52 protein-coding genes and 2 tRNA genes (1 of these 54 running past the window's edge) are annotated in these 57,671 nt (G+C 56.6%); 27 read left to right on the forward strand and 27 right to left on the reverse strand.

Features of this window, described 5'->3' with window-relative positions; all coding sequences use genetic code 11:
- Positions 1-361: 361 nt before the first annotated feature.
- From msrQ to mrcB, 9 genes are all read right to left on the reverse strand, one after another.
- A complete protein-coding gene (gene msrQ / locus DK870_RS07375; RefSeq protein ID WP_161548355.1) occupies positions 362-982 on the reverse strand; it encodes a protein-methionine-sulfoxide reductase heme-binding subunit MsrQ in 621 nt (206 codons plus the stop codon).
- Entirely contained in the window at positions 982-1,995 is a 1,014-nt protein-coding gene (gene msrP / locus DK870_RS07380; protein ID WP_104995982.1) for a protein-methionine-sulfoxide reductase catalytic subunit MsrP, read from the reverse strand. Before msrP ends, msrQ begins: the two co-directional genes overlap by 1 nt.
- A gap of 63 nt (positions 1,996-2,058) precedes the next feature.
- Entirely contained in the window at positions 2,059-2,916 is an 858-nt protein-coding gene (pssA, locus tag DK870_RS07385) for a CDP-diacylglycerol--serine O-phosphatidyltransferase (protein WP_060752232.1), read from the reverse strand.
- A 146-nt stretch (positions 2,917-3,062) separates the two neighbouring features.
- Positions 3,063-4,079 (reverse strand): ketol-acid reductoisomerase, encoded by a 1,017-nt coding sequence (ilvC, locus tag DK870_RS07390; protein ID WP_060752233.1) that lies wholly within the window; start codon positions 4,077-4,079, stop codon positions 3,063-3,065.
- A 47-nt stretch (positions 4,080-4,126) separates the two neighbouring features.
- Positions 4,127-4,618 carry an acetolactate synthase small subunit gene (gene ilvN / locus DK870_RS07395; RefSeq protein ID WP_003176102.1) on the reverse strand — a complete coding sequence of 164 codons (492 nt, stop codon included), beginning with the start codon at positions 4,616-4,618 and terminating at the stop codon, positions 4,127-4,129.
- A gap of 2 nt (positions 4,619-4,620) precedes the next feature.
- Entirely contained in the window at positions 4,621-6,345 is a 1,725-nt protein-coding gene (locus DK870_RS07400; RefSeq protein WP_090365838.1) for an acetolactate synthase 3 large subunit, read from the reverse strand.
- Positions 6,346-6,776: 431 nt separating this feature from the next.
- A complete protein-coding gene (locus tag DK870_RS07405) occupies positions 6,777-7,106 on the reverse strand; it encodes a YqcC family protein (protein WP_104995983.1) in 330 nt (109 codons plus the stop codon).
- Positions 7,106-7,837 carry a hypothetical protein gene (locus DK870_RS07410; protein WP_060752235.1) on the reverse strand — a complete coding sequence of 244 codons (732 nt, stop codon included), beginning with the start codon at positions 7,835-7,837 and terminating at the stop codon, positions 7,106-7,108. The genes DK870_RS07405 and DK870_RS07410 overlap by 1 nt, the downstream gene beginning before the upstream one ends.
- A 16-nt stretch (positions 7,838-7,853) precedes the next feature.
- A complete protein-coding gene (gene mrcB / locus DK870_RS07415; protein ID WP_104995984.1) occupies positions 7,854-10,178 on the reverse strand; it encodes a penicillin-binding protein 1B in 2,325 nt (774 codons plus the stop codon).
- 118 nt (positions 10,179-10,296) lie between these two features.
- On the opposite strand from mrcB, the gene DK870_RS07420 reads away from it, so the two are divergent.
- From DK870_RS07420 to DK870_RS07430, 3 genes are all read left to right on the forward strand, one after another.
- Positions 10,297-11,853 carry a bifunctional aminoglycoside phosphotransferase/ATP-binding protein gene (locus DK870_RS07420; RefSeq protein ID WP_161548356.1) on the forward strand — a complete coding sequence of 519 codons (1,557 nt, stop codon included), beginning with the start codon at positions 10,297-10,299 and terminating at the stop codon, positions 11,851-11,853.
- Positions 11,854-11,946: 93 nt separating this feature from the next.
- The gene (locus DK870_RS07425; protein WP_161548357.1) at positions 11,947-12,291 is read left to right on the forward strand and encodes a pentapeptide repeat-containing protein; all 345 of its coding nucleotides are present in this window, start codon (positions 11,947-11,949) and stop codon (positions 12,289-12,291) included.
- 211 nt (positions 12,292-12,502) lie between these two features.
- On the forward strand, positions 12,503-12,775 hold the full coding sequence (locus DK870_RS07430) for a TfoX/Sxy family protein (RefSeq protein WP_010562703.1): 273 nt from the start codon (positions 12,503-12,505) through the stop codon (positions 12,773-12,775).
- Positions 12,776-13,031: 256 nt separating this feature from the next.
- On the opposite strand, the gene DK870_RS07435 is transcribed toward DK870_RS07430, so the two are convergent.
- Genes DK870_RS07435 through DK870_RS07445 form a run of 3 tightly spaced genes read right to left on the reverse strand, consistent with a single transcriptional unit; the run spans position 13,032 to position 15,711 of the window.
- Complete coding sequence (locus DK870_RS07435; RefSeq protein ID WP_161548358.1) at positions 13,032-13,799, reverse strand: heme ABC transporter ATP-binding protein; 768 nt, start codon at positions 13,797-13,799, stop codon at positions 13,032-13,034.
- Complete coding sequence (locus DK870_RS07440; RefSeq protein WP_161548359.1) at positions 13,799-14,836, reverse strand: iron ABC transporter permease; 1,038 nt, start codon at positions 14,834-14,836, stop codon at positions 13,799-13,801. The genes DK870_RS07435 and DK870_RS07440 overlap by 1 nt, the downstream gene beginning before the upstream one ends.
- Positions 14,833-15,711, reverse strand: coding sequence for a hemin ABC transporter substrate-binding protein (locus DK870_RS07445; protein ID WP_090365822.1), 879 nt, complete (start codon positions 15,709-15,711; stop codon positions 14,833-14,835). Before DK870_RS07445 ends, DK870_RS07440 begins: the two co-directional genes overlap by 4 nt.
- 195 nt (positions 15,712-15,906) lie before the next feature.
- Here DK870_RS07445 and DK870_RS07450 point away from each other — a divergent pair, with 195 nt between their 5' ends.
- Complete coding sequence (locus DK870_RS07450) at positions 15,907-16,224, forward strand: Rieske 2Fe-2S domain-containing protein (protein ID WP_090365820.1); 318 nt, start codon at positions 15,907-15,909, stop codon at positions 16,222-16,224.
- A 45-nt stretch (positions 16,225-16,269) separates the two neighbouring features.
- Here the strand turns inward: DK870_RS07450 and DK870_RS07455 are convergent, their stop codons facing one another.
- A complete protein-coding gene (locus DK870_RS07455) occupies positions 16,270-16,575 on the reverse strand; it encodes a c-type cytochrome (RefSeq protein ID WP_143038179.1) in 306 nt (101 codons plus the stop codon).
- Positions 16,576-17,067: 492 nt separating this feature from the next.
- On the opposite strand from DK870_RS07455, the gene DK870_RS07460 reads away from it, so the two are divergent.
- The 9 genes from DK870_RS07460 to galE all read left to right on the forward strand — a co-directional run bounded on the left by DK870_RS07460 (position 17,068) and on the right by galE (position 25,160).
- Positions 17,068-17,505, forward strand: coding sequence for a hypothetical protein (locus tag DK870_RS07460; RefSeq protein ID WP_161548360.1), 438 nt, complete (start codon positions 17,068-17,070; stop codon positions 17,503-17,505).
- 142 nt (positions 17,506-17,647) lie between these two features.
- Positions 17,648-18,946, forward strand: coding sequence for an FAD-dependent oxidoreductase (locus DK870_RS07465; protein WP_090365815.1), 1,299 nt, complete (start codon positions 17,648-17,650; stop codon positions 18,944-18,946).
- Between the two features lie 55 nt (positions 18,947-19,001).
- Positions 19,002-19,784: a hypothetical protein gene (locus tag DK870_RS07470; protein WP_161548361.1), complete on the forward strand. Its 783-nt coding sequence runs from the start codon at positions 19,002-19,004 to the stop codon at positions 19,782-19,784.
- Positions 19,785-20,306: a hypothetical protein gene (locus DK870_RS07475; protein ID WP_143038177.1), complete on the forward strand. Its 522-nt coding sequence runs from the start codon at positions 19,785-19,787 to the stop codon at positions 20,304-20,306. It abuts the gene before it with no gap.
- 94 nt (positions 20,307-20,400) lie between these two features.
- On the forward strand, positions 20,401-21,552 hold the full coding sequence (locus tag DK870_RS07480) for an MFS transporter (RefSeq protein ID WP_372241664.1): 1,152 nt from the start codon (positions 20,401-20,403) through the stop codon (positions 21,550-21,552).
- A 48-nt stretch (positions 21,553-21,600) separates the two neighbouring features.
- The gene (locus DK870_RS07485) at positions 21,601-22,251 is read left to right on the forward strand and encodes a hypothetical protein (RefSeq protein ID WP_161548363.1); all 651 of its coding nucleotides are present in this window, start codon (positions 21,601-21,603) and stop codon (positions 22,249-22,251) included.
- On the forward strand, positions 22,244-23,065 hold the full coding sequence (locus DK870_RS07490) for an NAD(P)-binding domain-containing protein (RefSeq protein WP_161548364.1): 822 nt from the start codon (positions 22,244-22,246) through the stop codon (positions 23,063-23,065). Before DK870_RS07485 ends, DK870_RS07490 begins: the two co-directional genes overlap by 8 nt.
- Positions 23,062-24,174, forward strand: a complete 1,113-nt coding sequence (locus DK870_RS07495) for a MalY/PatB family protein (RefSeq protein WP_090365809.1) — start codon at positions 23,062-23,064, stop codon at positions 24,172-24,174. Before DK870_RS07490 ends, DK870_RS07495 begins: the two co-directional genes overlap by 4 nt.
- A complete protein-coding gene (galE, locus tag DK870_RS07500; protein ID WP_161548365.1) occupies positions 24,171-25,160 on the forward strand; it encodes a UDP-glucose 4-epimerase GalE in 990 nt (329 codons plus the stop codon). The genes DK870_RS07495 and galE overlap by 4 nt, the downstream gene beginning before the upstream one ends.
- Positions 25,161-25,243: 83 nt before the next feature.
- Here the strand turns inward: galE and sfsA are convergent, their stop codons facing one another.
- Together sfsA and DK870_RS07510 are read right to left on the reverse strand one after the other, a co-directional pair.
- Positions 25,244-25,957 carry a DNA/RNA nuclease SfsA gene (sfsA, locus tag DK870_RS07505; protein WP_090365807.1) on the reverse strand — a complete coding sequence of 238 codons (714 nt, stop codon included), beginning with the start codon at positions 25,955-25,957 and terminating at the stop codon, positions 25,244-25,246.
- A complete protein-coding gene (locus DK870_RS07510) occupies positions 25,957-27,129 on the reverse strand; it encodes a pyridoxal phosphate-dependent aminotransferase (RefSeq protein WP_161548366.1) in 1,173 nt (390 codons plus the stop codon). The genes sfsA and DK870_RS07510 overlap by 1 nt, the downstream gene beginning before the upstream one ends.
- Positions 27,130-27,447: 318 nt before the next feature.
- Here DK870_RS07510 and dksA point away from each other — a divergent pair, with 318 nt between their 5' ends.
- The 14 genes from dksA to DK870_RS07580 all read left to right on the forward strand — a co-directional run bounded on the left by dksA (position 27,448) and on the right by DK870_RS07580 (position 46,984).
- Entirely contained in the window at positions 27,448-27,891 is a 444-nt protein-coding gene (gene dksA / locus DK870_RS07515; protein WP_060752245.1) for an RNA polymerase-binding protein DksA, read from the forward strand.
- 83 nt (positions 27,892-27,974) lie between these two features.
- Positions 27,975-28,862, forward strand: a complete 888-nt coding sequence (gene gluQRS, locus DK870_RS07520; protein ID WP_161548367.1) for a tRNA glutamyl-Q(34) synthetase GluQRS — start codon at positions 27,975-27,977, stop codon at positions 28,860-28,862.
- 62 nt (positions 28,863-28,924) lie between these two features.
- On the forward strand, positions 28,925-29,101 hold the full coding sequence (locus DK870_RS07525; protein ID WP_003176118.1) for a hypothetical protein: 177 nt from the start codon (positions 28,925-28,927) through the stop codon (positions 29,099-29,101).
- A complete protein-coding gene (locus tag DK870_RS07530; RefSeq protein ID WP_161548368.1) occupies positions 29,085-32,039 on the forward strand; it encodes a sensor histidine kinase in 2,955 nt (984 codons plus the stop codon). Before DK870_RS07525 ends, DK870_RS07530 begins: the two co-directional genes overlap by 17 nt.
- Positions 32,040-32,061: 22 nt before the next feature.
- A complete protein-coding gene (locus tag DK870_RS07535) occupies positions 32,062-33,501 on the forward strand; it encodes a sigma-54 dependent transcriptional regulator (RefSeq protein WP_161548369.1) in 1,440 nt (479 codons plus the stop codon).
- 711 nt (positions 33,502-34,212) lie between these two features.
- The gene (locus DK870_RS07540) at positions 34,213-35,601 is read left to right on the forward strand and encodes a polynucleotide adenylyltransferase PcnB (protein WP_060752249.1); all 1,389 of its coding nucleotides are present in this window, start codon (positions 34,213-34,215) and stop codon (positions 35,599-35,601) included.
- Positions 35,602-35,603: 2 nt separating this feature from the next.
- On the forward strand, positions 35,604-36,086 hold the full coding sequence (gene folK, locus DK870_RS07545) for a 2-amino-4-hydroxy-6-hydroxymethyldihydropteridine diphosphokinase (RefSeq protein ID WP_161548370.1): 483 nt from the start codon (positions 35,604-35,606) through the stop codon (positions 36,084-36,086).
- Between the two features lie 333 nt (positions 36,087-36,419).
- Positions 36,420-37,220, forward strand: coding sequence for a 3-methyl-2-oxobutanoate hydroxymethyltransferase (gene panB, locus DK870_RS07550; protein ID WP_161548371.1), 801 nt, complete (start codon positions 36,420-36,422; stop codon positions 37,218-37,220).
- Positions 37,217-38,068 (forward strand): pantoate--beta-alanine ligase, encoded by an 852-nt coding sequence (panC, locus tag DK870_RS07555; protein ID WP_060752252.1) that lies wholly within the window; start codon positions 37,217-37,219, stop codon positions 38,066-38,068. Before panB ends, panC begins: the two co-directional genes overlap by 4 nt.
- A 214-nt stretch (positions 38,069-38,282) precedes the next feature.
- Entirely contained in the window at positions 38,283-39,947 is a 1,665-nt protein-coding gene (gene pgi / locus DK870_RS07560) for a glucose-6-phosphate isomerase (protein ID WP_060752253.1), read from the forward strand.
- A 104-nt stretch (positions 39,948-40,051) separates the two neighbouring features.
- The gene (acs, locus tag DK870_RS07565) at positions 40,052-41,989 is read left to right on the forward strand and encodes an acetate--CoA ligase (protein ID WP_161548372.1); all 1,938 of its coding nucleotides are present in this window, start codon (positions 40,052-40,054) and stop codon (positions 41,987-41,989) included.
- Positions 41,990-42,005: 16 nt separating this feature from the next.
- Positions 42,006-42,875 carry an oxygenase MpaB family protein gene (locus tag DK870_RS07570; protein WP_090365794.1) on the forward strand — a complete coding sequence of 290 codons (870 nt, stop codon included), beginning with the start codon at positions 42,006-42,008 and terminating at the stop codon, positions 42,873-42,875.
- A gap of 71 nt (positions 42,876-42,946) precedes the next feature.
- Complete coding sequence (locus tag DK870_RS07575; RefSeq protein ID WP_161548373.1) at positions 42,947-43,963, forward strand: class I SAM-dependent rRNA methyltransferase; 1,017 nt, start codon at positions 42,947-42,949, stop codon at positions 43,961-43,963.
- 87 nt (positions 43,964-44,050) lie between these two features.
- Positions 44,051-46,984, forward strand: a complete 2,934-nt coding sequence (locus DK870_RS07580) for a DUF748 domain-containing protein (RefSeq protein ID WP_161548374.1) — start codon at positions 44,051-44,053, stop codon at positions 46,982-46,984.
- Positions 46,985-47,131: 147 nt separating this feature from the next.
- Here the strand turns inward: DK870_RS07580 and DK870_RS07585 are convergent, their stop codons facing one another.
- From DK870_RS07585 to tpiA, 12 genes are all read right to left on the reverse strand, one after another.
- Positions 47,132-47,731, reverse strand: coding sequence for a BON domain-containing protein (locus tag DK870_RS07585; protein ID WP_060752258.1), 600 nt, complete (start codon positions 47,729-47,731; stop codon positions 47,132-47,134).
- A 297-nt stretch (positions 47,732-48,028) separates the two neighbouring features.
- A complete protein-coding gene (pnp, locus tag DK870_RS07590) occupies positions 48,029-50,134 on the reverse strand; it encodes a polyribonucleotide nucleotidyltransferase (RefSeq protein ID WP_060752259.1) in 2,106 nt (701 codons plus the stop codon).
- 195 nt (positions 50,135-50,329) lie between these two features.
- A complete protein-coding gene (gene rpsO / locus DK870_RS07595; protein WP_003177875.1) occupies positions 50,330-50,599 on the reverse strand; it encodes a 30S ribosomal protein S15 in 270 nt (89 codons plus the stop codon).
- A gap of 115 nt (positions 50,600-50,714) precedes the next feature.
- The gene (truB, locus tag DK870_RS07600) at positions 50,715-51,632 is read right to left on the reverse strand and encodes a tRNA pseudouridine(55) synthase TruB (protein WP_060752260.1); all 918 of its coding nucleotides are present in this window, start codon (positions 51,630-51,632) and stop codon (positions 50,715-50,717) included.
- Between the two features lie 4 nt (positions 51,633-51,636).
- Positions 51,637-52,032, reverse strand: a complete 396-nt coding sequence (gene rbfA / locus DK870_RS07605) for a 30S ribosome-binding factor RbfA (RefSeq protein WP_060752261.1) — start codon at positions 52,030-52,032, stop codon at positions 51,637-51,639.
- 157 nt (positions 52,033-52,189) lie between these two features.
- Positions 52,190-54,709, reverse strand: coding sequence for a translation initiation factor IF-2 (gene infB / locus DK870_RS07610; RefSeq protein ID WP_161548375.1), 2,520 nt, complete (start codon positions 54,707-54,709; stop codon positions 52,190-52,192).
- A gap of 26 nt (positions 54,710-54,735) precedes the next feature.
- Entirely contained in the window at positions 54,736-56,217 is a 1,482-nt protein-coding gene (nusA, locus tag DK870_RS07615) for a transcription termination factor NusA (protein ID WP_056854968.1), read from the reverse strand.
- Between the two features lie 47 nt (positions 56,218-56,264).
- Positions 56,265-56,723, reverse strand: a complete 459-nt coding sequence (gene rimP / locus DK870_RS07620) for a ribosome maturation factor RimP (RefSeq protein ID WP_060752349.1) — start codon at positions 56,721-56,723, stop codon at positions 56,265-56,267.
- A gap of 140 nt (positions 56,724-56,863) precedes the next feature.
- A tRNA-Met gene (locus DK870_RS07625) sits at positions 56,864-56,940 on the reverse strand.
- Between the two features lie 96 nt (positions 56,941-57,036).
- Positions 57,037-57,122 (reverse strand) — tRNA-Leu (locus DK870_RS07630).
- Between the two features lie 22 nt (positions 57,123-57,144).
- Entirely contained in the window at positions 57,145-57,528 is a 384-nt protein-coding gene (gene secG / locus DK870_RS07635) for a preprotein translocase subunit SecG (RefSeq protein ID WP_010206600.1), read from the reverse strand.
- A gap of 4 nt (positions 57,529-57,532) precedes the next feature.
- On the reverse strand, positions 57,533-57,671 hold the end of the coding sequence (tpiA, locus tag DK870_RS07640; RefSeq protein ID WP_090365788.1) for a triose-phosphate isomerase. Its footprint extends 617 nt past the window's final position; only the last 139 of its 756 coding nucleotides appear in the window; the start codon falls outside the window, past its right edge — the gene reads right to left on this strand; its stop codon occupies positions 57,533-57,535.

Raw genomic sequence — 57,671 nt, forward strand, 5'->3', positions numbered from 1 at the left:
AACCGAGGCGCGCATTCTACAGCAGCCTCATTTGCTGTCAAGTGATTATTTTCAGAAGCTTTCGAAGATTTCTTCAATAACTTCAACCACTTGCGCTTACGATCTCTCGTTAGCGGGAGGCGAATTCTACAGCGTTACACGCTGCTGTCAACACCTCTTTTTCTCCGCTTTCGACCGAGAAGATCGAACCGTTGATAGAGCCAAATAACACCGCCCTACCAACTCCTTCTGGGCTTCGATGAATTGAAGCCTTTCGCTGCCTGAATCTTCGTAACTTCTTGTTTAACAAGGAGTTTTCAGTTTCGAGTGCGCCGGAAGTGGGGCGAATTATAGACAGATACAATTTGCCGTCAAGCAATAATTACGTTTTTGTTGCAGAGGGGGCTTTTTTCGCAATAAGACGAGGGATCCGGCGCATCACTGGAGGCAAACGCAACATTAAAAGCAGAGCACCTATAGACGCATAGATAGCCCATTCCTTCAGATCAGCCCGCACGATCCACAACATATGCAGCAAACCGAGCCCCAGAATGACATACACCAGACGGTGCAGCTTCTTCCAACGGCTACCCAACCGGCGCTGGCTATAGCGGTTTGAGGTCACCGCAAGCGCCAACAAGGAAATGAACCCCAGCGCACCGACAATAATGTAAGGCCGCTTACGCAGCTCCACTCCCAATTGCGACCAATCAAGCCCAAGGATAAACACGCAGTAAGCCGCCAGGTGCAGAACCACATACGCAAAACACCAGAGTCCCAACTGTCGCCGCACCGCAATCCACCCGGCCCACCCGCTAAACTTCTGCAGCGGTGTCATGCTCAAGGTGATCAATAGCAAGATCAGCGTCCCAAGCCCCAACCGATCCATCAGCACTTTCCCAGGATCAGGCCCCAGCACAGAACGCCATGCTTCATACAGCCAGTAAAACGGCCATATCGCCGCCGCTATAAAAACGCCAATGCGCCAGATGGGATAACGCATCAATAGTTCTTCCGCAAATCGAGACCTGTATAGAGAGAAGCGACCTCATCCGAATAGCCATTGAACATTTGCGTTTCGCGCACATTCGGGCTGAACAAACCGCTCGGCAAGCGCCGCTCCCGCGCCTGGGTCCAGCGAGGGTGATCGACTGTAGGGTTCACGTTTGCGTAGAACCCATATTCGTTGGCCGCAATACTCTGCCAGGTAGTCTTAGGCTGTTCGCTCACCAAGCTGATCCGCACAATGGACTTCACACTCTTGAAGCCATACTTCCACGGCACCACCAAACGCAATGGCGCGCCATTCTGGTTAGGCAACTCCCGCCCATACATGCCCACAGCAAGGATCGCCAAGGGATTCATCGCCTCATCCAGGCGCAGCCCTTCTACATAAGGCCAATCGATCAATCCGAAACTCGACCGCTGACCCGGCATACTCTTAGGGTCCTGAAGCGTTTCAAACCGGATGTACTTGGCATTTGATGTCGGCTCAACCTGCTTTAGCAAAGCAGAGATCGGAAAACCGATCCACGGAATAACCATCGACCACGCTTCAACACAGCGCAAACGGTAGATCCGCTCCTCCAATTGATAAGGTTTCATGAAATCTTCCAAGGCATAACGCCCCGGCTTCGCCACCTCGCCGTCGATGACCACACTCCAGGGTTCGGTCTTGAGTGAGCCTGCGTTCGCCGCCGGGTCGCCCTTGTCAGTACCGAACTCATAAAAGTTGTTGTAGTGGGTAGCATCCTTGAACGGCGTAATAGCCTCGTCCTTTACCGTAACCGCCTGCCATTTGGCTCCCGACAGCTTTTCGGCAAACCAGGCCGGCGCCTTGCCCGGCTCAACATCAGCATAACGCGAAGCATCACCAGCACTGGCCCAACGCGGCAGACCAGTGGCGGCAATGCCGGCCAGCGCACCACCGAGCAAGCTACGACGAGAAAGGTAGAAGGATTCAGGCGTGACATCCGATTCGTGACAATCGGAGGCTTTGGGAAGTTTGATTAACATGGCTACTCCGCAGTGTTGGAGGACTGATGCACCAATAGACTGCGGAGTATGGGGGAAATTACATTAAGGCAACGTTTTGTCCCGACGCAGATGCAGTAAATACTGAATCGGCCCCGAAGCCGCGTAAACCAGGAAGGCCAGCAGCAGAATGCGCGGTGGATCGCTGAAAACTACGGCGAACACCAACACCACTATCAGGATCGCCACGAAAGGCACCCGCCCCTTGAGGTCGAACTCCTTGAAGCTGTTGTACTTGATGTTGCTGACCATCAGCATGCCGGCCGCAGCCACCATCAAGGCGACCAGGAACGACATTTTCGAACCCTGGATGCCGTAGTCGCTGAATGCCCACACGATACCCGCGACCACTCCCGCTGCAGCAGGGCTGGCCAAGCCAATGAAGTAACGCTTGTCGGCCGTTCCCACCTGGGTGTTGAAACGCGCCAGGCGCAAGGCAGCCCCCGCGACATAGATGAAGGCAACCATCCAGCCGACCTTGCCCATATCACCCAGTGCCCAGGCAAATGCCAGCAACGCCGGAGCAACGCCAAAGGCAACCATGTCCGATAGCGAATCGTACTCTGCACCGAAGGCGCTCTGAGTATTGGTCATGCGCGCTACACGACCATCAAGGCCGTCGAGCACCATGGCGACGAAAATCGCGATGGCAGCAAAGCCGAAATACTTGCTGGCACTCGCCGCATCCCCCGCCGCCAGGGCGCTTTGGGCACTCATGGAATTGATGATGGAATAAAACCCGGCAAACAGGTTCGCCGTGGTGAACAGGTTGGGCAGAAGATAGATACCACGATGCCGGACCTTGCGGCCTTCCGCGTCATGCCCTTCTTCGACATGCTCATCGATCGGCAGCAGGCTTTCGGCGTCAGAAGCCTGGTTTGGCTCTTCGGGACGTTCGCTCATGGACTTTACCTTACAACGGTGTGAAAAAAATTCGACAAGTACTTGCGGCGAGTGTTCGCACGCAAAGGATGCAGCTTTATACCAGAACCCGTCCTCCCAAACGAAAAAACGCGGCCTAGGCCGCGCTTTCTCTTGATACATACGACTTAGTTTTTGGCTTTGTCGACGATCTTGTTGGCACCGATCCACGGCATCATGGAGCGAAGTTGCTCGCCGATGACTTCGATACCATGAGCGGCGTTGTTACGACGCTTGGCGGTCATCGAAGGGTAGCCGGTTGCGCCTTCGCTGATGAACATTTTGGCGTATTCGCCGTCCTGAATACGTTTCAGGGCGTTGCGCATAGCCTGACGGGACTCGGCGTTGATCACTTCCGGGCCAGTCACGTACTCGCCGTATTCGGCGTTGTTGGAGATCGAGTAGTTCATGTTGGCGATACCGCCTTCGTACATGAGGTCAACGATCAGCTTCAGTTCGTGCAGGCATTCGAAGTAGGCCATTTCCGGCGCGTAGCCAGCTTCAACCAGGGTTTCGAAACCGGCTTTTACCAACTCAACGGTACCGCCGCACAGAACGGCTTGTTCGCCGAACAGGTCAGTTTCGGTCTCGTCCTTGAAGGTGGTTTCGATGATGCCGGTACGGCCGCCGCCCACGCCGGAAGCGTAAGACAGTGCAACGTTCTTGGCGTTGCCCGACGCGTCCTGGTAGATCGCGATCAGGTCAGGAATACCACCGCCTTTGACGAACTCGGAACGTACGGTGTGACCCGGGGCCTTCGGTGCGATCATGATCACATCGAGGTCGGCGCGCGGCACAACCTGGTTGTAGTGAATCGCAAAACCGTGGGAGAAGGCCAGGGTGGCACCCTTCTTGATGTTCGGCTCGATTTCGTTCTTGTACAGCGTGGACTGGAACTCGTCCGGGGTCAGGATCATGACCACATCGGCAGCAGCTACGGCGGAAGCCACGTCAGTGACTTTCAGGCCATGGGCTTCAGCCTTGGCAACCGTGGCCGAGCCTTTGCGCAGGCCGACAGTCACGTCAACGCCGGAATCTTTCAGGTTGCAGGCTTGTGCATGACCCTGGGAGCCGTAGCCGATGATGGCGACTTTCTTGCCCTGGATGATCGACAGGTCACAATCTTTATCGTAATAAACTTTCATGAGGTTCCTCTATATATCCAGGCCGTAAGGCCATTCGCTAATTTGGGTTAGATGCTGAGTACTTTGTCGCCACGGGCAATCCCGGTGACACCACTGCGTACCGTTTCCAGAATCGAGGCCGTCCCGATCGACTGGATGAAGCTGTCCAGCTTGTCGCTCGTACCGGTCAGTTGAACGGTATAAACGCTGGCACTCACATCGACGATCTGCCCGCGATAAATGTCGGTGGTGCGTTTGATCTCGGCACGTTGAGCACCCGTGGCCTTGACTTTAACCAGCATCAGCTCGCGCTCGATGTGGGCACTTTCCGACAGGTCGACCAGCTTGACCACTTCGATCAGCTTGTTGAGGTTCTTGGTGATCTGTTCGATGACCTCATCGTGACCCACGGTGGTCAACGTCAGGCGCGACAGGGTCGGGTCTTCGGTTGGCGCCACAGTCAGGCTTTCGATGTTGTAGTTACGTTGCGAAAACAGGCCGACAACACGAGACAGAGCGCCGGGTTCGTTCTCCAAAAGCAGGGAGATAATATGCCGCATGATTAAGTACGCTCCGTCTTGTTCAACCACATGTCACGCATAGAGCCGTCTTTGATCTGCATCGGGTAGACGTGCTCGCTGGTATCCACCTGAATATCGATGAACACCAGGCGGTCCTTCATGGCGAACGCCTCTTCCATCTTCGGCTTCAGATCTTTCAAATCCGTGATGCGAATGCCGACGTGGCCATAGGCTTCAACCAACTTGACGAAATCTGGCAGCGACTCCATGTAGGAATGGGAGTGACGGCTGTTGTAACTCATGTCCTGCCACTGACGAACCATGCCCAGCACGCCGTTGTTCAGGCACACGATCTTCACCGGCAGCCCGTACTGCAGGCATGTCGACAGCTCCTGGATATTCATCTGAATACTGCCCTCACCGGTGACGCACGCGACGTCGGTGTCAGGGAAGCTCAGTTTCACACCCATGGCGGCAGGGAAACCAAAGCCCATCGTGCCCAGGCCACCGGAGTTGATCCAGCGGTTAGGCTTGTCGAACTTGTAGTATTGCGCGGCGAACATCTGGTGCTGGCCCACGTCGGAGGTCACAAAGGCGTCGCCCTTGGTCACTTCGCACAGGGTCTCGATCACGGTTTGTGGCTTGATGATGCTGCCGTCACCCTTGTCGTAAGGGAACAGGCCGCGGTCACCGCGCCATTCGTCGATCTGTTTCCACCAACTGGCCACGGACTCTTTGTTCGGCGCTTGGCCGATGTCCTTGAGCGCGGCAACCATTTCGGTCAGTACGCTTTCCACTGGCCCCACGATCGGCACATCGGCCTTGATGGTCTTGGAAATGGACGCCGGGTCGATGTCGATGTGGATGATCTTGGCATTCGGGCAGAATTTGCTCGCGCCGTTGATCACTCGATCATCGAACCGTGCGCCTACAGCCAGAATCACATCGGCGTGGTGCATGGTGAGGTTGGCGGTGTAGCTGCCGTGCATACCGAGCATGCCGACGAACTGACGGTCCGTCCCCGGAAACGCGCCAAGGCCCATCAGGGTATTGGTGACCGGCAGGTTAAGCAGTTTGGCCAGTTCGGTGAGCGGTGCTGAACCGCCCCCCAAAATCACGCCACCGCCCGAGTACAACACTGGGCGCTTGGCCGCCAGGAGCATTTCTGCCGCCTTGCGGATTTGACCCGAATGCCCACGAACGGCCGGGCTGTAGGAACGCAGCTTGGCTTTCTTCGGGAAGACGTATTCGAATTTTTCCGCCGGGTTGGTCATGTCTTTCGGGACATCGACCACCACAGGGCCCGGGCGACCGGACTGTGCAAGGTAGAAGGCCTTCTTCATGACTTCCGGGATTTCCGACGGATGCTTGATCATGAAGCTATGTTTCACGATCGGCCGGGAGATACCGATCATATCGGTTTCCTGGAATGCATCAGTACCCACCATGGTGCTTGGCACCTGGCCGGAAATGATCACCATCGGGATGGAGTCCATATAGGCAGTCGCGATGCCGGTAATGGCATTGGTTGCGCCTGGGCCGGACGTTACCAGTACCACGCCGGCTTTACCGGTGGCACGGGCGTAACCGTCAGCCATATGGGTCGCGGCCTGTTCGTGGCGAACCAGGATGTGGGTAACAGCCGGTTCCTTGAACAGTGCGTCGTAAACATGCAGCAGAGCACCACCTGGGTACCCGTAGATATAGTCGACGCCTTCGTCACGCAAAAAGCGGACGAGCATCTCACCACCAGATAAAAGCTCCACGTTGTTCACCTCTAAAACGCCAGAATACCGTCCGTTGAAAACCGACGGGTCTTAATAGGTTTACTTCTCAACAGAGCATGAGCGACGGTGGTCGCCGACTACGTCAGCACTGACTGAGCAAGTATTGGGATCGTCCCAAGTGTTGCGGGCTTTTCCCACCCAGCGCGAGGTAACGCGTTGCGGGTGTTACAGGTCGGCGCGGATATGCGCCTCATGATCTGCCGAGCGGGCCTGCTTCTGGCAGTCCCGATACAGCGGACTTTGGATTCTTCTGTTTCAGCCCCTTCAAGTCAAGCAATAATTGCGCTTTTTTCCAACTAAGCGCACGAGAACGTAGAAGAAAGGGGTTTGAGGAGGGATAAAACTCGCCTGAATGTCGTCAAGCGGTAGAAATATGCGCAAGACTGCCGGAAAAACCGGCAGTCAGGCAATTAACGAGCGTCGACGATCAGTTGGTCGAACTTTTTCAGCGCATCACGCAAGCCAAGGCTCTCCGACGGCCGATCGGCGTAGACCATGTCGGCCATCTCCAGGATTCCCGACGCGTTGGGCAGCGGCAGATCCTGCTCGAGAATCTGCTTCATGCGCACCAGGAAGATCCATTGCAGCCACTGATGAAAATCCAGGGTATCGACCGAAAAGGGCTCCGTGCTGCCAAGCGCCTCGGCGCTGGGGGGCACTTCGTCCCACCAGCCCTGCACACGCAACTCGCGCTCAATCAGCAGCAGCTGTTCGGCAATCGCGGGAAAACGTGCATCCATCAGAGGCTGACCTTGGCTTTCTGCCGCGCTTGGGCGGCACCGGCGGCATCACCTTGCGCCGCACGCGCATCACCAATCAAAGCCCACAAGTTGGCCTGCAGGTCAGGGCGACCGTTGGCCAGAGTCAGGCCACGACGGGCGAACTGTTCGGCTTGCGGTGCATCCCCCTGGGCCAAACGCACCTGGGCAAGTCGATACAGCACTTGCGGCTCGCGAGGTGCAACACGTTGGGCACGCTCAAGGCTCGACGATGCGCCGTTCAGGTCACCACCGGCCTGCTGTTGCTGGGCGGTGGTCAGCAAAGCCAATACCGGCCCGTCCAGTTGCTCGTCAGCCGACAGGCCGCCGGCATTCGACGATGGAATGCCGCTCGGCGTCGAAGGCGGCATGTTGTAGGTGCCCTGGTTGATCGGTGCGGCCTGGATCGGCGTCGAATCCACTGGGCCCGAAGTGCTCGGCCCTGGCGTCCACGGCTCGGCACTGATCGGCGCCGAGGTAGCGGCTCCGGCACCCGGCACCATGACGACCACGCCCGAATCCTGCGGCACGGCTTGAGGGGCCTGGGCAGGACGTTTGACGACAGTCTGGCGGAAACCGCCGTTGGCCGAAATCCGGTCGTTATTGGAAACGGTCGTGCTCGAATCCACTACGGGAATGGAGCCACGTTGCACACTGGAGCAACCGTTGAGCAAAGCCAGAGCTGTAATAGCTGGAATCCACCACTTGTTCACTTGAAACCCTCTTTGCTTAATTCATCCAGCCCTTGACCCAATCCATCACCGACTCCGCATCAGCAGGCGCACTGCCACCGCACGCGGCGCCAGGTGGTGGCTCGCTGCCGCGAATATACGGCATCTGTACCGCACCCGGACAGTTGGCATCGGAACCCTGGCCGGTGTGCGGATCAATCCATGCCTGCACGATATTGTCCGGCTGCGGCATGTTCAACGGCAGCGGGTCGGCCTTGCGCATGAAACTGGTCCAGACCTGCAATGCACCAGTGGCACCGGTGAACGGCGTTTTGCCGTTGTCATCTCGGCCCAGCCACACCACCGCCAGCACATCCTGGCCGAAGCCGGCGAACCAGCTGTCGCGAGAGTCGTTACTGGTGCCGGTCTTGCCCGCCAGCGTCAGGTTGGACGGCAACACGCTATAGACCGAGCGCCCCGTACCTTCACGCATTACGCGCTGCATGGCGTTCTGAATCAGGTAGATGGAGCCCGCGTCGAAACGCTGCTGGATCTGGAACGGATAACGTTTGAGCGGCTCACCGTCGGCGGTCAGTACGCTGCGAATGCCGCGCATCGGCGTATTGAACCCCCCGTTGGCGAGGGTCTGGTACATCGTGGCCACTTCCATCGGGGTCATCGCACCGGCGCCCAGCAGCATCGATGGGAACGCCGGGAACTCACGGTTGATGCCCAGGCGCCCCAAGGTTTTCAGCACGTTCGGCACGCCCACTTCAAGCCCGAGGCGCGAGGTGGAAATGTTGTAGGAATGCGCCAGGCCTTGATACAGGAACACCGTGCCGTGGGAGCGGCGATCGAAGTTCTGCGGCGTCCATACCTGGCCATCGGCACCCTTGACCGACAGCGGTTCATCCGACAGCCAACTGGTCAGGGTGTATTTGCTTGGTTTCTCCAAGGCCGTCAGGTAGACCGCAGGCTTGACCAGCGAACCGATCGGCCGCACGGCATCCAGCGCACGGTTGAAACCGGCGAAACTGGCTTGGCGACTGCCGATCATGGCCTGGACTTCACCGGTTTCCGGGTTGGTCACAACCATGGCCGCTTCCACTTCATCCGAGCCCTTGCGACCGGTCAGGCGCTTGAAGGTGTCATTGACGGACGCTTCGGCCTTCATCTGCAGAATCGGGTCGAAACTGGTGAAAATCCGCAAGCCTTCTTCGGTCAAGTCTTCGTCGCGGTAGTCTTCACGCAATTGGCGTTTGACCAGGTCGATAAAGCCTGGGAAGGAACTGTCGGCAAGCTTGCCGCGAGTAGTCACACCCAGTGGCATTTTCTTCGCCGCAGCCACCTGCTCGGCGGTAGCGACGCCCTGCTGTTCCAACACATCGAGCACCAGGTTGCGGCGCTCAAGGGCGCGCTCCGGGTTACGACGCGGGTTGTAATAGGAAGGCCCTTTGACCATCCCCACCAGCAACGCGACTTGATGCAGCTTCAATTCGGACAACGGCTGGCCAAAGAAGAACTGGCTGGCCAAGCCAAACCCGTGCACAGCACGCTGACCATCCTGGCCGACGAATACTTCGTTGAGGTACGCCTCAAGGATTTCCTGCTTGCTGTAGTGCAGCTCCAGCAACATCGCCATCATGGCTTCGGTGAGTTTGCGGGTCAGGCTGCGCTCGTTGGTCAGGTAGAAGTTCTTGACCAATTGTTGCGTGAGCGTACTGCCGCCCTGAGTCATCTTGCCGCCGGACGTGTTGACCCAGATGGCACGGGCAATCGACTTGGGCGACACGCCCCAGTGGCTGTAGAAGTCGCGGTCTTCTACCGCAACCAGGGTTTCCAGCAGATACGGTGGCACCTGATCGAGCTTGATCAGGATGCGATCTTCAAGGTTTTTCGGGTAAATACCGCCGATCAACAGCGGTTCCAGGCGGACTACAGGCAGTTTCGAGCCATTGAGCGACGAAAGCTCGGCCACATAATCGCCGGAGAAGCGCACGCGCACCGGCTGGGCTTTTTCCAGGCCCTCATAGAACTGGAAGCCACGGGTATTCAAGTCGACGGTATTGCCACTGACGGCAGCCGCACCCGGGCCATTGCTTACGGGTTCGCGACGATAGCCCAGCGCATCGAGCTCAGTGAGGAAGTCATCCTTGCTCAGCTTCTGGCCGGTGAACAACTCCAGCGGGCGAGCGTATACCTTGGCCGGGATGGTCCAGCGCTTGCCGGAGAACTTCTCCTGAACCACAGCGTCGAGGTACACCGCGAAGCCGGCAAGCACCACAAGGCCTACCAGGCTGAGCTTGAGCGCCCAGCCCAACCAGGGACGCAGGCCGCGGGAAGGAGGTTTTTTACGGGAACGGGGAGATCGGGTTCGAGTCATGGCGGCGGATTATACGCACTTTATTGATGATCAACATGAGCCGGACAGCGGTTTGCACGACCGGCTGTAGCCGCCATAATGCCTGCCATGATTTCTCCCAGACTTTGAAGGATCGCCCGTGAGCCAGTCCCTGATCGCTGCCCTGCAAAACCCGGCTTTATACCCTCACCCGGTTGAAGCGTTTCAAGTCATCGAGACCCATATTTCCTGGGTGATACTGACCGGCGCTTATGCTTATAAGCTGAAGAAACCGATGAACTTCGGTTTTCTGGATTTCACCAACCTGGCTGATCGCGGCCACTTCTGTCGTGAAGAACTGCGCCTCAACCAGCGTCTGACCAAAGATTTGTATCTTGAAGTGTTGCCTATCACCGGTACCGCTGACGCCCCGCAAATCGGCGGCGACGGCCCGGTGATCGAATACGCGCTGAAAATGCGCCAATTCCCGCAAAGCCAGATGCTCAGCACGTTGCAGGCGAACGGCGAGCTGACCAGCGCGCACATCGATGAAATGGCCCGGCAAATCGCGCACTTCCACCTCAACGCGCCGAAAGTACCGCAAGACCACCCTGCCGGCACCCCGGATGAGGTAATGGCACCGGTACGCCAAAACTTCGAACAGATCCGCCCGTTCCTCAGTGACAAGGCCGACCTGGTTCAACTGCAAGCGCTGCAAGCCTGGGCCGAAAGCAGCTTCGAACGCCTCAAACCATTGCTGGCACAACGCAAGCTTGATGGCTTCACCCGCGAATGCCACGGTGACATCCACCTGGGCAACGCCACCTTGATCGATGGCAACGTGGTGATCTTCGACTGCATCGAATTCAATGAACCGTTCCGCTTCACCGATGTGTACGCCGACACCGGCTTCCTGGCCATGGACCTGGAAGACCGCGGTCTCAAATCCCTGGCCCGACGTTTTATCAGCCAGTATCTGGAATTGACCGGCGATTATCAGGGCCTTGAAGTCCTGAACTTCTACAAAGCCTACCGGGCCCTGGTACGCGCCAAGGTTGCGCTGTTCAGCATGCCGAGCGAAGCCGACCCGGTGCAACGCGCTACCACCCTGCGCCAGTACCGTAACTACGCCAACCTGGCGGAAAGCTACAGCACTATTCCGTCGCGCTTCCTGGCAATTACCCATGGCGTTTCGGCCGTCGGCAAAAGCCACGTCGCCATGCGTCTTGTTGAAGCCCTGGGTGCGGTGCGCCTGCGTTCGGACGTCGAGCGCAAGCGCCTGTTTGGTGAGCAGCAGATTGAAAACACGCCGCAGGCCGGAATCTATAGCCAGGACGCCAGTGCTGCGACTTACGCGCGCCTGAACGAAATCGCCAACACTATATTGCGCGCGGGCTTCCCGGTGGTGCTCGATGCCACTTTCCTGAAGCGAGAACAGCGTGACGCAGCCGCCAAGATAGCCGAAGCCACGGGCGCGCCTTTCCTGATTCTGGACTGCAATGCACCACAGGCCGTTATCGCCAACTGGTTGGCGCAACGTCAGGCAGATAAAAACGACCCGTCTGACGCAACACTCAGCGTTATTGAAGAACAGCAAGCCCACCGCGAACCGCTGACTGCCGAAGAACTGCTCCTGAGCAAACGCGTAGAAACCAATGAGAGCGGAACGCTCGACGCACTCGTGGCGCACATTCGCCAGCGCCTGCCCGGCCTGTAAGAAATATTTCTTGGTCGTGTCACCGACCTACGGTGCACGGCCAAGCAATAGTGGCACTATAATGGCAATATAAATCTAATCGGAGTCGCCATCATGAGTCAGCCCAAGCTTCTTGATACTCCGCTCTTCGCTCTCCTGCATAAAGACGATATCCGCGGCTTTAACCAGGAGCGCCCCAAAGAGGGTGTCATCAACCTGCGCGGTGGCGACTTCCGAGGGCTGGACCTGCGCGACCTGAACGCCACCGACGTGGACTTCACCGATGCCTACTTCCGCTCGGCCGACCTGCGCGGCCTGGATCTACGCGACTGCTCGCTGGAAGGTGCCAGCCTGGCGCATGCGCAGATCTCCGGCACCTACTTTCCAGCCGAATTGACCGCTGATGAAATCCTGATGTCCGTCAACTTCGGCACCCGGCTGCGCTACCGCACCAAGTAACAGCGCCTGCCCCCCCCCCCCCCCCCCCGGCACGCCCTCAAGCGCGCCGGTAGTCCTCGCCTGCTTGTGGCTGAAGCGTGTTCGTCACTCTTATAGCTTTTCAGCCGTTTCTGCCCAATGAACTACGCTTTTCCTACTGAGCGCTACACTCCTTTCAGGCTTGCCTGGTCACGATACCCACCGCACCATTCGGCCGTCGCAAGGAGGCTTGATGAACGATGAGCTGCAACACCTGAAAAACCTCGGCAAGACCTCCGCGCAATGGCTGCATGCAGTGGGTATCCACAGTGCGTCGGATTTGCGCCGCCTGGGAGCGGTTGATGCCTACCGCGCCGTGCGGACTCGTGGCTTCCGGGCCTCGAAAGTACTGCTGTATGCAATCGAAGGTGCATTGATGGATGTGCACTGGAACGACATCCCCGCGGAGCGCAAGGAAGCGTTGAACCGTCAGTTGGATGCGATTTCAGCGCGCCAGAAAAATTAGATCGGCCACAAACCCCAAGGTTTACAAGCGTTCCAAACAGCTGTTTGAGAAAATTCGATAGGCAGCCAAAACAACTGTTGACTCACAAATGAGAATCGTTATGATTATCACAACTGGTCGCGAGATCAGCCGATAACTGAAAGACCCTTGGTTCGGACTCTCAGATTATCTCCTCATCAGGCTAATCACGGTTATTTGACCCGGCTCTTGCCGGGTCTTTTTTTGCCTGATAAAAGCCGCCTGTGAGAAGCTGCTTTCAGCGCGCAATTATCAACGGATGCCCAAGCTCCGGATGCGGCTGAACCAGCACATCCAAGCCAAACACAGCCTTGAGCAATTCCGGCCGCAACACGTTTGATGGCGTGTCCAAGGCCTGTGGGCAGCCGTTTTCCAGCAACAGGATACGATCGCAGTAGCGAGCCGCCAGGTTCAGATCGTGCAGAATCACCAATACGGCCGCCCCTCGATCGGCAAAGCGGCGGATGGCCTGCAGCGTCGTGTGTTGATGCAGAGGGTCCAGCATCGATGTCGGCTCATCCAGCAGCAAGGTTTGACCCGCTTCGCCCGGCCATAACTGCGCCAGCACTCGTGCCAGGTGCACACGTTGACGCTCGCCGCCGGACAACGCCAAATAGCTGCGACCACTCAAATGCCCGACGTCCGCCGCGTGCAAGGCTGCGGCGATGATTTCATCATCGCGCACCCGTCCGGTCTGATGGGGCAAGCGCCCCATGCCGACGACCTCTTCGACACGGAAAGCGAAGTCCAGGCTCGACGTCTGCGGTAACACTGCCAAACGCTGCGCACGCTGTGGGCCACTCCAATGCGTCAACGCCTGCTCAGCCAGCCAGACGCTGCCTTGGTCCGGATGCAGCTCCCCGCACAATGCCCCAAGCAAGGTACTTTTACCGGCGCCGTTGGGCCCCAGCACACCGAGCACTTCGCCCGGCAACAGATCCAGCGTGATATCCGTCAGCACCATCTTGCGCCCGCGCCGAATCTGCAACCCTTCCACACGTAGCATCAGGCGCGCCCCCGCAACAACAGATATAAAAAGAACGGTGCGCCAATGAACGCGGTCACGATACCGATCGGCAGCTCTGCAGGTGCCAAGGCCAGGCGCGCCACCAAGTCCGCAAACAGCAGCAAACTTGCGCCTGCCAGTACCGAGGCCGGCAACAACACCCGATGGTCCGGGCCCGCCAGCAACCGCACCAGATGCGGCACTACCAGGCCGACAAAACCGATCATCCCCGCCGCCGCTACCGCAGAGCCCACACCCAGCGCGGTGCAGAACACCAATTCGCGCTTGAGCCTTTCAACATCAACCCCAAGGTGACTGGCCTCTGACTCACCCAGCAATAATGCATTCAATGCTTTCGCCCGGCGCGGCAACCACAGCGCGACACCGACACTCACCAACAGCACCGGCCACAACCGTGAATAGCTCGCGCCATTGAGACTGCCCAAGTTCCAGAACGTCAAGGTGCGCAAGGTGGCGTCATCCGCCAGGTAGGTAAACAGCCCCACTGTCGCAGTGGCCAAGGCAGTCAACGCGATACCTGCCAACAGCATTGTTGCGACGTTTGTTTGACCGTTGCGCCGCCCCAGGCGGTAGACAATAGCGGTCACTCCCAAACCACCAAGAAACGCAAAAAGCGACAGTAAATAAGGTCCGAGAGCCTCGGGCAACGAGCCGAAAAAAGCACTCCCGACAATCGCGATCGCCGCGCCCAGTGCAGCGCCACTGGAGACTCCGACCAAGCCAGGATCGGCCAGCGGATTACGAAACAGCCCTTGCATGGCGACACCCGACAGCGCCAACACGCCGCCCACGGCGAGACCAAGAAGCGTACGCGGCAAACGAATTTGCCCGAGGATCAATTCAGCCTGTTCCAGACCTTGCCCATCGATGGGCAAGCCGAGCAGACGCAATGCCGCCCTCAACGTATCCATCAAAGGCAAGCTGACCGGCCCAAGCGCCAAAGACAACCAGAACGCCACTACACACAGCAAACCAAGAAGGATAAATAAAGCACGGGGCTTGACTAATACAGTCATGGAGCTGGTTCGGCCTGGGCAGGATAGAATCCTGCGGATAGCAACATCAGACTATGCGGCAAACGCGGCCCCAAACCGCCCACCAACAATGTCGGATCCAGTTCGATCACTCGTCCATGCATGGCCGCCGGGGTCGATCTCAGGATTGGATTCTCTTTGAATAATGCTGCTTGCGCCTCCTCACCGGTCAATGCGCGGTCGGCAAACACCAAGACGTCAGGGCTCAATCCTGCCAAGGACTCCACCGAAAATGGCTTGTAGCCGGTATGCGTAGCCAAATTGTTGCCACCGGCATGCTGCAATATCCAATCGGCCGCTGTATGTTTGCCCGCGATAAGCAGTTTACCGCCCGAATGTCCGAGCAGCAGCAGCACCCCAGGTGCACTCACTGCGGTTTGCGCCTTGGCCACCCAGGATTTCTGACGATCCAACTGCTGTTGGAAATCTGCAAACAGCAACGTAGCCTTGGCTTCGCTGCCTAACAAGTTGCCCAAGCGCTTCAAATTGGCCTGCAAAGCCAGGAGATCCGGCTCGGCGGAAAACAACTCCACCCTCACACCAGCACCACGCAGTTGCGCCAATACGGGCGGCGGCCCCATCTCCTCGGTACCGACGAGGATCTGCGGGCGCAGGCTGAGAATGCCTTCAGCCGACAGCTGCCGCTGGTACCCGATACTCGGCAACGCCTTGAGCGACTCCGGATGCTGGCTGGTGGTGTCGACACCCACTAATTTGGATTCAGCCCCCAGAGCTACGACCCACTCGGACAATGCGCCGCCCACGCTCACCAAGCGTAGAGGCACTTGCCCAGCCTGCGCCAAAGGGTTGAGCAGCAATCCCACGACAAGTGCAATAGCGCTGGCGCTTAGGCGCATAACAGGGTTTCCTTAATGGCAGTGCGGATGATTCGCTCGACAACGTGGCAATTGAGTCATACCCGTCACGGTGAAACGTAGAATGACTAACGCCAACGCATACATTTGATAATTGTTTGCATTTAAGGTCAAGCGGCACGCTTAGGGGCGAGCAGCTTTAAGGCAAAGGCCGAGCGGTCGTACCAGAGGATAACTATGAGGTTCGTTTGCCCATCCGATGTGCTCGCGCAAAACGCCAGCCTCGGCTTCGATATAGATGGCCAAAAGCTGTTTGGGGTGCGCCGGGAGGGTACCGCCTACTTTTACGTCAATCGCTGCCCACATCGCCGCGTGCCACTGGAATGGAAGCCCGACCATTTTCTAGACCAAAGTACCAGTTTAATCCAGTGCGCCACCCACGGTGCGCTGTTCCTGATAGAAACCGGAGAATGTGTCTCCGGCCCTTGTGTTGGTCAAAGTCTAATCGTCCTGCCCAGCAGGGAGGACGAAAAGGGCTTATGGGTGCAGATATAACTTGATCGGATAAGCTTAAACAAACTACTCAACCAGGCTGATAATTTATTTTATTTCACTGAAGTACTCTGCCAACATTTCAATTTTCTCGTCATCAATATCTTTCATGATTCGGTTCATCACCGTACCGGACAAGACCTTTTGCTTGTAACCTTGCATCGTAGTACGAAGAAACTCTTTCGAGCGCCCTTGCAATGGGGGAATATTACCAGCCACCCCGCCTCGCCCTTCAAACCCATGACAGTTAACGCAACCATTACTCGTCATGACACCGGCGAAATTTTCATCTGCCACTATTGTATTGGCACAAAGAAAAAACGGCAAAATCATTAATCTGCTGTTGAATATCAATCTATTACATCCTTGTACAGTGATTAAACTATCAAGACCTCACCAAGCAAACGTCATACCTGCCTGAACAACCCCCTATATCAATCGCACAAAACAAAAACCAGAAAATCGAGCCGATTATAAAACCAAAACACGAACTGCAGTCTAAACAACAGCGCACGACCAAAACAAGGCGCTCCATATAAACACTGTTTAATTTATCGTGCCAAATCTCATAACGTCAAGGGCAGCAACCACCACAGAAGCGTCGGCCAGAAGTGTATCAATAGCGAATTATACGCATTGATAGTCACCGCAAATGATCACCAGATCTATACACACAAAATGAATTTGCACAGATACACATTCTGAAACACCTTAAAACTTGCCGATCATAAACGCGTTAGCTTTAACTAGCGACCAGCCTAAAAATTTTGCAATGATTAAGACAAAGCAATTTAATTAGGCCGCACATCACCATCGAATAATGCAAGAACGCGGAAAGGGAATTTCATGAAACGACGCATGACGCTGTCTTTAATATCAATCGCACTCAGCCTCGGTGCCACTCAAACCATCGCCGAAAATAGTCTGGAAAACTTAGCGCCTCAAAAAGCTGTGGTCATAGTGTTCACTCCCCCTACAGGCATGGAAAAAGAATTCCTTGAATCTTTTACAAAAGAGCAAGCCGCGAATTTTTCAGCGCACGGCAGTCGCGACAAGAAAACGACTGAGTCCATCAACCTCATTCCGACAAAATTAGGTGAGCCGTTAATTCATATCACAATCCTCAAAGATAAAGCGACCTACGAAAAAACCTACCAAGCATTTGGCCCAAAAGAAAACAGGGGCGCTTATGTGGGCAAGCATTCGGAAAAATACGGCGACCTGAACATCCCTAAAGTATACTTGCAAAACTCGCAATCTTACTTTGCAGATGTCGTCAGATAAGCTCCTCTTCTTTTCCCCATATAAAGATTCGCTGCCTTGTTCAATCAAGAATGCTTAAACCGGCCTTTAACCCGATTAGCGTTATGTAAGCTTGGCCTAGACAAGCACGCACTATGTAGAATGCGCGAATTCGGAAAATACAATGATAGATGATCGACGAACCCTTCTTAAATGGCTGATCACAGGTGCCGGAATAGCTGCATTGGATGCGGTGGCAGGCCCCTCGACAAAGATTGCACATACAAAAACTTTTAACGTTGTCGTAGTAGGTGGTGGGTTTGCAGGTGCCACATTCGCTCGCACGTTAAAACGACTAATGCCCAATACTGCAATAACGTTGATTGAGGAGTATCCGGAATACTTCTCGGGCCCCCTCAGCGCAGAGTACCTAGTAGGAAAACGTAGTGAAGAGACATTAACGTTTGACTATACAAAACTTATATCCGAAGGAATAAACGTCGTACATGAGCGCGCGCTGACAATTGATTCCGCTAAACGAGTAGTAGAAACAGAGCAGTCCACCTACCGGTACGACAGATGCATCGTCGCTGCTGGTATCAGCTTTGATTTTGAATATATAAAAGGTTATAGCAAAGCGCTCGCCGATGTCTTTCCACATGCATGGAAAGGCAAAGAACAGTTGAGTAACCTAAAGAACCAACTGGATGAAATGCCAAACGGCGGCACGGTTCTGATGTCTTCCCCTAACACAGAGTACAGGTGCCCGCCGGGCCCGTATGAACGGGTGAGTCAGATTGCGGAATACCTGAAAGCGCACAAACCAAACTCGAAAATTATCTTCCTTGACTCCAAAGAGAGATTTCCCAAGCAAGCACAGTTCGAATTGGCCTGGAAGCAGTTATATGGATATGGCACCGCGAAAAGTATTATTACTTGGATTGGCGCACAACAAGGTGGAACGGTTACAGAACTGAGGGCGGACACTCGAGAGCTTGTTTGCCAAGCCGGCATATTCAAAGGAGACGTCATCAATATTATTCCCAGACAAAAAGCCGATCTTTTCACTGATGCAAACGGCCTGACTGGCGATAACGGCTGGTGCCCGGTAAATACGCAGACATTTGAATCATTGAAGATCCCGAACGTTCACGTCATTGGTGATGCCGCAGATGCTCACAGCTTGCCAAAATCGGCATTTGCGGCCACGTGTCAAGCACGGGTCTGTGCCCTGGCGGTGTACTCGCTATTCAATAAGTTGCCTCCTATGACACCAGAATACATGAATGTTTGCTTCAGCCTCTGCGCCACTCATTACGCCATTTCGGTGACAGTAAGCTATCGCCAAAATCCACAAACAAATAAAATCGATGTCATCTCGACAAATATCACACCACTCGACGCCCCGAAAACTCAATACATAAGTGAAGTACAGTCGGCCTATGCAATGTTTAACAGCATGGTAATCGGCGCCTTTGGCTAATTCATGAAGTGTGAAGTGACGATAAATGGATTTTCAAAAATACGGATATTAATTCATGGTCTCTATCAAGGAAACAGACTTTTTAGCGACCCTAACAAGTATGGGAATCGCTTACACACTTGCAGTAACGGGCTCAACAGCCAGAGGGGAGGTACGCAAGAATACATCTCGGTACGACTACGTATCGGACATTGATGTACTTTGCCTCGTAGCCCCTAAAGATATACAGCAAACCCTGCTCTGCAAATGCCTCTGCGAGCAAGGAAGCTCGCTCATATTAATGAGCAGTGAAGCTCTAAAATCCCCCTCGAACGCGGTTCTTTGCATGGAGCCTGATTGGCTTGGGAAAAATGGTCTTTTTTTAAGCAGACCTGACTTTGCCGGATTCCGCACAGCTGAGTTCCTGGCCTACCAGACGCAGCCTTTGGCGTATTATAAAGCCCAATTGAATAATTCAAAAACACAGATCGAGCGTAGACTTTATAGCAAAATTTGCATTACCTGCTTAAAACTACTTTATCTTTCTGAAAACTTAGAAAAACGCAGTTTCGTATTCGAACATGAACTTAAACTTTACAACTTCCCCAAAGTAAATGCCACGCTTGTGAAGAACATTATCAACAGAGAACTTCCAGACGATCTGTTGCAGTCTGCCGCACAGCACTTAGAAAACCTAGTTTCACAGTGCTCGCTCATTACTGAAAGTGCAGTTTCCCTTGACTCAACGGCTCTCTACTTCTCAGATAAAAATCAGAATGCCGACAAAATAATCGAAGCCGTGTTCGTCGAAAACAACAAGCTGAGCAGAGCACAAAGCTTATTTTTAAAGGCCAATTGAATGATAGATATAATAGCGACCCTTGGCCCTGTCGGAACCGACTCACACATCCAAGCTGCGCGCGTTGGATCTACTGTCTCACTTCACTCTACCTTTCATGCTGCAATTGAGCATGCGAAAAAATTTAGAACTGGATTATTGGTACCTGCGGGTTTTAGAGAAGACCGTGACGGAAAACAATTTTCATGGGTGGACTTTCACTTTGAGTATTTAGATTCTTTTGAACTCCAAAGTGTATGGTTTGAAAAAACATTACCCATGGGGTTACTGCACAAATCTTATGATTCGATTGCACTCCATCCTTCGACGTGCTCACTGATAACCGACCTGGACGCCTACAAGGAAATCAAATACACCCGATCAAAAGTTGATGCTTACCAACGTTACAGCCAAGGAGAGGTTGCCTCGGTGTTGGCAAGCACTTCGATGTTTAATCAAATATTTGATCAACCTTATATTAAATCCCGGTTCAATCCAACAATGGTCTGGTGTCTTTACAGAACGCTGACTTGTTTGACGTGAGCACTGTTTAACAGGCAGCCAACTCTCTGCATACTCGAGGACGGTGCAATCCCTGCGAAAACTTCAGCTCCGGACACAATTAAAAGGAAAGGCAGTGAGGCGTACTAAAAACCAAATCATCATACTTCTATGCTTTGTTATATCGCTCACAGAACGATTCACACAGGCATCGATACCGCTCATTGTAAACCATTTGAGTCTGTCGGAATTTGAAATGTCTTTATTTTTAAGCGCCATGTCCGCCTCTACTGTTTTTGTAGGTTTGGCCATAGCACCATCAATTGACAACTATGACCAAAGACGTTTTCTCTGCCTGATAGGCTTATTTACGATAGTTGCATCTTTATCATTTTTTCTATTCAATCAAAACCAAGCACTTTTGTGGGGCTGCCTTCTGACATTCAATATCGGCGCCATACTGCGTATAATAAATTTTCGCCGACTTTCAGCCATAAACCACGAAGTAGATAAATCCAAACTTTCCCAAGCCCACACTCGCATGCAGCTATCGATAACTTTAGCGATGGCTCTGGCGCCCATACTCCTCGCAGTAACGGCTACTGACAACTATTTGCACCTCGCTTTTGGCCTACTTGTAAGTTCCATAATTTTAAGCAGTTGCACGTCATCGATCCCGCCCCGCCCCAAAGACTTAACATCAATAAAGTCAGACCGCATCGCTTCTCAAATGCTTACATCAGCCCATCATTTTATATTTATAGGCATGTTATTGTCCGGCCTTTTTCTCAGCACCTTGCTCAAATACTGTCAAAGCATATCGGCAAACCCAATACAACTTTACTCAAACATTTTACTCTCACAAGTTATAGGCCTAATTATTGCCAATAGTATTTTCGAGCGTTTCTTCGCCGGCCAATTCAACCGATATGGCCTTTTAATAATTACCATAGCTATCGCTGAACTGGCTTTTATTTACACTACGTCAGATGTCGTGATAATTGCCCTTGCCTTTGTCGTTGGCGTGTCTTTTCAAATTATGTTTCTGAGATCCCACAATCAATTTCAGCGCACAATCCCACATGGCTTGACAGCTAAAGCAAATGGTACCCGTGGACTGTACACTTTCATCGGAATCACCATCGGTTACTTCGCAGGCCCTCTACTATATAAATATGGCGGAGCCCCTTTGGTTTTCACGACATGCTGCGCCGTGGCGTTGCTTTTTTTCTGCGTACTCAATCATCTAACCCCCTCTAATTCACACGCTTGCGCCGGTGACCGCTAGGGACAGATCAATGTCAGCTCGACTAATAGCCAAGTGGAGAGATAAATAATGATAGCGCCTTGGAAGTTTCAATGTGAAAACCTCCACATTCAGTTTGAAGCGGAATTTTCTTCGAGGGTTCCAAAGCCTGCACTCGCGCAAGCGCTACAGTTCTTGCCGAATGATGCTGTAATTGGAAACACTGTACTTCTGACCATTTCCAGAATGCGGTCAACTTGCTTTACCGAAGATGATTTTATTACAAGCCATGAAGCCATTTTAAAAATCGCGATTACATTAAACTCCGTTCGCTATTACTTCCCGGTACTTGCTGTTGTCGACGCACCGCACTCCATTGCACGCGGAGCCTTACTGGGCTATTTGAAAGACATTGGCACCGTAGAAACCAAAAACAATCTTAGTCAATTTGAGTGGAAAAATACTAAAAACTTTATAAGCTTAAAGTCCACACATGACGAGATTGAAGATATCTTACTGCTTCCGCACCTCACCTTTCGAAACTATCGCACACCTGATGTAGAGGTAAAAGGCCTGTCAACACTGGATATCAGTGACTACACATGTACGCCGACTCTACGATGCACCTCGATAGCCGCTGAACTTCCCGTTCTGAAAACTCTGGGAATATCACCCATCACGACGTACAAGCTCGGCATGTTATCAGACTCATTTACGCTCAATGGGTGCACCTATGTATAATATCCTTTTTATTGGAAAAGGTTTGATTACTACGTCTTTGGCCGAACATCTCAGCAAAACCGAGTGGAAAATTGACTACTTCTCTCGGACAATGACAAGATTGAACTTAATTGATTTCTCAGAATATGACTATGTAGTTTCTTGCCTTCCCAGCGCAGAAATTGCCACAAAAGTCTGGAACAATATCTTATCAGCTGCTCTGACCAACCAGGCCTTCCAGACAATATTCATTGAACTTTCAACACTCACCTGCAGCGCCATCGCGCAAATAGGCAACTCCTTTAATGATGAGCAGTTGACTTTTATTGAAGCTCCTTTTACAGGCAGCAAAACGGGAGCATTGAAAGGTAGCCTGATCTATTTCGTGCACTCGGAAAGCGCAGACACTCAACATGACCCATTCCTCAAAGCTACTTCTTCGAAAATTTACACGTTCGACTTTATCAGCACAGCAACACAATTCAAATTATTCTATAACCTTTGGGGACTGACTACGCTTGGACTTCTTGGCCAAATGCTACACCTGATGGAGACACTGCCCCAAAGCGAATTGGCCGTAAAAATAATAACCTCACATGATGACTTCTGGATGAATTCAATCGTCCGACAAAAGCTCAACCAAAGCCTGGCACGAAACCATCAGGACATTCATTGCAAGTTAAAGTATGCAAAAAAAGATATAGAGTACGCCCTAGATGAATTTAGCGGTTATAGGTTGGATTTATCTCGATGCCTACTTTCTATTTTAGAGGCGGATCAAAGTAGGTGTTATGACGATCTAGACTTCACCGCAATGAGTGAGTTTTTCCAGTGACGGAATTACGCCCGATCACTCGCCAAGCGGAAAACACACTAGCACTAGCCAAGTATCCTGAAGCACAACCTCACTGGGTAGCGGATATGGCTTTTGCAACGCCAGACGCCATAATTTCCGCTGTCAGAAAAAGGATTGAAGAGGGACACTTCTCTTATCCTAACATCCCGTATTCCGTTTACGAGTCTATCCAGCACTGGTGCAAAAATCAGTATGATTGGAGCATACAGAAAGAATGGATAGTTATAGTTCCGAATACGATATCGGGTGTCAGGACAGCTATCAAAAGCACGTGTCCTCAGGGAACTGTCATGCTACAGTCACCCAATTACAACAAACTGCTTAATTTAAGCAAGGGTTTTCATTTAACACCTTACACAATTGAGTTGACCGATAACGGCAGGCCTTTTACCCTTAGCGATCTACGTCATATAAAACAGACCAATCCGTCTGCAATTGTTCTATGCAACCCTACTAACCCGACTGGCATTGTTTCAATTCAAGAGGAGCTTGAAAGCCTAGCGTTGAGCATTAAAAACCTTGACACAATCGTCATCTCCGATGAAGCTCACGCAGATATAATTCTGGGGCAGCGCCGCCATCTACCAGCGGGCTCGATAAAAGGATTGGAGAATAAATCCATTACCCTTTTATCCCCAAGCAAAACCTTTAACTTAGCCGGTATATCCATCGCCTACGCTGTTATCCCATGCCCAAAAATTCGCGATAAGTTTAAAGAAACCCAGACATTTTATGCCTCGGGCATAAACGCATTGGGGCTTGTGGCGCTTGAAAGTGCTTACTTCAATTGTTCAGATTGGCTCCAAGCACTTCTGCAACAGCTCAAGAGCAACCAAAAAGTCCTCCACACTACATTACGCCATACGTCCCTTAAGTATAAGCCTTCAGAAGCGACCTACCTCGCCTGGATTGATACCCGCGAGACCGACGGCGATGTTTTCGACAAGCTTCTGCAAGCAGGAATTGCAGTATCCAACGGTGAAGAGTTCGGTTCTCCCGGTTGGATCAGGTTTAATTTTGCATGCCCGCAAGATCAGCTGACAACTGCGACATGCACCTTTTTAGATTTATTCAGGAATATCAAATGAAAATTCTCATTACTGGTGGCGCCGGCTACATTGGTAGCACTATCTGCTTGGCACTCGCCGATGCCGGGCATCAGCCGGTTATTCTTGATGAGCAAGCCCTCCCTGCTAATGAAACCTATAATAAATTCTCATACTATCAAGGGGACATTGCTGACAAACATCTTTTGACACAAATCATCGGCGCCCACCCTGACCTATCCTTGGTCATTCATTGCGCTGCCAAAATTGACGTAGCAGAGTCGATTTCACACCCAAGTATTTATTATGAAAACAATTTTTCAAAGTCGATAAGCATGGTTAGCCACCTGCTTGACCTTGGCGTAAAAAAGTTAATTCTAAGCGGAACGGCAGCGCTTTATAGTGCAGACAATGCGCATAGTTTCGATGAGCATGCCCCCCCTACCCCGATGAGCCCATATGCCAGATCCAAGTACTTTCTTGAACTGGCGCTCAAAGATATCTCTAACACCAAGGACTTTCAGTTTCTCATCTTCCGATATTTCAACCCCATTGGCAGTGATCACACATTCAGAACGGGCTTCAGAGGCAGCAACAAAAGCAGCCTATTAAATTCTCTGATCCAATGCGCCACATTGAGGCAGCCGTTTCAAATCAACGGAACTGATTGGAATACCCGAGATGGCTCTACTGTTCGGGACTTTGTGGACGTCGCAGACCTCGCAGCCGCCCACGTGCTGGCCGCACTCGCCTTTGACAACAATAGCTTAGCGGTGCCATTGAATCAGTTTGAGATGCCGGTCATCAATCTGGGCTCCCAGCGGGGCGTTACGGTTCAGGAGTTTGTGTCAGCGTTCATGAGCGCCACTAAATCTGATTTGGTCGTAAACAGGGCTGAGCGCCGTCCGGGTGATATTGTTGGTGGCTATGCCTCCAGTAGGTTGGCCCGTGAACTATTGGGATGGGCACCTTCAACTTCACTTCAGACATCTATTCTTAATTCGATCCGTTGGGCGTCCACCTTATGAAAACAGGTGGGACGCCACTTCTGCAGAGCGCATCAATGCATCGCCGTCTATCGTGGTGATAATCAGGAAATCCGCAATGACCTTCAATCACCCAAAACTATTTGGACCGACCGATCAATCCGGATTTCGTCGTACGTCACTCGTACACCATACGCCAATATTTCAACGCCGGCCGCTTTGGCTTCGAGCAACGCGGCAGCATAGATTGCGTCGATTTCCTTGGCCGGCCGCACCGCATCAACCCCCGATAGACACACGCAGTACAACTGCACCGCCCGCACACCTTCACGCGCCAAGTGCGCCAGCTCACGCAAATGCTTGGCACCGCGCTGGGTCACGGCATCAGGAAAGGCCGCCACGGAAGAATCGTCAAACCCCAGCGTCACGCTTTTCACCTCCACATAAGCTGCGCCCTGGGGATATTCCAGGCGAAAGTCGATACGGCTTTTCTCCTGCCCGTAAGGCACCTCGCGCTTCAGCGCGGTAAAGCCGTTGAGCTCAGTGATTACCCCAGCACGCAACGCTTCTTCGACCAGCTGATTGGCGCGCGCCGTGTTGATGCATGCCAATCGGCCCTGAGGCGTTTCGGCGATTTCCCAGGTGCCTGGCAGCTTGCGCTTGGGGTCATCGGAACGGCTGAACCAGACCTGCCCACCCTCTAGCATGCAATTGAGCATCGAGCCGGTGTTCGGACAGTGAATAGTCAGCAACTCGCCGGCATCCGTTTCGATATCGGTGAGAAAACGCTTGTAACGGCGAATCAGCCGCCCTTGTTCCAGAGGAGGATGAAAGCGCATCAGCCTTGCCAACTCTGCAAGCCGCGAGCAATGCGCTCCACAGCCTCTTCTAGCCGTTCAAGGTTTTGCGTGTAGGCAAAACGCACATGGTGACCGGCTTGATGCCGGCCGAAATCCAGCCCCGGTGTAAAAGCGACATGTTCGGTTTCGAGGAAGTGGCGACAGAACGCGAAGGCATCACCGCCGAACGCGCTGATATCGGCATACAAATAGAAAGCGCCCTCAGGTTCTACGGCAATACCGAAGCCCAAGTCACGCAATGCCGGCAGCAGAAAGTCCCGACGGCGACCGAATTCAGCGCGGCGCGCCTCCAGAATCTCCAGGGTTTGTGGGGTAAAGCAGGCCAGCGCCGCGTGCTGGGCCATACTTGGTGCGCTGATATAGAGGTTTTGCGCCAGCTTCTCCAGTTCCCCGACAGCGGCGGGAGGCGCTACCAGCCATCCCAGGCGCCAGCCGGTCATACCGAAGTACTTCGAAAAACTATTGAGCACAAAGGCATCATCGTCGACTTCCAGTACGCTGGCAGCCTCAGTGCCGTAGGTGAGGCCGTGATAGATCTCGTCTACGACCAAGTGGCCCTTGCGCGCCTTGATTGCCCTCGACAACCCGGCCAATTCGTCACGCGTAAGAATCGTACCGGTCGGGTTGGCAGGCGAAGCCACCAGCGCGCCGACGCTGTCGTGATCCCAATACCGCTCAACCAGATCGGCATTCAATTGGTAACGCACCTCCGGACCTACCGGCACCAGCTGCGCAGCCCCCTCCACCAACCGCAGGAAATGCCGGTTACAGGGGTAGCCGGGGTCCGCCAGCAGCCAGTGCTTGCCGGGGTCCACCAACAGACTGCTCGCCAATAACAAGGCGCCGGAGCCACCGGGCGTAATCAGAATGCGCTCAGGATCGACATCCAGCCCGTAGCGCTGCTGATAGAACCCGCTGATGGCCTCACGCAGCTCAGGCAACCCACGAGCCGCGGTATAGCGGGTCTTGCCGTTGGCCAAGGCCGTCTGCCCCGCCTGAATGATCGGCTCGGCCGTGGTGAAGTCCGGCTCACCGATTTCCAGATGGATCACATCATGACCCGCCGCCTGCAGCTCATTGGCGCGCGCCAGCAACGCCATGACATGAAAAGGTTCGATGGCGCGACTGCGCGCACTATAGGGCTGAGCCATTAGCCTTCCTTAACCGAGAGGACAAAATCCGGATTCTACCGAACCCACGCCGTAAAACATGTTCTATTGCCTGCTCGGCCACTTGAACGGTGCGGGCACACACGCGCAAAACGACTAAAATCAGTATTCGAGACGATTCATACCCAGCCACGACGGGCCGCTGCTATTTACGCCCCCGTGCGATGGGCCTCGACAACCGGGAGTGGCGCACCCCGAATCTATCTGGTAAGTTCGCCCGCTTGCAGCCGCAGGGCCGGCAGGTGTCGGTGACGTTGCAATCCTGCGCAATGGATTAGAAGAGTGAGAGGCGGTCTATTCATGTCCACCCAAGCAAAGCAACAACAATCCTCAGCCCTCAGCGGCTTCACACCTTATGTCGAGACAAAAGGTGAGGAGTACATGGGTGAGCCCATGCGCAAACACTTCTCCAATATCCTGAAGAAGTGGAAGCAGGACTTGATGCAGGAAGTCGACCGTACGGTTGACCACATGAAGGACGAAGCCGCCAACTTCCCGGACCCGGCCGACCGTGCCAGCCAGGAAGAGGAATTCGCCCTCGAGTTGCGCGCCCGTGATCGCGAACGCAAGCTCATCAAGAAAATCGACAAGACCCTGCAACTGATCGAAGACGAGGAATACGGCTGGTGCGAATCCTGCGGCGTCGAGATCGGTATTCGCCGCCTGGAAGCTCGTCCTACCGCAGACCTCTGCGTAGACTGCAAGACCTTGGCTGAAATCAAGGAAAAACAGGTCGGCAAATAATTCCTGCCGAACTGAACGAATGGGGCGTGCGAACGCCCCATTTTGGTTTCTGGGATTTACCGAATTCCAGTAGTATCCGGCCCATGACAGCCTCTACCTATATCGGGCGTTTCGCCCCCACGCCCAGCGGCCACCTGCATTTTGGCTCGCTGGTTGCAGCCCTCGCCTCCTACCTCGATGCTCGCGCCAACCATGGCCGCTGGCTGATGCGCATGGAAGATCTCGACCCTCCGCGTGAAGAACCCGGCGCCCAGGCGGCTATTCTGCATGCCCTGGAAAGCTACGGCTTTGAATGGGATGGCGAACTGGTCCGACAAAGCGAGCGGCATGATGCCTACGCCAAAGTGCTGAATGACCTGTTCAGCCACGGTTTGGCGTACGCCTGCACCTGCTCACGCAAACAGCTGGAAACCTACAACGGGATTTACCCGGGCCTGTGCCGCAATGCCGGTCACGATCAGCAGGACGCCGCCATCCGTTTGCGTGTTCCAGAGTTGGCGTACCACTTTACCGATCGTGTACAGGGCGAATTCCGACAACACCTCGGCCGCGACGTGGGCGACTTCATTATCCGGCGTCGAGACGGCCTCTATGCCTACCAATTGGCCGTAGTGCTCGACGATGCCTGGCAAGGGGTGACCGATATCGTGCGCGGGGCCGACCTGCTCGACTCCACACCGCGCCAACTGTATCTGCAAGAGTTGTTAGGGCTGCGCCAGCCGCGCTATCTGCACGTGCCGCTGATCATCCAGCCGGACGGTAACAAACTGGGCAAATCCTACCGTTCTCCACCGCTGGCACCCGACCAGGCCACGCCGTTGCTATTGAGAGCATTGCGTGCCCTTGGCCAGCAACCGGGCGACGAACTGCTCCACGCCAGCCCACGGGAGCTGCTCGATTGGGGCATTGCGCACTGGGATGCCGCAAAGATCCCGCGCACACTCACGTTGGCGGAAGCGCAATTAAGCTGAAGGCGCTTGCAGCTTGCCAGCCATCCGTTACCATCGCCGCACGTTTTCACACAGAGGCCAACATGTACATCTATCGATTGGTCCTGCTGCTGGTCGTCGGGATCTACCTGTTTTCCCCCGCCATCATGGATTGGTGGATCGACGCCACGGGCGCCTGGTACCGCCCTTATCTGCTGTGGCTGATCCTGATCGTCGTGACTTTCATCCTGCAGAGCCAAAAAGATGCCGATGAGCTTTAGCCTCACCCAGATGCTGCTGATCAGCGCCGCCTACCTGGCCGCGTTGTTCGGCGTCGCCTGGATCAGTGAGCGCGGAATGATTCCGCGGGCGATCATTCGCCATCCGCTGACCTACACCTTGTCCCTGGGCGTCTACGCCAGTGCCTGGGCGTTCTACGGCACCGTGGGCCTGGCCTATCAGTACGGTTATGGCTTCCTTTCCAGCTACCTCGGGGTCTCCGGCGCATTCCTGCTGGCGCCCGTGTTGCTGTATCCGATCCTGAAAATCACCCGCACCTATCAGTTGTCGTCCCTGGCAGACCTGTTTGCCTTTCGCTTTCGCAGCACCTGGGCCGGCGCGCTGACCACCGTATTCATGTTGATTGGCGTCCTGCCCTTGCTGGCCCTGCAGATCCAGGCGGTGGCCGACTCCATCAGCATCCTGACCCGCGAGCCGGTGCAGCATCGCGTTGCCCTGGCCTTCTGTGCGCTGATCACCCTGTTCACGATTTTCTTCGGCTCGCGCCATATTGCCGCCCGCGAAAAACACGAAGGCCTGGTATTCGCGATAGCCTTCGAGTCGGTCATCAAGCTGATCGCCATCGGTGGCGTCGGCCTCTACGCGCTGTATGGCGTGTTCGACGGCCCGCAACAGTTGGAGCTGTGGCTGCTGCAAAACCAGACCGCCCTCGCCGCCCTGCACACGCCCTTGCAGGAGGGCCCGTGGCGCACGCTGCTGCTGGTGTTCTTCGCCTCGGCGATCGTGATGCCGCACATGTACCACATGACCTTCACCGAGAACCTCAACCCGCGCTCACTGGTCAGCGCCAGTTGGGGCTTGCCGCTGTTCCTGTTGCTGATGAGCCTGGCGGTGCCGCTGATTCTGTGGGCCGGCCTGAAGCTGGGGGCCACCACCAACCCGGAATACTTCACCCTCGGCGTCGGTATCGCCGCGAATAACCCGGCCCTGGCGCTACTCGCCTACGTGGGCGGTTTATCGGCGGCCAGCGGCTTGATCATCGTGACCACCCTGGCCCTGTCGGGGATGGCGCTCAACCATCTGGTACTGCCGCTCTACCAGCCGCCCGCCGAAGGCAATATCTACCGCTGGCTGAAATGGACGCGCCGCGCACTGATCGTCGCCATCATCATGGCCGGCTATGGTTTCTACCTGCTGCTGGGCGCCGGGCAAGACCTGGCCAACCTCGGGATCGTCGCGTTCGTCGCCACCTTGCAGTTCCTGCCGGGCGTGTTGTCGGTACTGTACTGGCCCACCGCCAACCGCCGTGGTTTTGTCGCCGGGCTGCTGGCCGGCATCCTGGTGTGGATCGTCACCATGTTGTTGCCGTTGGTCGGCAACCTCCAGGGTTTCTACATCCCGTTGCTGAATATGATTTACGTGCTGGATGACACCAGCTGGCACATGGCGGCGATCGCGTCCCTGGCCGCCAACGTGCTGATGTTCACCCTGATCTCGCTGTTCACCAACGCCAGCCCCGAAGAAACCAGCGCCGCTGAAGCCTGCGCGGTGGATAACGTACGTCGCCCACAACGCCGCGAGCTACACGCCGCCTCACCCCAGGAGTTCGCCACGCAACTGGCCAAGCCACTGGGTGCCAAGGCGGCCCAGAAAGAAGTCGAACAGGCATTGCGCGATCTCTACCTGCCGTTCGACGAGCGCCGCCCCTATGCGCTGCGCCGCCTGCGTGATCGTATCGAAGCCAACCTTTCCGGCCTCATGGGGCCGAGCGTGTCCCAGGACATGGTCGAAACGTTCTTGCCCTACAAGGCCGGCGGTGAAAACTACGTCACCGAAGACATCCACTTCATTGAGAGCCGGCTGGAGGACTACCACTCACGCCTTACCGGCCTCGCCGCCGAACTCGATGCGCTACGCCGCTACCACCGCCAGACGCTGCAAGAGCTGCCGATGGGCGTGTGCTCCCTGGCCAAGGATCAAGAGATCCTGATGTGGAACAAAGCCATGGAAGAACTCACCGGCATCGCCGCCCAGCGGGTAGTAGGTTCACGCTTGAATACCCTGGGCGAGCCGTGGAAAGAACTGCTGCAAGGCTTCATCAACCTGCCCGACGAACACTTGCACAAGCAGCATCTGGCCCTCGACGGCCAGACCCGCTGGCTCAACCTGCACAAGGCGGCGATTGACGAACCCCTCGCCCCCGGCAACAGCGGCCTGGTGCTACTGGTGGAAGACCTGACCGAAACCCAGATGCTCGAAGACAAACTGGTGCACTCTGAGCGCCTGGCCAGCATCGGCCGACTGGCGGCGGGCGTCGCCCACGAAATCGGCAACCCGATCACCGGTATCGCCTGCCTGGCGCAGAACCTGCGCGAAGAACGCGAAGAAGACGGCGAGATCACCGAGATCAGCGGGCAAATCCTTGAGCAGACCAAACGTGTTTCGCGCATCGTGCAATCGCTGATGAGTTTCGCCCACTCAGGGGCGCATCAGAACCAGGATGAAGCCGTGTGCCTGGCCGAAGTGGCGCAAGATGCCATTGGGCTGCTGGCCTTGAACCGGCGCAATTTCGAAGTACAGTTTTTCAATCTGTGCGACCCGGATCACTGGGTCGACGGCGACTCCCAACGTTTGGCGCAGGTGTTGATCAATCTGCTGTCCAACGCCCGTGACGCATCACCGGCCGGCAGCGCGGTACGTGTCAAGAGCGAGGCTTTCGAGCACACGATCGACCTGATCGTGGAAGACGAAGGCAGCGGCATTCCACAGAACATCATGGACCGATTGTTCGAACCTTTCTTCACCACCAAGGATCCAGGTGAAGGTACCGGTCTGGGCCTTGCACTGGTCTATTCCATCGTTGAAGAGCATTATGGACAAATCACCATCGACAGCCCGGCTGACACCGAAAGCCAACGCGGCACCCGTATCCGGGTGACCTTGCCGCGTCATGTCGAAGCGACGTCCGCTGTGAACTGAGACCGTCGAGAGAATTGAATCAATGCCGCACATTTTGATCGTCGAAGACGAAACCATTATCCGCTCTGCCTTGCGTCGCCTGCTTGAACGTAATCAGTATCAGGTCAGCGAAGCCGGCTCGGTGCAGGAAGCCCAAGAGCGATTCAGCATTCCCACGTTCGACCTGATTGTCAGTGACCTGCGCCTGCCGGGCGCACCGGGCACCGAGCTGATCAAGCTGGGCCAGGGCACCCCGGTGCTGATCATGACCAGCTATGCCAGCCTGCGCTCGGCGGTGGACTCCATGAAGATGGGCGCGGTGGACTACATCGCCAAGCCCTTCGACCACGACGAGATGCTCCAGGCCGTGGCCCGCATCCTGCGCGACCGGCAGTCGGCCGGCAGTGCACAGGCCGAACCGCGCCCCGCTGGCAAGGCCGCCAACGGCGCGGACAAGCCTGGGGTCGACAACAGCAATGGCGAGATCGGCATCATCGGCTCGTGCCCACCGATGCAGGACCTTTACAGCAAGATCCGCAAGGTCGCGCCGACCGACTCCAATGTATTGATCCAGGGCGAATCGGGCACCGGTAAAGAACTGGTGGCCCGTGCGCTGCACAACCTGTCCAAGCGCGCCAAGGCACCGATGATTTCGGTGAACTGCGCGGCGATCCCCGAGTCGCTGATCGAGTCCGAACTGTTCGGCCATGAGAAAGGCGCGTTCACTGGCGCCAGCGCCGGGCGTGCGGGCCTGGTGGAAGCGGCGGACGGCGGCACCTTGTTCCTCGACGAAATCGGCGAACTGCCCCTGGAAGCCCAGGCGCGATTGCTGCGGGTACTGCAGGAAGGCGAGATTCGTCGCGTCGGCTCGGTGCAGTCACAGAAGGTCGACGTGCGATTGATCGCCGCGACCCACCGTGACCTCAAGAGCCTGGCCAAGATCGGCCAGTTCCGGGAAGACTTGTATTACCGCCTGCACGTCATCGCCCTCAAGCTGCCGGCGCTGCGCGAGCGTGGTGCCGACGTCAACGAAATCGCCAACGCGTTCCTGCTGCGTCAAAGTGCGCGCATCAACCGCACCGACCTGAAATTCGCCGCGGACGCCGAGCAGGCGATTCGGCATTACTCGTGGCCGGGTAACGTGCGAGAGCTGGAAAACGCTGTCGAGCGTGCGGTGATCCTGTCGGAAAGCCCGGAAATTTCCGCTGAACTGCTGGGCATCGATATCGAACTCAGCGATCTGGAAGATGATGACTTCCTCGACCTGGCTCCACAGGCGGGCGGCGGTAGCAATACCAGCCATGAACCGACGGAAGATTTGTCACTGGAAGACTACTTCCAGCATTTCGTCCTGGAGCATCAGGACCACATGACCGAGACCGAACTGGCCCGCAAGCTTGGCGTGAGCCGCAAGTGCTTGTGGGAACGGCGCCAACGCCTGGGTATTCCACGGCGCAAGACCGGGGTAGCCAGCGAAAGCTGAGTGCGCGCGCCTGCGGGTAACACCCTCAGATGTGAAAAAACTGTTACCGCAGAATTTTTACGTAACAAAAGCCGGGGCTTACGGTAACGAAGCCCCGGCTTTTTTTCGTCCGAAAAAACCTCGAAAACCCACCAACCCCCCGTTTTTGCTGGGCGGTGCAAAAGTTGGCACGCACCCTGCTATATGCTTAGTACAAAAACAATAACAAGCTTTGTACAAGACAATAAAAATAAGACGAATCGACTCACGCATAACAAAAACAACACGGCGGAGGCGCAGCTAACTGATTCTTTTGGAGAGGCGTTGCATTTGGGGCTTGCCCCGCAACCAGGCCGAGAACAACAAAAAACTGCCCTAAGGCAGAGCCTGAACTGGTTGGATCGTAGATCAGCAACACAGCGACCAAAGCAATCCGTTTGCTCTTGACTCCCGATTGGGAGTGTCATGAAGGTAAAGCTTCCTGACGAGGGCGATCAACAAAAACAAGAAGCCCGCAATCAATAATAAAAATAGAGCACGCAACTACTTCTGGGGGAGCTTCGGCTCCCCTTGTAGTTTCCGGCGTTTCGCTTGAGCGCTTTGACGATTTAAGGCTTATGGCGCAAGGCCGCAGCTTGTTCCTACACCATCCCCCGACTAAATGCTAGAATCCCCGCCCATCATGCGGTCATTCTTCGTTATGGCCGAACATTCCTTCAAACAGTGCATCCCATGCTGAAGAAGTTGTTCCAGTCATTCCGTTCTCCCTTGCGTCGTACGCAACACAAACGCAGCACGCCTGAAGTGCTCAACAGCAGCCAGCATTCGCTGCAACGCGCTCAATTCAGCCGTTATGCGGTGAATATCGTCGAACGGCTGCAGAACGCCGGCTACCAGGCTTATCTGGTGGGTGGGTGCGTACGCGACATGCTGCTCAATATCACGCCCAAGGACTTCGACGTCGCCACCAGCGCCACGCCTGAGCAAGTGCGCGCCGAGTTTCGCAATGCGCGAATCATCGGCCGACGCTTCAAGCTGGTGCACATCCACTTTGGTCGCGAGATCATCGAGGTCGCGACGTTCCGTGCCAACCACCCGCAAAACGACGAGGAGGAAGACACCAACCAGTCTTCTCGCAACGAGAGCGGGCGCATTCTGCGGGACAACGTCTATGGCACCCTGGAAGAAGACGCGCAACGCCGCGACTTCACCATCAACGCCCTGTATTACGACCCGGTCAGCGAGCGCATTCTCGATTACGCCAATGGCGTCCATGACATTCGCAATAACCTGATTCGCCTGATTGGCGATCCGGTCCAGCGCTACCAGGAAGACCCGGTCCGTATGCTGCGCGCGGTGCGCTTTGCCGCCAAGCTGAACTTCGGTATCGAGAAGCACACGGCCGCGCCGATTCGTGAACTGGCGCCAATGTTGCGCGAAATTCCTTCCGCGCGCCTGTTCGAAGAAGTGCTCAAGCTGTTCCTCTCGGGCTACGCCGCCGACACGTTCGAAATGCTGGTCGACCTGCAGTTGTTCGACCCACTGTTCCCGGCCAGCGCCGAGGCCCTGGAATACAACCCGACCTACACCCACACGTTGATCAGCGAAGCGCTGATCAACACCGACCTGCGCATCAAGCAGAACAAGCCGGTAACCCCGGCGTTCCTGTTTGCCGCCCTGTTGTGGCCTGCCCTGCCCAAGCGTGTACTGCGCCTGCAAGAGCGCGGCATGCCGCCGATTCCTGCCATGCAGGAAGCCGCTCACGAGCTGATCGCCGAGCAGTGCCAGCGCATCGCCATCCCGAAACGCTTCACCATGCCGATCCGCGAGATCTGGGACATGCAGGAACGCCTGCCACGCCGCAGCGGCAAACGCGCCGACCTGCTGCTGGACAACCCGCGTTTCCGCGCCGGCTACGACTTCCTGTTGCTGCGCGAAAGCGCTGGGGAACAGACCGACGGTCTGGGCGAATGGTGGACTGACTATCAGGACGCCAATGACAGCCAGCGCCGCGACATGATTCGCGACCTCGGCAGCAAAGGTGACACAGAAGGCCCGAAAAAACGTCGCCGCAGCGGTGCCAAACGCAAGCGCAGCGGCGCCGATGCCGCAGGCGAATAACCGTGGAACGCATCTACATCGGCATGGGCAGCAACCTCGCTGCCCCGCAGCAGCAATTGCGCAACGCCTTGCAGGCGTTGGCGCTATTGCCCGGTACCACCCTCGCAGGGGTATCGGCGTTCTATCAAAGTGACTCCCTGCTCCCAGGCCAGCCGCGCTTTACCAATGCTGTTGCGGCGCTGGACAGCAGCCTGGCGCCACTGGAGCTGCTGGATGCGCTGCAAGCCATCGAGCATAACCAGGGCCGCGAACGCCTGGAACGCTGGGGGCCGCGCACGCTGGACCTGGACATCGTGCTGTTTGGCGATCGCCTGATCGACGAGCCCCGCCTGAAAGTACCGCACTACCAGATGCATGTTCGACCGTTCGTGCTGTACCCATTGGCCGAATTGGCCCCTGCCGATCTGCAACTGCCGGATGGCCAGCGACTCAGCGCATTGCTTGAAGCTTGCCCGTTTGTCGGCCTGGAACGCTTGCCTGATTGAATCCAGGAGCAGGCCCACCTTGCTCGCGAAATACGTCAAAACACCGCGTTTATCCAGGCACGGCGTATTATCGTTAACGACCTTCGCGAGCAAGCTCGCTCCTACAATCGCATCAGTAACACAGGTAACACCCCGCTCGTAACAATGCGGTAACACATCCAATTGACTTCCCGTGTCCTCCTCACGACTATAGGCGTCCCGCCGCCGCCAACCCGGCGCTGAAGGGCGCAATCCAGGCCATATAAGCACTGCTTTCAAGACAGTGCGCCTGTATAAACGAAGACTCACGCGCGTTACTCGCTGTTTCCAAGCGCCTGAACGAGGACCCTTTTCATGCCAAGCATTACCCTGACCACCTTGCAGAGCCTCAAGCTCAAGGGTGAAAAAATCACCATGCTGACCTGCTACGACGCCACCTTCGCCCACGTCAGTTGCCAGGCCGGGGTCGAGGTGCTCCTGGTGGGCGACTCCCTGGGCATGGTTCTTCAAGGGAATGACAGCACCCTGCCGGTGACCACCGAGGAACTGGCCTACCACACCGCCAGCGTCAAGCGCGGTAACGACGGCGCGTTCATCATCGCCGACCTGCCATTCATGGCTTACGCCACCCCCGAGCAGACATTCCAGAACGCCGGCAAACTCATGCAAGCTGGCGCGCACATGGTCAAGATCGAGGGCGCCGTATGGCTCGCCGACTCGATTCGCCTGCTGGCTGAGCGCGGAGTTCCGGTGTGTGTGCACATGGGGCTGACGCCGCAGTCGGTGAACATCCTCGGCGGCTACAAGGTTCAAGGCCGCAATGAAGCCCAGGCACGCCAGATGCGCGCCGATGCCATTGCCCTGGAACAGGCCGGCGCCGCGATGATCGTGCTGGAGTGCGTACCGAGCGAACTGGCCGCTGAAATCACCCAAGCCGTCAAAGTGCCGGTGATCGGCATTGGTGCCGGGTCCGCAACCGATGGTCAGGTACTGGTGGTGCACGACATGCTTGGCCTGTCCATAAGCGGCCATGTGCCCAAGTTCGTAAAGAACTTCATGGACGGCCAGGACAGCATCCAGGCAGCACTGAGCGCCTACGTTCGTGAAGTCAAAGCAGTAACCTTCCCAGGCGCCGAACACGGGTTCTCTGCATGAACACTGTCAAGACCGTACGTGAACTGCGGGCCGCCGTGACCCACGCGCGCAGCGCCGGCAAGCGCATCGGCTTCGTGCCGACCATGGGGAACCTGCACAGCGGCCATGCCACCCTGGTCACCAAGGCGGCTCAGCAGTCGGACTTCGTGGTCGCGAGTATCTTCGTCAACCCGCTGCAATTCGGCGCCGGCGAAGATTTGGACAAATACCCTCGCACCCTCGCCGCCGACCAGGAAAAGCTGCTGCAAGCCGGCTGCAACCTGCTGTTTGCACCGACCGTCGAAGAAATGTACCCAGGCGGCATGACGGGCCAGACCCGCGTCAGCGTCCCGCAGCTGTCCGAAGGCCTGTGCGGGGCCAGCCGCCCCGGGCACTTCGAAGGCGTGGCGACGGTGGTCAGCAAGCTGTTCAACATGGTCCAACCGGACATGGCCGTATTTGGCCAGAAGGATTACCAGCAGTTGGCGGTGATCCGTGCCATGGTCCATGACCTGAACATGCCGATCCAGATCATCGGCGAGCCCACCGTGCGTGCCGAAGACGGCCTCGCGCTGTCTTCGCGCAACGGCTACCTCACCGAGGAGCAGCGTGCCATTGCCCCGGTGCTCTATCGCAGCCTCAGCCAGATTGCCGCGTCGATCAAGGCAGGTGACAAAGACTTCGCCACGTTGCGTGCCGAACAGGTGCAGCAGATCGAAGCTGCCGGCCTGCGCGTCGACTACCTTGAAGTGCGCCAGGGCGTGCATCTGCGTCCAGCCACGGCCGAGGACCGCGATGTGGTGATTCTGGTAGCCGCCTATCTGGGCGCCACTCGCCTCATCGACAACCTGCATCTGACCCTCAACTGAACACCTTCATTTGCCCTCCTCGCTGGGCCGGTATAAAAAAGTACCGGCTACAGCGCAGACAAAGCCAAGACATATCGACACGCTAGGTTTAATGTAATCGCCCTGCGCTCTTGGTTAGCGCTGTCCGGCATCGGCCGCTTGATCAAAGACAGGACGTTCCGGACTTTGAAGTGTCCTAAAGGCAGTCCCCGTAATAAAAAGGAAACCCGCAGCGATGGCGTACTACCGCACTCCTCATGACGTTACCGCTCTGCCCGCCTGGCAAGCGCTCAATCAACATCGCCAAGCCATGCAGGATTTCAGCATGCGCGAGGCATTCAATGCCGATCCCCAGCGCTTTTCCCAATTCACCTTGAGCAGCTGCGGGCTTTTCCTCGATTACTCGAAAAACCTCATCACCCGCGAAACCCGTGACCTGCTGGTGGGCCTGGCCAACGAAGTCGGCCTCAAGGACGCGATCAACTCGCTGTTCGCCGGTGAGCCGGTCAACTCGTCCGAAGGCCGACCTGCCCTGCACACCGCCCTGCGCCGCCCAGTGGGCGACAAATTGTCGGTCAACGGCGTGAACATCATGCCGGACGTGCACAAGGTGCTGAACCAGATCACGGACCTGGTCGGCCGCATCCACGACGGCCTGTGGCGGGGTTACACCGAGAAGCCGATCACCGACGTGGTGAACATCGGCATCGGTGGCTCGTTCCTCGGCCCGGAGCTGGTCTCCGAAGCGCTGTTGTCCTACGCCCATAAAGGTGTGCGCTGCCATTACCTGGCGAACATCGACGGCAGCGAGTTCCACGAACTGACCATGAAACTGCGCGCCGAGACCACGCTGTTCATCGTCTCGTCGAAATCCTTCAACACCCTCGAAACCCTGAAAAACGCCCAGGCCGCCCGCGCCTGGTACCTGGCCCAGGGTGGCTCGGAAGCGGAGCTGTACCGCCACTTCATCGCCGTGTCGAGCAACAACGCAGCGGCGGTAGCTTTCGGTATCCGCGAAGAAAACATCTTCCCGATGTGGGACTGGGTCGGCGGCCGTTACTCGCTGTGGTCGGCCATCGGCTTGCCAATCGCCCTGGCCATCGGCATGTCCAACTTCAAGGAACTGCTGTCCGGTGCCTACACCATGGACCAGCACTTCCAGAACGCGCCATTCGAAGCCAACATGCCGGTACTGCTGGGCTTGCTGGGCGTGTGGTACGGCAACTTCTGGGGTGCGCAGAGCCATGCGATCCTGCCGTACGACCACTATCTGCGTAACATCACCAAGCACTTGCAACAGCTGGACATGGAATCCAACGGCAAGAGCGTGCGCCAGGACGGTACACCGGTGTCCACCGATACCGGCCCGGTGATCTGGGGTGGCGTAGGCTGCAACGGTCAACACGCTTACCACCAGTTGCTGCACCAAGGGACCCAACTGATCCCGGCCGACTTCATCGTGCCGATCGTCAGCTTCAACCCGGTGTCCGACCACCATCAGTGGCTGTACGCCAACTGCCTGTCGCAGAGCCAGGCATTGATGCTGGGCAAAACCCGCAGCGAAGCCGAAGCCGAACTGCGCGACAAGGGCCTCCCGGAAGCCGAAGTACAGAAACTGGCGCCGCACAAGGTGATCCCGGGCAACCGTCCAAGCAACACCCTCGTGGTTGAACGCATCAGCCCGCGCCGCCTGGGCGCCCTGGTGGCGATGTATGAACACAAAGTGTTCGTGCAGAGCGTGATCTGGGGCATCAACGCCTTCGACCAATGGGGCGTGGAGCTGGGTAAAGAGCTGGGCAAAGGCGTCTACAACCGCCTGACCGGCACCGAAGAGACCTCCGCCGAGGACGCTTCGACCCAGGGCCTGATCAACTACTTCCGTGGTCGTCACCGCGGCTGATAGCGGTAGCACAGGGCCAACGTCCGCTTGGACGTTGGCCTTGAACCCTCCCCCCACAGGGTGCATCTTTATGACTTGTCGCAAAACAAGAATAAGGAGCGCTCATGTTCGATATCAGCCAGTATCCCCACGCCGATGCCGTCCGCCGGGCTGCGCAACTCAGTCAAGAGGACTACCAGCGCCTCTATCGTCAATCCATCGAGCAACCCGATGCCTTCTGGGCTGAACAAGCCAAGGGCTTTCTCGACTGGATCACCCCCTGGCATACCGTGCACAGCGCCGATATCCGCAGCGGCGCCGCCCAATGGTTCGCCGGCGGCCAACTGAACGTCAGTTACAACTGTATCGACCGTCACCTGGCACAACGTGCCGATCGACCGGCCATCATCTGGGAAGGCGATGATCCTGCCCATGCTTGCAGCATTACCTACCGCCAACTCCACCAGAAGGTCAGCCGCCTGGCCAACGTACTGAAAAGCCGTGGCGTGAAGAAAGGCGACCGGGTGTGCATCTACATGCCGATGATTCCCGAGGCCGCCTACGCCATGCTGGCCTGCACGCGAATCGGGGCCGTGCACTCGGTCGTGTTTGGCGGGTTCTCGCCGGATGCCCTGCGCGATCGCATTCTCGACGCCGACTGCCGCACCGTGATAACCGCCGATGAAGGCGTACGCGGCGGCAAGCCGATCGCACTGAAGAAGAATGTCGACAAAGCCCTGGCCAGTTGCCCGAACGTCAGCACGGTGCTGGTGGTACAACGCACGGGCGCTGCCGTGAACTGGAGCGAGGGCCGTGACCTTGCGTACCAGCAAGCCCTGGATACCGCCAACGAGCACTGCCCGCCCGAGCCGATGGATGCCGAAGACCCATTGTTCATCCTCTACACCTCCGGCAGCACCGGCAAACCCAAGGGCGTCCTGCACACCACCGGAGGCTACCTGCTGCAGGCGGCGATGACCTTCAAATACGTGCTCGATTACCGCGACGGCGAAGTGTTCTGGTGCACGGCCGACGTGGGTTGGGTCACCGGGCACAGTTACATCGTGTATGGTCCGCTGGCCAACGGCGCCACCTCGCTGATGTTCGAAGGCGTGCCGAGCTACCCCGACAGTTCGCGCTTCTGGCAGGTGATCGACAAACACCAGGTCAATATCTTCTATACCGCTCCCACCGCGCTGCGCGCCCTGATGCGTGAAGGCCACGGCCCGCTGGAGCACACCTCACGCGCCAGCCTGCGCCTGCTGGGCAGCGTCGGCGAGCCGATCAACCCGGAAGCCTGGGATTGGTATTTCAACGCGGTGGGCGAGCAGCGCTGCCCGATTGTAGATACCTGGTGGCAGACAGAAACCGGCGGCATCATGCTCAGCCCACTGGTCAGCGCTCAGCGCATCAAACCCGGCTGTGCGACCCGGCCAATGTTTGGCGTACAGCCCGTGCTGCTGGACGAGCACGGCAAGGAACTCAGCGGCGCCGGCAGCGGCATTCTCGCGATCAAAGCCAGCTGGCCGGGGCAGATCCGCAGCGTCTACGGCGACCCGCAGCGCATGATCGACACCTATTTCAAACCTTACCCCGGCTACTACTTCACCGGCGACGGCGCACGCCGCGATGAAGATGGCGACTATTGGATCACTGGGCGCATCGACGACGTGATCAATGTCTCCGGGCATCGTATCGGTACCGCCGAAGTGGAAAGCGCCCTGGTGCTGCATGACCAGGTGGCCGAGGCCGCAGTGGTGGGCTACCCCCATGATGTCAAAGGCCAGGGCATCTACGCGTTCGTTACGCCGATGAATGGCGTGGAACCCAGCGACGCCTTGAAGCAACACCTGCTGGACCTGGTAAGCCAGGAAATCGGCAGCTTTGCCAAGCCGGAACTGATCCAATGGGCGCCGGCCTTGCCGAAAACCCGCTCGGGCAAGATCATGCGACGCATATTGCGCAAGATCGCCTGCAACGAACTGGACAGCCTCGGTGATACCTCGACCCTGGCCGACCCCAGCGTCGTGGACGGCCTGATCGACAAACGCCTGAACCGATAGGAAACCCCGAGTCGCCATGGAATTTATCCGCAGCCGCATCGAATCCCAACTGATGAGCCTGACCGGCCTGTCACTGGGCCAGCTGGATCTGGAAAACCCCAAGGGCGATCCGGGCCTGTTCGGGCCGAACTCGGTGAGCTGGCAAGTGCATGGCGACTTCAGCAGCATGCTCATCGGCGGCATCAGTGCATTGATGCTGCAAGCCTTGCATCCCCTGGCGCTGGCCGGCGTGTGGGACCACTCGAATTTCCGCCAGGACATGCTCGGGCGCCTGCGCCGGACCTCGCAGTTTATTTCCGGCACCACCTTCGGCTCGCGTAAAGATGCCGAATGGCTGATCGAAAAAGTCCGCACCATTCACCTGCAAGTGGTCGGGCATGCCCCGGACGGGCGGCCCTATGCGGCCAGCGACCCGGAGCTGTTGACCTGGGTGCATGTGGCTGAGGTCAGCAACTTCCTGGCCGCGCACCTGCGTTATTGCAACCCGCATCTGTCGGGGCGTGATCAGGATCGTTACTACAGCGAAATCGCCTTGGTCGCCGAACGGCTGGGCGCCAGGCATGTGCCGCGTTCACGGCAGGACGTTTCAGATTATCTGGCACGCATACGTCCGCAGTTGCTGTGCGACGAACGCAGCCGTGAAGTGCTGCGCCTGCTGCTCAATGCTCCCGCCCCAAGCACCCTGGCCAAACCCTTCGGCAGCCTGATGATGCAAGCCGGGATCGACCTGCTACCGGACTGGGCCAGTACCCTGCTTGAACAACACCAGAGCCCGCTGCAGCGTCAGATGATCCGCGCGGGGGTCAAGCGCAGCGCGCCGCTGCTGCGTTGGGCAATGCGCAATGGTTCGGTGCAACGCGCCCATCGACGGATGGGGCTGATGTAGGCCGGCGCCTATAGCTGTTAAACTCCGCGCCCACCTTTACCCCCATTGACCCAGCACGCAAGGCGCGTTCCATGTATTCCCTGAATCAGGCGCTGCGCGCCGCCCTCGATCAACGCCAAGACCTGATCCATGAGCTGCACGCCCAAGGCACTGACTGCTACCGGTTGTTCCACGGCAGCCAGGAAGGCGCCGGCGGCCTGACCATCGACCGCTATGGCCCGCAATTGCTGGTGCAGAGTTTTCACCAGCCGTTGGAAACGGCCGAGTTGCTGGACATGCATCAATTGATCAATCAGTTCATGGGGTTGGAATTGCTGCTGGTGTACAACGACCGCTCCCGGGGCAATTCACGGATCGACCGCGAAGACACGGTGTATCGCGCCGAACCTGCGGCACTGGAAGACCTGGTCGGCCATGAGTGGGGCCTCAACTACCGCGTGCGCGGGCGCCATGCCGGGCAAGACCCGCTGCTGTTCCTCGACTTGCGCAATACCCGCGGCTGGGTCAAGGACCACAGCGCCGGCAAGAGCGTGCTGAACCTGTTCGCCTACACCTGCGGCGTGGGCTTGAGCGCAGCCGCCGGTGGCGCACGCGAGGTGTGCAACCTGGACTTCGCCGAGGGCAACCTGGCAGTCGGTCGTGAAAACGGCCTGCTGAACCCGCAGCTGCCGAGCATGCAGTTCGTGCAGTCCGATTACTTCCCGGCCATCCGCCAACTGGCGGGTTTGCCGATTACCCAGCGGCGTGGGCAAAAACTGCCGAGTTATCCACACCTTGAGCCGCGCCAATATGACCTGGTATTGCTCGACCCACCGGCCTGGGCCAAGAGCGCCTTCGGCACCGTCGACCTGTTGCGCGACTATCAAAGCCTGCTCAAGCCTGCACTGCTGGCCACCGCCGACAACGGCGTGCTGATCTGCTGCAATAACCTGGCAAAAGTCAGCATGGACGATTGGCGCGAGCAGGTGCTGCGCTGCGCCGAAAAAGCCGGCCGCCCGGTACGCGACTGGCAGATCATGGCACCGGGGGCGGATTTTCCCTCACAGGACCAACAGCCACCGCTGAAGACCCTGATCCTGCAACTGTAGGCCTTTTCCCAATAGCCCCGGTTCTTCGGAACCGAAATCCCGTGCCATACTCCAAGGCACTCTCGTTCGATATAGATGCCGCCACCCATGCCCAAAGGATTGATTCGCGCCATCGGCGCCGTGTTGACTGCTCTTGCTCTGTACAGCTTGCTGGGCTTCCTGATTTTGCCGGGCATCGCCCTTCGGATCGCCAATCAACAGCTGGCCAATTACGCCACGGTGCCAGCACGCCTCGAGCGTCTCGAACTCAACCCGTTCAGCCTGGAAGTCACGGCATGGGGCCTGCAGATCGGCGAACCGGGCAAGGAACAGGTCGGTTTCGAACGCCTTTACGCCAACCTGCAGATCGACAGTCTCTGGACTCGCGCCCTGCACCTGGCCGATGTCCAGTTGGACAAGCCCAAGACCGAGTTGCTGTTCGACAAGTCCGGCCAACTGAACCTCGCGCAGTTGTTCAAACTGCCGCCGAGCGAACCCACTCCGGCCGACCCGAACGCCAAACCATTCCCTTTGCGCATCGACAGCATCAAGCTGGCGAGCGGTTATGTGCACTTCCAAGACCTGCGCCCCAGCGAGCCCATCGAATTTCTCTACGACAAACTCGACTTCGAGCTGAAAAACCTCAGCACCTTGCCCGAAGACAACGCCGACATGACCTTGGTGGCCGCAGGGCCTCAGGGCGGGCAGATCGACTGGAAAGGTAATTTCAGCCTGGTACCGATCACGTCCGAGGGCACGCTGAAAGTCACCGATGGCAAGATGAAAGCCTGGTGGCCCTATGTCCGTGACGCCTTGCCGCTGGTGCTGGAAGACGGCGTGCTGAACTTCAGCACCGAGTACACGTTCAGCCTGGCCAAGGAAACCGAACTGAAACTGACCAATACCGCGGCCAGCATTGCGCCCTTTGCAATCAAAGCCCCGGACGGACGCCCATTGGCACGCCTGGAGCGCCTGGACGTCAGCGAGACCACGGTAGACCTGGCCAAGCAGCAAGTGGTGGTTGGCAAGATCCGCAGTAACAAGCTGGAAACCTGGGCGGCCCGCGAGGCTGACGGGCAATTGGACTGGCAGAAACTGTTCGCCAGCCAACCGAGCAAACCGGCCAAGGCCCCGGAGCCGGCAGCCGCGCCGGCCACTGCCGACTCGCCAAAAGCTGAACCCGCAGCCCCAAGCAAACCCTGGCAAGTGCTGCTCAAGGACGTGCAACTGCGTAATTACCAGGTGCACCTGGCTGACCGCGCGGCCAAGCCTGCGGTAGCGCTGGAGCTGGGCCCGTTGAACGTCGACATGCAGAACTTCGACAGCCTCAACCAGAGTCCCTTTACCCTGAAGGTCGACAGCGGCCTGGGCAAGCAAGGCAAGATCCAGGCAACCGGCGAGGTCAACCTCAACCCGGTCAGCGCCAAGCTGAAAGTGAATACCCAGGACATCGACCTGCGGGTCGCCCAGGCCTATATCAGCCCATTCATTCGTTTGGAACTGCGCAGCGGCATGCTGGGCAGCAACCTGGATGTAAACCTCAAAAGCACCGCACCGCTGGCGTTGCAAGTCACCGGTCGCGCGCAAGTCGACCAGTTGCATACGCTGGACACCCTCAAGACCCGCGACTTCGTCAAATGGCAGCGCCTGATACTGGAAGGCGTGAACTATCAGCACGGCGAGAGCCTTTCAATCGACAAGGTCAACCTGCTGCAGCCGTATGCACGCTTCATGATCAACGATGACCGTACCACCAACATCGACGACCTGCTGATACCACAACCGGCCGACAGCGGCGCCAAGTCTGGTGCCAAACCTGCAGCAAGCAACGAGAAGCCGTTGGGCATTCATATCGGGCAAATTGCGATCAACGATGGCTCGGCCAACTTTGCCGACTTCAGCCTCACACCCAATTTCGCCACGGCCATTCAACAGCTCAACGGGCAGATCGGCACCATCGACAGTCGCCAGGCCAAACCGGCCAGTGTCGACATCAACGGCAAGGTCGATCGCTACGCGCCCGTGACCATCAAAGGCAGCGTGAACCCGTTTGATCCCATGGCGGCATTGGATATCGCCACCAGCTTCAAACGGGTCGAACTGACGACATTGACGCCCTACTCAGGCAAATTCGCCGGTTTCCGCATCCGTAAGGGTCGCCTGAACCTGGACCTGCACTATGTGATTACCAAAGGCCAATTGAAGGCCGAAAACAAAGTGGTGGTTGAACAGCTGCAACTGGGCGAGAAAGTCGACAGTGCCGACGCCGTGGATTTGCCGATTCGCCTGGCGATCGCGTTGCTCAAAGACAGCGACGGCAAAATCTCTATCGAACTGCCGGTGAGCGGTGATTTGAACAACCCGCAATTCAGCGTAATGCCGATTGTGTGGCAGACCCTGCGCAACCTGGTGGTACGCGCGGCAACAGCACCATTCAAATTCATTGGTGGCCTAATCACCGGCAGCGGCTCGGAAGACCTCGGCAGTGTGTCCTTTGCCGCAGGTTCCAGTGAGTTGAGCAAAGATGCAGAAGGCGCCCTGAACACGTTGGCCAAGGCACTTAAAGAACGCCCTAGCCTGCGCCTGGAAATCGAAGGCACGGCAGCGGCCAGCAGCGACGGCCCGTTCCTTGCCGCCGAGCGTCTGGAGCGTGAATACCAATACAACTACTACAAGATGCTGCAACGCCGTGGCGACAAAGTCCCGGCCCAAGCCTCGTTGCTGGTTGTACCGGAGAAGGAAAAAGCGCCTTTGCTGGAAGGCATCTACCGCACGCGCCTGAAACAACAACCACCAGCCGAATGGAAAGACCTGAGCAGCGATGAGCGTACCGCCAAGCTCAAAGACGGCGTGATCAAGTTCTGGAGCGCCAGTGATGTGCTGCTGCGCCAACTGGGGCAGGACCGGGCCAGCACCATCAAGGACTATCTGGTGGATAAGGCGAAACTGGAAGATGACCGGGTGTATTTCATTGATGCCAACCTGGGGCAGGCCGAGAAAGACGGCCGCGTAGTGACGCCGATGCATCTGGATGCCGAATAATCTCCCCAAATAGAACAGGCCCCGACACAAGTGCCGGGGCCTGTAATGACCACATCCGTGTGGTCGGTCGCATGAACCTCGGAGGTGCATTGAGTGGATATCTAACTCACGCGCCGCCGCCGCCTAGTTCAGACGATTCCTCAAGCGTTACTGAACGGTAAGACCATCAGCCGATACAGATTTAACGCCTTTGATTTTCTTGGTAATCGCTACTGCAGTCTCTTTCTGCGCTTGGGTCAGAGCGGCAGTGGACGACAGCGATACTACGCCGTGGTTGGTTTCGACTTTGATGTCAGTACCAGGAATACCTTTTTCGGTAACCAGGTCGGATTTAACTTTGGTAGTAATCCAGGTATCCGAGGTGCTGGTCTTGGCTTTGTCGATGTTGTCAGCTTTAACTGCGCCGCCTGCCAGCAGGCCATCAGCAGAAACAGCGGTTACACCTTTGATTTTCTTGGTAATGGCTACAGCGGTCGCTTTCTGCGAGTCCGAGATAGCGACTTCGGAGGACAGGGAAACCACGCCTTTGTTGGTTTCAACCTTGATATCCGAACCAGGAATACCTTTCTCGGTCAGCAGATCAGCTTTCACTTTGGTGGTGATCCAGGTGTCCGAAGTAGACTCTTTAGCCTTGGTCATTTCACCGGCCGCCAAAGTCATAGGGGCTTGGGAAGTCTGAGCAAAGGCTACGTTAGCACCCATGGCCAGCGTCAGAGCGGTAGCAGTAGCGAGAGCGAACTTCTTCATACGAGTAACTCCTGTTTTATTGAAAGTCTGCAGCGCATAGACCTTGATGCTGCAGTGTTAACAGGGTTATTGCAGGCAGTATGCCAATTCTTGATGCCAGATTAATTCTTTATAAAACAATAACTTATGAAATCAGGCTTTTTTCGAAATCGTGCAACTTGCATGAAGTCACTCAGGCCTGCATGCAAGTTGCGGGTTTCAGGATTTACTAAGCGCCTGATTTCCTGACCTTTTCCCACGCGCATAAAAAAGGACTCCTGAGAGTCCTTTTTTCAGCTTAGCGCTAAGGCTGGGTGGTTAAACGCCCGACGCCTTGGCTGCTGCTACGTCCTTGATGGACAGCTTGATACGGCCGCGGTTGTCCACGTCCAGTACCAGCACTTCCACTTCCTGGCCTTCTTTCAGAATGTCGGTCACTTTCTCGACACGAGCATCGCTCAGCATGGAGATGTGTACCAGACCGTCTTTGCCCGGCAGGATGTTGACGAATGCGCCGAAGTCGACGATGCGCTCAACTTTACCGACGTAGATCTTGCCGATCTCGGCCTCGGCGGTGATGCCCAGAACGCGCTGACGTGCAGCTTCAGCCGCTTCCTTGGTTTCGCCGAAGATCTTGATCGAGCCGTCGTCTTCGATGTCGATCGAAGCCTTGGTTTCTTCACAGATCGCACGAATAGTCGCGCCGCCTTTACCGATGACATCACGGATTTTGTCGGTGTCGATTTTCATCGCGATCATGGTCGGAGCGTTTTCCGACAGTTCGGTACGCGACTGACCAATGATCTGGTTCATCTGGCCGAGGATATTCAGGCGCGCTTCCAGGGCTTGGCCCAGGGCGATTTCCATGATCTCTTCGGTGATGCCTTTGATCTTGATGTCCATCTGCAACGCGGTCACACCTTTGGCGGTACCGGCTACTTTGAAGTCCATGTCGCCCAGGTGGTCTTCGTCACCCAGGATGTCGGTCAGGATGGCGAACTTCTCGCCTTCTTTGACCAGGCCCATGGCGATACCGGCAACCGGCGCCTTCATCGGCACACCAGCGTCCATCAATGCCAGGGAAGCACCGCAAACGGAAGCCATCGAGCTGGAACCGTTGGATTCAGTGATTTCCGACACAACACGGATGGTGTACGGGAACACGTCAGCAGCAGGCAGCATGGCCTGAACCGAACGGCGCGCCAGGCGGCCGTGACCGATTTCGCGACGACCAGCACCACCCATGCGACCGCACTCGCCCACCGAGAACGGAGGGAAGTTGTAGTGCAGCATGAACGGGTCTTTTTTCTCGCCTTCCAGGGTGTCCAGCAGCTGTGCGTCACGGGCAGTACCCAGAGTCGCGACTACCAGGGCCTGGGTTTCACCACGGGTGAACAGAGCCGAACCGTGGGTTTTAGGCAGAACGCCGACTTCGATGTTCAGCGGACGTACGGTGCGAGTGTCACGGCCGTCGATACGTGGCTTGCCGTTAACGATGTTTTCGCGAACGGTACGGTATTCGATTTCACCGAATGCAGCTTTGACGTCGCTGGCGGAAGGCTGGCCTTCTTCACCGGACAGCTTGGCCACAACCTGGTCCTTCAGTTCGCCCAGGCGAGCGTAACGGTCGGCCTTGACGGTGATGGTGTAGGCATCGGAGATCGCAGCACCGAACTCGGAGCGGATAGCGCTCAGCAGTTCAGTCGCTTCAGCTTGTGGAGCCCAGGTCCAGGTTGGCTTGGCAGCTTCGGCAGCCAGCTCGGTGACGGCCTTGATGACAGCCTGGAACTCGTCGTGGGCAAACAGTACAGCGCCCAGCATCTGGTCTTCGGTCAGCTCTTTGGCTTCCGATTCAACCATCAACACGGCTTCCGAAGTACCGGCAACGACCATGTCCAGGCTCGAAGCTTTCAGTTGTTCGTAAGTCGGGTTCAGCAGGTAGCCGGTGCTTTCGTGGAATGCAACGCGGGCAGCGCCGATCGGACCATCGAAAGGAATGCCGGAGATGGCCAGGGCCGCCGAGGTACCGATCATCGCAGCGATGTCCGGATCGGTCTTCTTGCTGGTGGAAACGACGGTGCAGACAACCTGCACTTCGTTCATGAAGCCTTCTGGGAACAGCGGACGGATCGGACGGTCGATCAGTCGGGAAGTCAGGGTTTCTTTCTCGGAAGGACGGCCTTCACGCTTGAAGAAACCGCCAGGAATCTTACCGGCAGCGTAAGTCTTTTCCTGGTAGTGAACGGACAGAGGGAAAAAGCCTTTGCTCGGGTCAGCGGTCTTGGCACCTACAACGGTCACCAATACGGTGACGTCGTCGTCAACGGTAACCAGCACTGCGCCGGAGGCTTGACGGGCGATACGGCCTGTCTCGAGGGTAACGGTCGACTGACCGAACTGGAATTTTTTGATAACCGGGTTCACGGTGTCCTACCTTCTTTGTGGCTCTTGGGGGAACGTGTCTTCTTGCGAAATTCTTGGGCAATGCCGGGAATCGGCCCGACTCTAGTCCAGGGTAAAACGTGTATCCAGATAAAACTTGAGGCTGGGAGCCTGCCATGGGCCAGCGGGAAACCCAATGGCACACGGCAGACAACCAACCTCTAGAGCAATCGCTTATTAGCGACGCAGACCCAGGCGACCGATCAGAGTCTGATAACGACCCAGATCCTTGCCTTTCAGGTAGTCCAGCAGCTTACGGCGCTGGTTTACCATGCGGATCAGACCACGACGGGAGTGGTGATCTTTACCGTTGGCCTTGAAGTGACCTTGCAGCTTGTTGATGTTGTGGGTCAGCAGTGCAACTTGCACTTCTGGCGAACCAGTGTCACCAACAGCTTGCTGATAGTCAGCTACGATTTGTGCTTTTTCTTGAACGTCGAGAGCCATGAGGCAATCCTTTTTTTCAGGAAACCACCCAAAGGTGATCTCAACAGGCCAGGGACAAATCCCTGTATCTAAAAATGAGAAGTGACCGTGCCTGTTAACAGCCACCCTCGTCCGGTCATTCTGACCGAATCAGTCGACGTGGCGCGATGCGCCCGTCTTCGCTCACTTCACCGATACCGATAAAGCGACCGTTATGATCCTGTACCCGCACCATACCGAACTTCGGAGCGTCCGGGGCACGTACCGGCTGGCCGTTGAGCCAGTAGAACGCGCTGTGCTCCGAAAAGTGCAGCAATGGCCAATCCTGCAAACCGCTGTCCGATGGCATGAGGAAGCGATCAACCGCTTCGTTGCCGCCTTCGGCGTGTACGGCTTCCAACTCTTCCAGCGTTACGGTCTGCGCCAGGCTGAAAGGTCCGGCCTGCGTGCGTCGCAGTTCTGCAACGTACGCGCCGCAACCGAGCTTTTCACCAATATCTTCCACCAGGGTACGGATATAGGTGCCTTTGCTGCAGTCCACCGCCAAACGCGCGGTATCGCCTTCGCAGGCGAGCAATTCCAAGCGGCTAATAGTAACAGAACGCGGTTCGCGCTCCACTACTTCACCGGCACGTGCCAACTTGTAAAGAGGCTGCCCATCACGCTTGAGCGCCGAGTACATCGGCGGTATCTGACTGATTTCCCCACGAAAAGCGGGTAAAGCGGCCTCGATATCAGCACGACCAACGGTCACGTCACGAACCTGCAAGACATCACCTTCGGCATCGGCCGTGGTGGTGGTCTTGCCCAGTTGCATCAGGGTTTCGTACCCCTTGTCGGAGTCGAGCAAGTATTGCGAGAACTTGGTGGCCTCGCCAAAGCACAACGGCAGCACGCCGGTGGCCAGGGGATCGAGGCTGCCGGTGTGCCCGGCCTTCTCGGCATTGAGCAACCAGCGGACCTTCTGCAACGCGGCATTGGAAGTAAAGCCAATGGGCTTGTCGAGCAGAATGATGCCGCTGACGTTGCGACGGATACGTTTGACCTGAGCCACCCGCTTACTCCTTGGCGTCTTCAGGTGTGGACGAATGCTGGCTGTCTTCAGCCACGGCACGTTCGATCAGGGCCGACAGGTGCGCACCACGCACGACGCTTTCGTCGTAGTGGAAGTGCAACTGAGGAACGCTGCGCAGCTTCATTTCACGGGCCAACTGCATGCGCAGGAACCCTGCGGCGGAGTTGAGCACCTTGATGCTTTGCGCAATTTCTTCGCTGCTGTCCTGGCCCATCACGGTGATGAAGATCTTGGCGTGCCCGACGTCACGGCTCACTTCAACTGCGGTGATGGTAACCAGGCCAACGCGTGGGTCTTTGACTTCGCGACGGATCAGTTGGGCCAGCTCGCGCTGCATCTGATCGCCGATACGCTGGGTACGGCTGTATTCTTTTGCCATGTCTTGTTACCTGTTACTGCCACACGGTGAAACCCGTGGGGTCTGAAAGCGGCAAACGCCCGGCCTGACAAAAGCCAGACCGGGCGTTGCGTTTAGAGTCCGTGCGGTGTTGGGCATCTGCATGCCCACACGCTGCGTGGCTCCTGAAGTGCGCGAGTTAGAGGCTGCGAGCAACCTGAACCTTCTCGAAGACTTCGATCTTGTCGCCAACCTTGACGTCGTTGTAGCTCTTGACGCCGATACCGCACTCCATGCCGGCACGTACTTCGGAAGCGTCATCCTTGAAGCGGCGCAGGGATTCCAGCTCGCCTTCGAAGATAACGATGTCTTCACGCAGTACACGGATCGGACGGTTACGGTACACGGTGCCTTCGACAACCATGCAGCCAGCGACCGCGCCGAATTTAGGCGAGCGGAACACATCACGCACTTCGGCGATACCCAGGATGTTCTCCCGGACGTCACTGCCAAGCATGCCGGTGAGGGCTTTCTTGACGTCTTCGATGATGTCGTAGATGACGTTGTAGTAACGCATGTCCAGGCCTTCCTGCTCGACGATCTTGCGAGCGCCGGCATCGGCACGCACGTTGAAGCCGAACAGTACAGCGTTGGAAGCCAGTGCCAGGTTGGCGTCGGACTCGGTGATACCACCGACACCGCCACCGACGACACGCACTTGCACTTCGTCGTTACCCAGGCCGTTCAAGGCGCCGTTCAACGCTTCGAGGGAACCACGTACGTCAGACTTGAGGACGATGTTAAGCGTCTTCTTCTCTTCCTGGCCCATGTTCTCGAAGATGTTTTCGAGCTTGCCGGCGTGAGCGCGAGCCAGTTTGACTTCGCGGAACTTGCCTTGACGGAACAGAGCCACTTCACGGGCTTTCTTCTCGTCGGCAACCACGCTCATCTCGTCGCCAGCGTCCGGAGTACCGTCCAAGCCGAGAATCTCGACCGGGATAGCCGGGCCGGCTTCCTTGATTGGCTTGCCGTTCTCGTCGAGCATGGCACGTACACGGCCGTAGTTCGAACCGACCAGCACCATGTCGCCTTGGCGCAGGGTACCGTCTTGAACCAGAACGGTGGCAACCGGGCCACGGCCCTTGTCGAGGCGCGATTCAACCACCACACCACGGCCCGGGGCCGAAGGCGTAGCGGTCAGTTCCAGAACCTCGGCTTGCAACAGAACGGCTTCGAGCAGTTCGTCAACGCCAGTACCCATCTTCGCGGAGACTGGTACGAATGGAGTGTCGCCACCCCACTCTTCGGACGTCACGCCATGAACCGACAGTTCGCTACGGATGCGATCGAGATCAGCGCCCGGCTTGTCGATTTTGTTCACGGCAACCACCAGTGGCACGCCAGCCGCCTGAGCGTGCTGAACAGCCTCGATGGTTTGTGGCATCACGCCGTCATCGGCTGCAACCACCAGGATCACGATGTCGGTCGCTTTGGCACCACGGGCACGCATCGCGGTAAACGCGGCGTGGCCAGGGGTGTCGAGGAAGGTCACCATGCCACGGTCGGTTTCAACGTGGTACGCACCGATGTGCTGGGTGATACCGCCGGCTTCGCCAGCAGCCACCTTGGCACGACGGATGTAGTCGAGCAGGGAAGTCTTACCGTGGTCAACGTGGCCCATTACGGTCACAACCGGCGCACGGGAAACCGCCTCACCTTCAAACTTCAGGGACTCGGCCAGGGAATCTTCCAGGGCTGTGTCGCTGACCAGGGTCACTTTGTGGCCCAGCTCTTCAGCAACCAGTTGGGCAGTTTCCTGATCCAGTACCTGGTTGATGGTGGCCGGAGTACCCAGCTTGAACATGAACTTGATGATTTCAGCAGCCTTGACCGACATCTGCTGGGCGAGATCGCCCACAGTGATGGTCTCGCCGATCTTCACTTCACGCACGACAGGACCGGTTGGGCTCTGGAAACCGTGGGCGTTGCGTTTTTTCAGCTTGGCCTTGCCGCGGCCACCACGACGGAAGCCATCGCTTTCTTCGTCAGTGGTACGCGGGGCAACGCGTGGAGCAGGTGCTTTCTCTTTGACCGAAGCGCGATGTGGAGCATTTTTACGCTCACCATCGCCGCCGCCACCGCGACGATTGTTATCGTCGGCACGTGGCTTGTCCGGACGACGAGGTTCGTCACGCTTGCGCTCTGCTGCAGGCGCAGGTGCAGCGGCAACCGGAGCGGCCTCACGCACAGCCTCAACAGGCGCGCTAGGTGCGACAACCGCTTCGGCAGCAGGTTGCACAGCCGCAGGCTGGCGACGCGCTTCTTCTTCGGCGCGACGCTTGGCTTCTTCTTCAGCCTTCTGGCGAGCAGCATTTTCTACTGCGCGACGTTCTTCCAGCTCGCGTTTGCGCTCGGCTTCGATTTCTTCCGGGCTGCGCTGTACGAAGACTTTCTTCTTGCGTACTTCAACGCTGATGCTTTTGCTACCAGCAACACGCAGGGTGCTGGTGGTTTTGCGCTGCAATGTAATCTTGCGCGGTTCTTCCACTTTCGCCTTGTGGCTGCTCTTCAAGTGAGTCAGCAAAGACTGCTTCTCACTGTCGCTCACACCTTCATCGGCGGCGGTGTGCGGCAGACCTGCCTCACGCATCTGCTGCAACAGGCGCTCTACCGGTGTTTTGACCTCATCGGCCAGTTGTTTCACCGTGACTTGCGTCATGCACTTCTCTCCTCAGGCCGCGCCTATTACTCGAACCAATGGGCTCGGGCGGCCATGATCAACTTGCCGGCACGATCATCGTCAATGCCGTCGATGTCGAGCAGATCGTCAATAGACTGCTCGGCCAGGTCTTCGCGGGTAATTACGCCGCGCACCGCCAGTTCCATCGCCAAATCCTTGTCCATACCCTCAAGCGAGAGCAGGTCTTCGGCCGGATGGGCGTCTGCCAGCTTTTCCTCAGTAGCGATGGCTTTAGTCAACAAACGATCCTTGGCCCGAGCGCGAAGCTCGTTGACGATGTCCTCGTCAAAGCCGTCGATGTTGAGCATTTCTTCCAACGGTACGTAGGCAATCTCTTCCAGGCTGGTGAAGCCTTCATCTACCAGCACCTGAGCCAGTTCTTCATCGACTTCAAGCTCTTCGATGAAGTTGCGCAGGATGTCACCGGTTTCAGCTTGCTGCTTAGCCTGGATGTCCGATTCGGTCATCACGTTCAGGGTCCAACCGGTCAGTTGGCTCGCCAGACGCACGTTCTGACCACCACGACCAATGGCCTGAGCCAGATTGTCTGCGCCGACGGCGATGTCCATTGCATGGGCATCTTCGTCAACGATAATTGCCGCCACTTCAGCCGGCGACATGGCATTGATCACGAACTGCGCCGGGTTATCGTCCCACAGAACGATATCCACACGCTCACCGCCCAATTCGCCCGACACTGCCTGGACACGCGAACCGCGCATACCAATGCAAGCGCCTTGCGGGTCGATGCGTTTGTCCTTGGAACGGACCGCGATCTTGGCGCGCGAACCCGGGTCTCGGGACGCAGCCATGACTTCGATCAGGCCTTCGGCAATTTCCGGCACTTCGATACGGAACAGCTCGATCAGCATTTCCGGCGCGGTACGCGACAGGATCAACTGAGGGCCGCGGTTCTCGGTGCGGATTTCCTTGAGCAGCGCACGCAAACGCACGCCGACACGGAAGGTTTCGCGAGAGATGATGTCTTCGCGGGCCAGCAACGCTTCGGCGTTGTTGCCCAGGTCAACGATCACGTTGTCACGAGTCACTTTTTTCACGGTGCCGGAGATGATTTCACCCAGGCGCTCGCGATAAGCGTCAACGACTTGAGCGCGCTCGGCTTCGCGAACCTTCTGCACGATGACCTGCTTGGCGGTCTGTGCAGCAATACGGCCGAATTCGATCGATTCGATCTTTTCTTCGACGACATCACCGACCTTGGCACCAGGATGCGTTTCGGCAACCTTGCTTGGCCAGGTTTCGATGGCCGGATCATCAAGATCGGCCTCTTCGACGACCGTCCAGCGACGGAAAGTCTCATAGGCACCGGTGTGGCGGTTGATTTCCACACGCAGATCAACTTCGTCTTCAAAACGCTTTTTGGTCGCAGTGGCCAGGGCCAGCTCCAGCGCTTCAAAAATCACGTTTGCCGGTACGCCCTTTTCATTGGATACCGACTCAACAACCAGCAGTACTTCTTTGCTCATCGTACGCCTCGCCTTTCGCAAGCCATTGGATCCGCGGGATCCGCGTCTCAGTCAAAACTGGGAATAATGTTGGCCTTGTCGATCATATCGATCGGCAACAGGAACTCATGGTCTTCTACCTGCACCACGACATCCTGCTCTTCTACACCGCGCAGAAGGCCCTGAAAGTTGCGTCGCCCTTCAAAGGGAGATCGCAGCCTGATCTTCACTTGTTCACCGGCAAATTTTGCAAACTGCTCAATAGTGAACAGTGGGCGTTCCATGCCTGGCGAGGAAACTTCGAGGGTGTATTCAACGGAGATCGGATCTTCAACATCCAGCACACCGCTGAGCTGACGGCTGACAATGGCACAATCGTCCACCAGCACGCCGCCCTCTTTATCGATATAAACGCGCAACATTGAGTGGCGACCTTGAGCGGAAAACTCAATACCCCAGCATTCATAGCCTAGGGCCACGACCACCGGGGCCAACAAGGCCTGCAACTCTTCTAGCTTGCTCGACACCTGAACCCCCTCGTGCATGTATGTGCATGCTGTGCAAAATAAAAAAATGGGCGAAACGCCCATCCTTGAAACGCCGTCGAACAGCGGCGTTGAAAGTGTCCAGCTAACAAAAAGCCCCTTAAAAGGGGCTCCGCTAAAACTGGTTGCGGGGGCCGGATTTGAACCGACGACCTTCGGGTTATGAGCCCGACGAGCTACCAGACTGCTCCACCCCGCGACAAAGCTGGGGCGGAAGTATACGACCGATCCCTTACAGGGTCAATGTAACCTTCCACCTACAAGAAAGCCCGCAACAGCGGGCTCTCCTGATAATTGGTACCGAGAAGGGGACTCGAACCCCTACACCCTATGGGCACAACCACCTCAAGGTTGCGTGTCTACCAATTCCACCACCTCGGCAATACAGCGTTTACAACCCTTCTTACTTCTGCTCTTGAGCTGGAGGTACGTCAGTCGCTGGAGTAGCCGACTTTTGCTCTTGAAGCACCGGGACATCATCAGAAGCCGGTTTTGCTTTTGGTACTTCCAACACCGCCGGATTTGGGAGACCTACTTGAGTCAGCACATGAGCTTTCTCTTTAGCAAAGTAACCTAACCCTAAGCTGGTTATGAAGAAACCTGCGGCAAGTATAGCAGTAAACTTACTAAGAAAGGTAGAGGAACCTTGGCTTCCGAACACAGTATTTGAAGCACCTGCACCGAAAGACGCACCAGCATCCGCACCTTTACCCTGTTGCAACAAAACCAGGGCAACTACGCCCAGGGCAGCCAACAGATGAAAAACGACTACGACTGTTTCCAGCATTTTTTCAGTTTCCCGCGGCGCGACAAATCGCACCGAACTCATCTGCATTCAGGGAAGCTCCACCAATGAGCCCCCCATCGATATCCGGCATGCCGAACAGTTCGACCGCATTGGCCGCCTTCACGCTGCCGCCGTATAGAAGA

Origin of the sequence: Pseudomonas sp. Q1 (assembly GCF_009935975.1) — a bacterium.
In the GTDB taxonomy this organism is placed as follows: domain Bacteria; phylum Pseudomonadota; class Gammaproteobacteria; order Pseudomonadales; family Pseudomonadaceae; genus Aquipseudomonas; species Aquipseudomonas palleroniana.

Excerpts from the sequence above, each read along its gene's own strand:
- msrQ (WP_161548355.1), bottom strand. The coding sequence starts at position 982 with ATGCGTTATCCCATCTGGCGCATTGGCGTTTTTATAGCGGCGGCGATA.
- msrP (WP_104995982.1), bottom strand. The coding sequence starts at position 1,995 with ATGTTAATCAAACTTCCCAAAGCCTCCGATTGTCACGAATCGGATGTC.
- pssA (WP_060752232.1), bottom strand. The coding sequence starts at position 2,916 with ATGAGCGAACGTCCCGAAGAGCCAAACCAGGCTTCTGACGCCGAAAGC.
- ilvC (WP_060752233.1), bottom strand. The coding sequence starts at position 4,079 with ATGAAAGTTTATTACGATAAAGATTGTGACCTGTCGATCATCCAGGGC.
- ilvN (WP_003176102.1), bottom strand. The coding sequence starts at position 4,618 with ATGCGGCATATTATCTCCCTGCTTTTGGAGAACGAACCCGGCGCTCTG.
- DK870_RS07405 (WP_104995983.1), bottom strand. The coding sequence starts at position 7,106 with ATGGATGCACGTTTTCCCGCGATTGCCGAACAGCTGCTGCTGATTGAG.
- mrcB (WP_104995984.1), bottom strand. The coding sequence starts at position 10,178 with ATGACTCGAACCCGATCTCCCCGTTCCCGTAAAAAACCTCCTTCCCGC.
- DK870_RS07425 (WP_161548357.1), top strand. The coding sequence starts at position 11,947 with ATGAGTCAGCCCAAGCTTCTTGATACTCCGCTCTTCGCTCTCCTGCAT.
- DK870_RS07430 (WP_010562703.1), top strand. The coding sequence starts at position 12,503 with ATGAACGATGAGCTGCAACACCTGAAAAACCTCGGCAAGACCTCCGCG.
- DK870_RS07435 (WP_161548358.1), bottom strand. The coding sequence starts at position 13,799 with ATGCTACGTGTGGAAGGGTTGCAGATTCGGCGCGGGCGCAAGATGGTG.
- DK870_RS07440 (WP_161548359.1), bottom strand. The coding sequence starts at position 14,836 with ATGACTGTATTAGTCAAGCCCCGTGCTTTATTTATCCTTCTTGGTTTG.
- DK870_RS07445 (WP_090365822.1), bottom strand. The coding sequence starts at position 15,711 with ATGCGCCTAAGCGCCAGCGCTATTGCACTTGTCGTGGGATTGCTGCTC.
- DK870_RS07450 (WP_090365820.1), top strand. The coding sequence starts at position 15,907 with ATGAGGTTCGTTTGCCCATCCGATGTGCTCGCGCAAAACGCCAGCCTC.
- DK870_RS07460 (WP_161548360.1), top strand. The coding sequence starts at position 17,068 with ATGAAACGACGCATGACGCTGTCTTTAATATCAATCGCACTCAGCCTC.
- DK870_RS07465 (WP_090365815.1), top strand. The coding sequence starts at position 17,648 with ATGATAGATGATCGACGAACCCTTCTTAAATGGCTGATCACAGGTGCC.
- DK870_RS07470 (WP_161548361.1), top strand. The coding sequence starts at position 19,002 with ATGGTCTCTATCAAGGAAACAGACTTTTTAGCGACCCTAACAAGTATG.
- DK870_RS07475 (WP_143038177.1), top strand. The coding sequence starts at position 19,785 with ATGATAGATATAATAGCGACCCTTGGCCCTGTCGGAACCGACTCACAC.
- DK870_RS07485 (WP_161548363.1), top strand. The coding sequence starts at position 21,601 with ATGATAGCGCCTTGGAAGTTTCAATGTGAAAACCTCCACATTCAGTTT.
- DK870_RS07490 (WP_161548364.1), top strand. The coding sequence starts at position 22,244 with ATGTATAATATCCTTTTTATTGGAAAAGGTTTGATTACTACGTCTTTG.
- galE (WP_161548365.1), top strand. The coding sequence starts at position 24,171 with ATGAAAATTCTCATTACTGGTGGCGCCGGCTACATTGGTAGCACTATC.
- sfsA (WP_090365807.1), bottom strand. The coding sequence starts at position 25,957 with ATGCGCTTTCATCCTCCTCTGGAACAAGGGCGGCTGATTCGCCGTTAC.
- DK870_RS07510 (WP_161548366.1), bottom strand. The coding sequence starts at position 27,129 with ATGGCTCAGCCCTATAGTGCGCGCAGTCGCGCCATCGAACCTTTTCAT.
- dksA (WP_060752245.1), top strand. The coding sequence starts at position 27,448 with ATGTCCACCCAAGCAAAGCAACAACAATCCTCAGCCCTCAGCGGCTTC.
- gluQRS (WP_161548367.1), top strand. The coding sequence starts at position 27,975 with ATGACAGCCTCTACCTATATCGGGCGTTTCGCCCCCACGCCCAGCGGC.
- DK870_RS07525 (WP_003176118.1), top strand. The coding sequence starts at position 28,925 with ATGTACATCTATCGATTGGTCCTGCTGCTGGTCGTCGGGATCTACCTG.
- DK870_RS07530 (WP_161548368.1), top strand. The coding sequence starts at position 29,085 with ATGCCGATGAGCTTTAGCCTCACCCAGATGCTGCTGATCAGCGCCGCC.
- DK870_RS07535 (WP_161548369.1), top strand. The coding sequence starts at position 32,062 with ATGCCGCACATTTTGATCGTCGAAGACGAAACCATTATCCGCTCTGCC.
- DK870_RS07540 (WP_060752249.1), top strand. The coding sequence starts at position 34,213 with ATGCTGAAGAAGTTGTTCCAGTCATTCCGTTCTCCCTTGCGTCGTACG.
- panB (WP_161548371.1), top strand. The coding sequence starts at position 36,420 with ATGCCAAGCATTACCCTGACCACCTTGCAGAGCCTCAAGCTCAAGGGT.
- panC (WP_060752252.1), top strand. The coding sequence starts at position 37,217 with ATGAACACTGTCAAGACCGTACGTGAACTGCGGGCCGCCGTGACCCAC.
- pgi (WP_060752253.1), top strand. The coding sequence starts at position 38,283 with ATGGCGTACTACCGCACTCCTCATGACGTTACCGCTCTGCCCGCCTGG.
- acs (WP_161548372.1), top strand. The coding sequence starts at position 40,052 with ATGTTCGATATCAGCCAGTATCCCCACGCCGATGCCGTCCGCCGGGCT.
- DK870_RS07570 (WP_090365794.1), top strand. The coding sequence starts at position 42,006 with ATGGAATTTATCCGCAGCCGCATCGAATCCCAACTGATGAGCCTGACC.
- DK870_RS07575 (WP_161548373.1), top strand. The coding sequence starts at position 42,947 with ATGTATTCCCTGAATCAGGCGCTGCGCGCCGCCCTCGATCAACGCCAA.
- DK870_RS07580 (WP_161548374.1), top strand. The coding sequence starts at position 44,051 with ATGCCCAAAGGATTGATTCGCGCCATCGGCGCCGTGTTGACTGCTCTT.
- DK870_RS07585 (WP_060752258.1), bottom strand. The coding sequence starts at position 47,731 with ATGAAGAAGTTCGCTCTCGCTACTGCTACCGCTCTGACGCTGGCCATG.
- rpsO (WP_003177875.1), bottom strand. The coding sequence starts at position 50,599 with ATGGCTCTCGACGTTCAAGAAAAAGCACAAATCGTAGCTGACTATCAG.
- rbfA (WP_060752261.1), bottom strand. The coding sequence starts at position 52,032 with ATGGCAAAAGAATACAGCCGTACCCAGCGTATCGGCGATCAGATGCAG.
- infB (WP_161548375.1), bottom strand. The coding sequence starts at position 54,709 with ATGACGCAAGTCACGGTGAAACAACTGGCCGATGAGGTCAAAACACCG.
- nusA (WP_056854968.1), bottom strand. The coding sequence starts at position 56,217 with ATGAGCAAAGAAGTACTGCTGGTTGTTGAGTCGGTATCCAATGAAAAG.
- secG (WP_010206600.1), bottom strand. The coding sequence starts at position 57,528 with ATGCTGGAAACAGTCGTAGTCGTTTTTCATCTGTTGGCTGCCCTGGGC.